Source organism: Collimonas fungivorans, from assembly GCF_001584145.1.
GTDB classification, from domain to species: domain Bacteria; phylum Pseudomonadota; class Gammaproteobacteria; order Burkholderiales; family Burkholderiaceae_D; genus Collimonas; species Collimonas fungivorans.
The window spans coordinates 225,865-283,299 of record NZ_CP013232.1; the positions used below are offsets into that span (position 1 = coordinate 225,865).

The following is a 57,435-nucleotide window of genomic DNA, read 5'->3' on the forward strand; positions in this document are numbered from 1 at the left end:
GAAATATTGCGTAAAGTACTGGCTTGTCCGCAGCAAGCGACCGCCGCAGCCTTTCATCCATCGACCTAGGAGCCTTACCATGAGTCAAGCCAGCGAAGCCCGTCCGCCGTTTCCGCCCTTCACCCGCGAGACGGCGGCGCAGAAGGTGAGGATGGCGGAAGACGGCTGGAACAGCCGCGATCCGCAGCGTGTATCGCTGGCGTATACCGTCGACACCATCTGGCGCAACCGCCACGAATTCCCGCAAGGACGCGATCAGGTGGTGCAATTCCTGACCCGCAAATGGGAGCGCGAACTGGATTACCGCCTGATCAAGGAATTGTGGGCCTTCGACGGCAACCGCATCGCCGTGCGTTTTGCCTACGAGTCCCACGATGCCGCCGGCAACTGGTTCCGTTCCTATGGCAACGAGAACTGGGAGTTCGATGAACATGGCCTGATGCATCGCCGCTTCGCCAGCATCAACGACTTGCCGATCAAGGAGTCGGAGCGCAAATATCACTGGCCGCTGGGGCGTCGTCCTGACGATCATCCGGGGTTGAGCGACCTGGGTCTGTAAGCTTGGTAATCAGGGTTTAAATTAAGATATTGCTTGTACACACATGTATTTACATTGTATTTGATTTGGACTAGAGTGTAAGAATCATGTGTTCAGCAAGCGACGTTTACCATGCAAACCACTAAAGTTTTTAAAAACGGCAACTCTCAGGCGGTCCGTATTCCAGCTGACCTGGCGTATGAGCGCACGGATATAGAGTTGGAGATAGAGCGTGTCGGCGACGAATTGCGGATTCGTCCAGTTGGAAGAACCCTGGGCGGGGTTTTAAAGAAATTCGCGAAATTCGGACCGGATTTCATGAGTAAGGGCCGGGATGATCACGAGCAAGACGAACGCGAGGCTTTGTAATGCCACGTTATATGCTCGACACCAATATGTGCATCTACCTGATGAAAAATCAGCCGCAGCAAGTGGCGCAGCGATTCGCCGAATGTTTTGTCGGCGATGTCGTGATGTCGGCCATCACCTTTGCGGAGCTGGAGTATGGTGTCACGATATCCGCAAACCAAGCGCGGGAGCGACGTAACCTGCACGCCTTGATAGAGGATATTCCTGTGGCGGCGTTTGGTAGCGGCGCTGCAAGCGCCTACGGTCCGATTCGAGAGGCTACTCGGGAGCGCAAGAAAGATCATCTCGACAAATTGATTGCAGCGCATGCTGTATCGCTCGATATCATCCTCGTTACCAGCAATGAGCGGGATTTCGCAAGTTATCCCGGCGTCAGAATAGAGAACTGGATTACAGTCTAAATCGGGCTTGCAAAGGATCTGTTTAGTGCGATCGCCTGTATTCGTTATAAATCAGCGAGAGCACTACCGGCACCCGGTTGGCGTTGCCGAAATTGACCGGATCGTCGGTGCGCGGGTAGGCCACCGGATAGGCGCGCAGCATGTTGATTTGCGCCAGCTCGAAATCTTCCAATTGCGCCAGTGCTGCGATTGCTTCGTTTTCGATCTGATGCATCAATGACCAGGTCAGCAGCGCGTCGGCATTGCGATAGCGCGTCACGATGGCTGCGATGGTGGCTTTCAGTCTGGCAGTCATGGCGTCAAGCTCCGGTCTTCTGACAACAATCATCACATCTCTCCACGCAAATTATACTGTATATATGTACAGTATAATTCAAGCTGCGGAAATACCCAATCGATACCGCCCAGCTATTGCAGCGTTCCGTTGAGAATCCGCGCGGCGCTATACAATAGCGTTCTCTCCATTAGCCAGGATGTGAGTGTCCTAAGTTAGAAATTCGTCGAAGAAAAGCGATGAAATCGGCGCCATGCGTCGTTGCAAATACTCGCAAGGGTTACACCCTTGCTCCGTTTTGCGTCTAGCCTGGCACCGATTTCATCACTTTTCTTGTTCAACGAATTTCTAACTCAGGACACTGTTGCCATGACCGCCATCAATCCGCTGTTGCAAGACTGGAATACCCCTTACGGACTGCCGCCTTTCGATCTGGTCAAGGCTGAACATTTCGTCCCCGCGTTTGAAGTCGCGCTGCCGGCCCACCTGGCTGAGATCGATGCCATCGCCGCTCAATCGGCTGCGCCGAATTTCGCCAATACGCTGGCCGCTTTCGACGCTTCTGGCCGCCTGAACAGCCGTATCAGCCTGCTGTTCGAAAACCTGACCGCAAGCGAAACTTCGCCTGCCTTGCAGGCAGTGGAAGTCGAGCTGGCGCCACGCCTGGCTGCGCACAGGAATGCGATTTACCTGCATGCAGGTTTGTTCGCGCGCATCGCTGCGCTGTACGGACGCCGCGCCGAACTGGACCTGGATCCGGAACAGCTGCGTTTGCTGGAGCGCGTGCACCTGGATTTCGTGCGCGCCGGCGCCAACCTGCCGCCGCAATCGCGGGCCCGCTACAGCGCCTTGACCGAACGGCTGGCAGCCTTGAGCACAGCGTTCACGCAAAACGTGCTGGCCGACGAATCCGGTTTTTCCTTGCAGCTGGAAGACGAAGCGGCGCTGGCCGGCATGCCTGAATTCCTGCGCGCTTCGGCCGCGGCGGCGGCGCAGCAGCACGGCCTGCCGCCGGGCAGCCATGTGATCACGCTGTCGCCTTCGCTGGCCGAACCGTTCCTGACCTTCTCGGACCGGCGCGACCTGCGCGAAGCGGTCTGGCGCGGCCGGATCGCGCGCGGCGCCCATGCCGGCGCCCACGACAACCGTCCGGTCGCCGCTGAAATCATGGCCTTGCGCCAGGAACAGGCACAGCTGCACGGTTATCCGACATACGCCGACTACCAGCTGGTCGACCGCATGGCCGGCAAGCCGGAAGCGGTGTCTGCCTTGCTTGGCAAGGTATGGGAACCGGCCAAGAAGAAGGCCGAGGACGATCGCGCCGCGCTGACCGAGATGGCGCGCAGCCTGGGCCAGCCGACGCCGATCGCGGCCTGGGACTGGCGCTACCTGGCGGAGAAGGTCCGGCAGGCGCGCTACGACCTGGACGACGCCGAACTGAAGCCGTACTTTGCGCTGGAAAACATGATCACCGCCATGTTCGACTGCGCCCAGCGGCTGTTCGGCCTCAGTTTTGTCGAACAGCACGGCGTCGCCCTGCATCATGCCGACGCTCGACTGTGGGAAGTGCGCAACCGCGACAATGCGCTGATCGGCCTCTTCATCGGCGACAATTACGCACGCGCCAGCAAGCGCAGCGGCGCCTGGATGCATATCTTCCGCAGCCAGTCGGGTCACGGCGGCGGCACGCTGCCGGTGGTCATCAACAACAATAATTTCGCCAAGGCTGACGTGAGCCTGCTGAGTTTCGACGACGTGCGCACCTTGTTCCATGAGTTCGGCCACGGCTTGCACGGCTTGCTGTCGCAGGTGAAATACGAGCGCCTGGCCGGGACTCAGGTGCTGCAGGATTATGTCGAACTGCCGTCGCAGATTTTCGAGAACTGGGCCGAGGAAGAAATCGTATTGCAACGCCATGCCCGTCATTACCAGAGCGGTGAAGCAATGCCGCCGGCCTTGCTGGAAAAGCTGAAACGGGCGCGCCAGTTCGACCAGGCCTGGGCCACCATCATGTATGCCGGCCCGGCCCTGATCGACATGGCTTTGCACTCGCTGCCGAACGGCAGCAAGGTCGATATCGCCGCCTTCGAAGCGCAGCAGTGCGAACTGCTGGGCGTGCCGCAGGATATCGGCCAGCGCCATCACCTGTCGCACTTCCAGCATCTGTTCAGCGGTTCGGATTATGCGGCCGGTTATTACGTGTACATGTGGGCAGAGGTGCTGGATGCCGATGCCTACGACGCCTTCATCGAAGCCGGCGATCCGTTCGAGCAGAAAGTCGCCGAGCGCCTGCGGCGCTACATCTACAGCTCAGGCAACAAGGAGGATCCGGCGCTGGCGTTCCGCGCCTTCCGCGGCCGCGATCCAAAGGTGGAGCCGATGTTGGCGAAACGCGGCTTGATTGCGTAGGGTGGGCAAGTTTTTCTGCCCACGCGGTGCCGCGGACATTCGTGTTGCGATAAATCCGCGTGGGCACAGGTGCCCACCCTACTCGCCGGATGGCAACCAAGGTGCGTATTCATTCTTTTCCGGCAAACGGCGACGCCAGGACAGCGGAAGCCGAGGTTGCTGACGCGCTGCCGCCCAAGGCATCGTTGAGAACCTTGGCCAGACGCACGCCGGCCCGGCTCAACTGGGTGGCGACCACGCTGCCGGCGTTGCTGACGTAAGTCGCCGGCAGCTTGTATTTTCCGCTCGAGTCCGGCGTCGGCAGCTTGCCGTAGACATCGGTGCGGGCGATATCGAAGGCTTCCAGCGACCAGTCGCGCGGCGTCTGATTCTGCCATTGCTTGACCTGGGCGCTGCTGATCTTGGCGATCAATGCCGTCGCGACCTTGTTCTGGTCGGTCCCCAGTTTGTTGACGAAAGCGGTATCCCAGTACGCGTGCAGCTTGCCGGCTGCGATGCCGGTGGCCGATACAGTCTCGTCGTTGCCGCCGCGGTCGTGCGAATCGCTGGAATGCAGCGGCTGGTGCAGGTCGCCGACGAAGTGCAGCAGGAACTGCAGCGCCAGCAGGCGTTCCGCCGGCGTCGTGGCGGGATCGCGCAGTTCGACGCTGAACTGGTCGACCTTGTCGACCACGCAATCCTGCGCCACGCCGCCGGATGCAGGTGTATTGGCCGGCAAGCTCGGATGGCCGAAGCAGGCGGCGTCGATGTCGCCGTCGCTGATCTCGGTATCGACAAAATGCCAGGATGCGGTTTCCCGGTGCGAATTGCGGTATTTGTCGGCCCAGGTTGCTTCAGATGCAATGTCGGTGGCGGTCAGGCCGCTGCTGTCGGCCGCGAGTATGGTTTCGACTTGAGCACGGGCATTGGCTGTCAGGTAATGATCGGCGATCAGGCCGACCACCATGTGGCCCTCGTCGCCCCAGGCCAGGGCATCCGGTGTTGCCAGCAGCAAGGGGGCGGCGCAAGCCATACCGCTTATAAAGGCAATGCACAGTTGACGATGCAGTTTCATGGCGACCCCATTCAGGAAGGAAAAAGTTTCCGTTAGTGCAATTCATGCACCGTTTGCCGCCCGAATATATGCCGCATTTATGACCGCGGCATGTCAGAAGCACCTGTCAAGACGGACAGTTGGCAGCTGTATGAATTTCGCTCATGCAAACTTGAGAGTTTGTCGCTTGACTTGACATGCCCGAATCGAGACACTCGGTTATAAGCGGAGCCTTGCCTTTGGCAGCCGCATTTCCTGATGCCGACCATGACCCAACGCCAGAAACTCGTCCTGCCGGGCGGGCACAATAAACTGCTATTGCATTCCTGTTGCGCGCCCTGTTCGGGCGAGGTGATGGAAGCCCTGATCGTCAGCGAAATCGATTTTTCGATTTATTTCTACAATCCGAACATCCATCCGCAACGCGAATACGAGTTGCGCAAGAATGAAAACATCCGCTTCGCCGAACAGCACGGCATACCGTTCATCGATGCCGATTACGACCTGGACAACTGGTTTGAGCGCGCCCAGGGCATGGAACACGAGCCGGAACGCGGCAAGCGCTGCACCATGTGCTTCGACATGCGGTTTGAACGCAGCGCGCTGTATGCCCATGAACACGGATTCCCGGTGATCAGCAGTTCGCTCGGCATTTCACGCTGGAAGAACATGGATCAGATCAACGATTGCGGCGCGCGCGCGGCAGCGCATTATCCCGGCATCACCTACTGGGACCACAACTGGCGCAAGCAGGGCGGATCGGCGCGCATGATCGAAATCTCCAAGCGCGAGAATTTCTACCAGCAGGAATATTGCGGCTGCGTTTATTCGCTGCGCGACACTAACCGCTGGCGCAAGGAACAGGGACGCGAACGGATCAAGATCTGCGAGAAGTTTTACGGCCAGGCGGAAGAGCAATGAGCGCCGGCGCCAAGACGGCTGCCGAGCCATGGCTGGCGGGGACGGCGGATCCGCAAAACAAGCCAGCTTCCCTGACCGCGGCCGACCGGCTGGCCAGCATGGAAAAACTGCTGGCCGCATTCATGCAAACGCTGGATCGGGATGAAGAAGCCGGCACGCCGCACCTGATGGGCCAGCATCGCGGCTGCCCCTGCTGTACCGAACGGGGTGAATGAGCTGGCCCAAGCAGCTAGCTTAAGATCCGCTGAACCAGTTGTATCCCTGGTCTTCCCAATAACCGCCCGGGTTTTCATTGGTGACGAAGATGGCGGCGATGTGCTTGGGATTCTTGAATCCCAGCTTGGTCGGCACCCGCAGTTTCAGCGGATAGCCGTATTCGGTCGGCAGCGGCTCCTGGCCGAAGTCCAGCGCCAGTATGGTTTGCGGATGCAAGGCGGTGGCCATGTCGATGCTGGAGTAATAGCGGTCGGCACATTTGAAGCCGACATATTTTGCAGTCGTGTCCGCGCCGATATGGGCGAGGAAGGTGCGGAACGGCACGCCGCTCCACTGGCCGATGGCGCTCCAGCCTTCGATGCAGATATGGCGGGTGATCTGCGACGCCTGAGGCAAGGCGCGCAGCTGCGCCAGGTTCCAGCTGCGCTTGTCGCGCACCAGGCCCGAGACTTCCAGTTTGTAAGTGTCGCCGTCGATTTCCGGCGCCGAATCGGCGTCATAGAAAGCGTTGAACGGGAATGGCTTGGTGATCATGCTGGCCGGATAAGTCGGGGCCAGGTGGCTGGGGCGGAACAGCATGCTCTGCACGCGGTCGTTCCAGCGCGACATTGCCCACAATACCTTGTCGACCTGGTCGCCATCTTGCAGGTTGCAGCCCGACAGCAGCGATAACGCTCCCAGCGACAGCCCCGAACGCAGGAACAGGCGGCGCTGCAGCTGCACCAGTTCAGGCTGCAGCTCACTGTTTTTCGGAACATCCTTTTTCTTGTCGCTCATGCCTGCTGCTCCTGTTTCGAAGTCTTGCCATGGGCATGGCGCGGCGCCCTCCCGGTCAGCATCGGCAGCAGGGTGCTCGGCACGATCAATACCAGCGCCAGGTGCACCACCACAAATGCGACGATGCCGGCCATCGCGACAAAGTGCACGCGGCGCGCGGTATCGTAACCGCCGAACAGGTCAGCCAGGGCATCCAGCTGCACCGGTTTCCAGATCGACAGGCCGGACGCCACTACCAGTACCCCGAGCAGCAGCACGGCTATGTACATCAGGCGTTGCACGGCATTGTAGATGCCGGGCTGGTGCGCCAGCTTGAAAGTCAACGCATCCTTGGTGTCGCGCAGCAGGTTGCGCGGCCGCAGCGGCAGGAAATGGCGGCGGAAATGGCCGGCCAGGAAACCGTAGCCGATATAGATCAAGCCGTTCGCCACCAGCAGCCACATCGCCGCCAGGTGCCAGGCGATCGCGCCGCCGAGCCAGCCGCCGAGCGTGGCCCAGCGCGGGAAATCGAAGCCGAACAGCGGCGAGGCATTGTAGATCGCCCAGCCGCTCATTACCATGCAGACGATGGCGAAGGCATTGATCCAGTGGACTATGCGCACCAGCAGCGGATGGATGATGCGCGCACGGACGCGAGGTTGCTCAGCAGTGGCCATGAATGCACCTTGTCAAAAATCTTGTAGAAATCGCCGCGGACGGCCGGGCCGCCCGCAAACAGCATTACATCGGCGGGACTACGCCATTGATACCTACCGTGGCGCGGCCGACAACATCGCTGCCGTCGGCAGCCTTGCTGACGAAAAACACGCCATGCGCGCCAGCCACCAGCAGGCTGCGGTCACCCTTGTTGAGGCTGACGATAGGGACATCGGCCGGCACCACGATTTTCTTTTCGCCATCCGGATACTTGACCGTGATGGTGCGGCCGCTGGTCACCACCACGTCGCCCACGGTGCCGTTGGTCATGCTGCTCTTCTTGCCCAGGTCCCAGGCGTAATGGCCTTCGCCGGCCTTCATCCCGGCCGGGAACACGTGCACTTCCAGCGCCTTCAGGCTGCCGTCCGGCAAAGGCACGGCGGCGCTACCGATGAAGCTGTCGGACTTGATATCGGTAATCGCTGCGTGGCTGACCGAGAACAGCATCAGGTCGGGCGCCAGTTTCAGGGTCTGTTTCTTGCCCGCCTTGGTGCTGACTTCGAGGCTGTCGGGATTCACCTTGTCGATGGTGGCGCGCACCCGTACCACCGGCGCAGCGGTTTGGGCGGCGGCGATGCTGCCATAGGCCAGGAATGCGGATGCTGCCAATACAGGAACAAGCCGGCGCAGAAGTTGTGTGGTTTTCATGAAAACGGTCTCGGTGGTTGCTGGGAATCCCAGTCTAGGACCGGCGCAGTGTCTTATCGGTGACATATGAATGACAATATTGTCATTATTCGCGGCAGGCGAATTGATAGAATGGACCGTATTTCCATCACCGGTTCCAACCCAGGTCCAGCATGTCCATCCTCGTCATCGAAGACGATCCCAAGACCGGCGCCTACCTCAAGAAAGGTTTGCGCGAATCCGGCTATGCGGTCGACCTGGTCCGCAACGGTAGCGACGGCTTGCACATGGCGCTGGAAAACAGCTACGACCTGGTGGTGCTGGACGTCATGCTGCCCGGCACCGACGGCTGGAAAATCATGGGCGCGCTGCGCGCAAAACGCGACTTGCCGGTGATCTTCCTGACCGCGCGCGACCATGTCAACGACCGCATACGCGGCCTCGAACTGGGCGCCGACGATTACCTGGTCAAGCCGTTTTCGTTTACCGAACTTCTGTTGCGCATCCGCACCCTGTTGCGGCGCGGCGTGGTGCGCGAGTCGCACGAGCTGGATTTTTTCCAGGTGGCCGACCTTCAGCTCGACCTGCTGCGCCGCAAGGTCACGCGCCAGGGCATCGACATCGTGCTCACCAACAAGGAATTCCTGCTGCTGCACCTGCTGGTCAAGCGCAAGGGCGAGCCGCTGTCGCGCACCGTCATCGCTTCGGAAGTGTGGGACATGAATTTCGACAGCGACACCAATGTGGTCGATGTCGCCATCAAGCGCCTGCGCGCCAAGATCGACAATCCCTTCGAGCATAAACTGATACACACGGTACGCAGCATCGGCTACATGTTTGCGGAAGATCCATGAACATCTGGCGCAGCCAATCGCTGACGGCGCGCGTGACTTTCCTGTTCGCGTTGATCGCTTGCGCGATCGTCACCACCCTCGGCATGTACCTGTATTCGTCGACCCGGCAGGCGCTGGAAACCCGCGCCGACTATTCCCTGATCGGCAAGGTAGAGCATTTTCGCCATCTGCTGCATGACCTGTACAACGTCAAGCAGATGGAAGACCGGCCGACCTTGTTTGAAACCATGCTGGGCAGCGAGCAGGATGTGCTGATGTTCGCTTACCCCGGCCAGGCGCCATTCGTGCGCGTCAATCCCGACAACATGATACCGCCGCAAATGACGCCGCAGAGCCTGGACCAGCCGCTGACGCTGGCGCAGCTGCACGCGGGCGAACGCGCCGACGGCGTGCGGGTGCGCTGGGTATCGGCAGTGGCCGATGTCGGCGGCGACGGCACCAGGGTAGTGATTACCGGCGCCCACGTGATGACCCAGGAGTCGCATATCCTGGCGCGTTATTACTGGCAGGTGATCGCGGCGGCGGCGGTAGCGGTGCTGCTGGCGGCGCTGCTGGGCTTCCTCGTGCTCAAGCGCGGTTTCCTGCCGCTGACGGCGATGGCCGGCCGCGCCGCCGAAGTCAGCCCGACCAATATCGCGATACGCTTGCGGGAAGAAGACGCGCCGCAGGAACTGCGGCGGCTGGCGGCGTCATTCAATGCGATGCTGGACCGGCTGGCCGACGGCTACGAGCATTTGTCGCAGTTTTCCGCCGACCTGGCGCACGAGATACGTACCCCGATCGGGGCGTTGATGGGGCAGACCCAGGTCACCCTCGGCCAGGTGCGCAGCGCCGCCGAATACCAGCAGGTGCTGGAATCGAACCTGGAAGAGCTGCAGCGCCTGAGCCGGATCGTCGAAAATATCCTGTTCCTGGCGCATGCCGACCATGCCGGGCTGGCAGTGGAAAAAACGCCGCTGGTGCTGGCCGACGAGCTGCACAAGATCGCCGATTATTTTGAAGGCGTGGCCGAAGAGCGCGGCATCCGGCTGGAAGTCGACGCCAGCGGCAAGGTGCAAGCCAGCCCGGTGATGTGGCGGCGCGCGGTCAGCAACCTGGTGGTGAATGCGGTGCGTTATGCCGCGCCTGGCAGCACGGTGCGGCTCAGCGGCCGGCCGCAGGAGAAAGGGATAGATGTCGCGGTGGAGAACCAGGGCGATCCGATTCCCGCGGAGCAGCTGGAACGCCTGTTCGACCGCTTTTACCGCGGCGACCAGTCGCGCAGCGAGTATACCGAATCGAATGGCCTGGGGCTGGCCATCGTGCGTGCCATCATGCTGGTGCATGGCGGCAGCGCCGAGGTTGCCTGTTCGCGCGAAGGGCTGATCCGCTTCAGCTTGTATTTCCCGGAGCCCGGGTAGGGTGGGCAGGTTTTTTTGCCCACGCGGTATCGTAATGCATCCGCGTGGGCACGGGTGCCCACCTTACATTCTCGGATCAATTACCGGATGCGCGCCATTTCCAGCGCCATGCTCAGCTTGCCGAAGCGCGCCGTAATTTCTTCAAAAGCTTTTTGTTTTTGCGCCGTGCTCAGTTTGCTGTCGTACATGTTGTTGCGCAGCAGGCCGAACATGGTGAGGTCGGCGATCGGTTTCAGCTGGGCGTCGGTGGAGTGCTGGAAACCGGACAGGTCGAGGATCTTTTGCAGCACGTCGGGCTGGCTGGCAGGATTTTTCGGCTTGCCGTAGGTGACGAAGAAGTCCTCGATCCTGGCTTTGGAAGCGGCCGGCAGGTCCTTGCGGTACAGCAGCGGATCATTCGGGATCAAGGGCGACGACCAGACCACCCGCAATTTGCTGAACTGCTCGGGCGATTCTTTTTTCAGGCGGTCCAGCTCTTCGGTATTGTTGGTCGCGACGTCGACCTGGCCGGCGATCACCGCCTGCAGGTTCTTCTTGTGGTTGCCTACCGTAATATTCCGGAACAGCCGCTCCGGCTCCACCTTGTTCTTGGCGAAGGCATAGTAGGCCGGCACCAGGTAACCCGAAGTCGAACTCTTGTCGCCGTCGTAGAAACTGTAGACGCCCTTGTTGGCCAGGATGTCCTCGAACGATTTGATCGGGCTCTTGGCCGGCGTGATCAGTACCGAGTTGTAGCCGTGCGAACCGTCTTTCTTCACCATCTGCGCAAAGATGGTCGACTGGTTGTCTTCCACCGCTTCCAGCGCGATCTTGCTGCTCAGCCAGGCGACCTGGATGGTGTTCGATTTCAAACCGGCCAGGATGTCGCTGTAGTTGGTGGAAACTACCGTGCGCACTTCCATTTTCGTATATTTGGCAAAATCGTCGATCACCGGCTGCCAGCGCTTCTGGGTATCTTCCGCGGTGGTGGTGGCGATCAGGCCGATGGTGATTTTGCGGGGAGCGTCGTCATCCTTGGCAAAAGCGCAGGACGCGAGCATGGAACACAATACAAGTGCGGTTTTCAGTAATCTCTTCATAAATGCCTATCTGCTTAGTGCGGGTGGTGATGGAAAACGGCTGCATCGGCTGCGCCAAGGCGGTGGCCGAGTGATTCGATATGGGGAGTGAGGGCAGGAGCCGGCTGCCTGCTTGCTGGCAGCCGGCGTGCAACGGATTTAACCGAGCAGCGTTTCGCCGGTCTTGCCGTACTTGATGCTGGCTTCCGACGGCATCCAGTTGCCGGTCAGCTCATTGCGGCCTTGCAGCAGGAAGCGCGGCGATTTGGCGGGGATCTGGTCGGCGGCCAGTTTGGAGAGGTCGCCGATCTTGCCCTTCTTCATGCGGTTGACGATCATGCCCAGCTGGGTATCGGCAAAATCGCGCAGCATGTCATAGTCGCCGTCGCTGTCGCCGGCGACAAACACCGGACCGTAGCCCTTGGCCGCGACCAGTTCTTTCTTGATGACTTCGGTTTTCCCCGGACCCCAGTTGAGCGGCCAGCCGGTTTTGTAGCGGTTGACGAATACGCCGTTGGCGGTTTCCAGGCGCAGCCCGAGCACGTGTTCGCGCTTGACGTTGTAGCCGTATTTTGGCGTCGTCGCAAACACTGCCACCACGTCTTCCAGCGAGGCGGAGCTGACATAGACGTCGATCCCGCTTTGCTCGAACGCATTCATCAAGGTTGCAATCTCGGTGCACAGGCGGATGCCGTGGAAGTGCGTCACGCTGACGACGCCAGCCTGGCCCGGCTGCGCTGCCGGGCTGGTGTACTTGGTCTTGACCAGCCCCAGGCCGAGGTTGTGGTCGTTGGAGGCTTCGGCCAGTTGCTGCACTTCGGCTACCGACATATTGGTGAAGAAATAAATCACCCAGGGGTAACCGACATTCACGCCATAAGTCTCGTTGACGGCTTCGTACAGGTAATACAGCTTGGCGCGGAAATCCTGGAACTGGGCGGTCTCGCGGATTTCTTCCAGCTTCCTGCTGCCCTTCAGTTTTTCATAGTTGTCATACAGGTACTGGTAATCGTCATCGATATCGCTGCAGATGGCTTCCAGTTCGACCGCCTTGCCGGCGGCGTTCTTGAAGTCGGCGGCGAACGGTCCGGCCGGCACGTTCTGGCGGATGATGGCGCCCATTTCCTGCGGGCTCAGCTTGAACGACAGGGTGTTGATCTGGTACATGAGCAATGCCTCTTCGGTATCGTTCATGATGCTGGTGTTGTCCCAGTCGAATACCGCGTAAGGCCGGCGCTTGGGATTGTAGCCGGCGCTGCTGTTGCCGTTGCGCGCCAGCAGGGCTTGCAGCTGCTGATGGTTGCGCGTGCCCCATTTGGCGCGGTCCAGGGCCAGGCCTGCGGCCTTGCTGTCCTTGGCCAGCAGTTCCGACGGCAGCGCCGTCGCCGCCAGCCCCGCCACCAGGCCGCCGGTCAGCAGCGCGCGGCGTTTTTGCAGCATGGTGTTGTCTTCTGTTTTTTTAACGCTTTTCATGGATACTCCCTGTACCGGTTGAAATATTGTCCCTGTTCCATACGTTTTTTTATCTGCCGCTTGAGCAGCCGAATACACTAGCATGTTTCTAATCGGAAACGTATATAAAAGATAAAAGAAAAGCTCTATCCGCCGCTCGCAAGAGGCATGCCTGCATTCACCGGGATTGCCGTTTTCAGCTATGCTGGCGATTCCGCCGGACAGGAGGAATTGCCATGGCCGGTCGTCGATCCAGACACGAGGCGCTGCTGATGAAATCGTCAAGAAGTCGAGCTGTAAGTCGAACTGCGAATCGGGCCGCAAATCATTGCCCCGGATTTGTCGGACCGGATGGCCTGGGGCGGCGCTGCCATGTCTTTTGACGACACCGTGGCCGACGTGCTGGTGGTCGGCGCCGGGCCGGCTGGTTCGCATCTGGCTTACCTGCTGGCGGAGCAGGGTTTGCAGGTGACCATTATCGACAAGCAGGCTTTTCCGCGCGCCAAAGTATGCGGCGGCGGCCTGTCGCGCAAAGCGATGGACTTGCTTGGCTTCGACCTGGGGCCTGCGATGCACCGGGCGATAGGCGGCGCCATCCTCAATTACCGCAACCGCGACGCCATCGTCAAGGAAGTGGAACCGATGGCGGCTTGCACCGTGGTGCGCAGCGAATTCGATCAAATGCTGCTGGACCGCGCCTGCGCCAAAGGCGTGCGCTTTCTGGCTGAAACTGCGTTTGTCGATGCCTCCGAGGGGGCCGACGCAGTCAGCGTGAGCACCAGCCGCGGCATATTGCGCTGCCGCTTGCTGCTGGCCGCCGACGGCGCCGCCAGCGCGGTGCGAAACAAGCTGTTCGGCAAGGACCTGGTGGCTTACGTGCCGGCCATGGAAGCCATGGTGTGGCCGGCGGCAGGAACGCTGGAGCGATTCGGCGACCGCGCCCTGTTCGATTTCGACGGCATGCCGCGCGGCTACGGCTGGATTTTCCCCAAGCGCGATCATTTTAATGTGGGTGTGTACTCACCGTTCGGCGGTACGGCGTTGCGCCAGCACCTGGACCGTTTCATCGCGGCATATGCCAGCTTGCAGCAGCCATTGCGGGTCGAATACCAGGGTTATGTCATCCCGCTGCAAAATCGCCGCCAGCTGTACCAGCGCGGCCGGGTCTGGCTGCTGGGAGATGCGGCCGGCCTGGCCGAAGCCTTGTTTGGCGAAGGCATTTATTTTGCACTGAAGAGCGCGACCATCGCCGCCAAGGCGATTGCCGCCGATGGGCTGCGCGCCGAATCGGCGCTATACAGCCGCCTGCTGCGCCGCGAGTTGCTGCCCGAACTGCGCGCCGCTGCGTGGATGGCACGCCTGATCTACCGTTTCCCGAAGCTTGCCTTTTCGCACCTGGTGCTCAACCAGCAGATCAATCACGATTTTTCCGGCCTGATCAGCGGCCAGATGGGCTACCGCCATTGCCTGCTGAAAACCGCGCTCGGCTTGCCGCGCTGGCTGCTGCCGAGCAAGGCGCCCGGCAGCGCCGCCGACCATTCCCGTTGAATCAATTGAACAGGCCGGTGCCGGTCGATATCAAGGCGCCGATCCGTTTGACAAGCCGCATTAGATTTTAAAAGCCAGGCAGGCGCAGGCTTTCCGGATCGCCGGCTTCGGCGCGTTCATGGCCTAGCAGCCAGGCCTTGCGTTCCAGGCCGCCGGCAAAACCGGTCAGCTTGCCGTCGGCGCCCACCACCCGGTGGCAGGGCACGATGATGGCGATCGGGTTGGTGGCGTTGGCGCTGCCCACCGCGCGGGCGGCGCCGTTGTGCTCGCCCAGCTGCAAGGCGAGCTTGCCGTAAGTGGTCATCCGGGCCGGCGGGATCTGGCGCAATGCGGCCCATACGCGGTGCTGGAAATCGGTGCCGTTGGTGGCTACCTCGATATCTTTCAACGCGTCCAGCTCGCCGCCGAAATACCGCTGCAACGCCGGTTCCGCGCTGGACGGCGCGGTGGCGGCTTGCAAGTCGTAATGGCCGTAGTGGGTAGCCAGCAAGCTGCGCATGCGCGGCTCATAGTCTTCGAAATCCAGCGCGCGTACGCGGTCCTGGCTATCGGTGACCAGCAGGATGACGCCGATGGGCGATGCGATCCGGTGCAGGAATAAGTTCATGGTGATAATCTCGTCAGATGGTATGGCATAGTTTAGCCGTAGCTGCGGGTCTGCGCACCCCGCTGCTTGCTTTCAAATTCGGTAGATATCAGTGTAACGGCGAAGTGGCTTTATTTTTCATATTTCGCTGTTTATAGTAGTGAAGCAGCTTAGTGAAGTAGCTTAGTGAAACAACTGCATGGCTGCATGACACACGCAATCCCGCCCCAACCCTTTTGGAGAAATCGCAATGATGAGTCTTCAGGTGAACGGCCTTACCGTGGAAGTCGACGTCGCCGCGGATACCCCCTTGCTGTGGGTGCTGCGTGAAAATCTCAAGCTGACCGGCAGCAAATTCGGCTGCGGCATCGCTGCCTGCGGCGCTTGCACCGTGCATGTCGGCGGCAATGCGGTGCGCTCCTGCTCCTATCCTGTCTCCGCGGTCGGCCAGCAGGCGGTGACGACCATAGAAGCAGTCGCCGCCGATCCGGTCGGCAAGGCAGTGCAAGTGGCCTGGATCAAGCATGACGTGCCGCAATGCGGCTACTGCCAAAGCGGGCAGGTGATGACTGCGGTCGATTTCCTCAAGAAGAAACGCCATCCGAGCGAGGCTGAAGTGGTCGCCGCCATGGGCGGCAACCTGTGCCGCTGCGGCGCCTACCAGCGCATCAAGGCGGCGGTGCTGGACGCTTCCAGATCTTTGGCATAAGGAGTCCACCATGACCGCAGAATCTCTCGTAGCGAATCCGCTGCCGCTGAAGCACTCGCGCCGCAAATTCCTCAAAGCATCCGCCGCCGGCGGCGCCGGCCTGGTGCTCGGGTTTTTTATCCCGGGCCTGGGCCGCATCGCCGAGGCCCAGGCTGTCGCTCCCAAGATTTACCAGCCTAACGCCTTCCTGCGGGTCGGCGCCGACAATAGCGTGGTGGTGCAGGTTTCCAAGGCCGATATCGGCCAGGGCACCCTGACCGCGCTGCCGATGCTGCTGGCAGAAGAGCTCGATTGCGACTGGAGCAATGTGCGGGCCGAACTGGCCAAGGGTGAAGATGTTTTCCGCGATCCGGCATTCGGTATCCAGATGGTGGGAGGCTCTACCAGCGTCGCCCACAGTTTCCAGCAATACCGCGAGGTTGGCGCCCGCGCGCGCAGCATGCTGGTGGCAGCCGCCGCCAGCGAATGGAAGGTCGATCCGGCCAGCTGCAAGACGGCGAAAGGCGTGATCACCGGCCCGCGTGGCCAGCGCGCGAGCTACGGTTCGGTGGCCAATGCGGCGATGCTGTTGCCGGTGCCGGACAAGGTGCAGCTGAAAGATCCAAAGCAATTCACCATCATCGGCAAGGCGACGCCGCGGCTGGATACGGCCGCCAAATCCAGCGGCCAGCAGAAATTCGGCATCGATCTCGACCTGCCGGGCATGAAAGTGGCGATGCTGGCGCGGGCCGTGCCGTGGGGCGCCAAGATTGGCAAGCTCGATGACAGCGCGGCCAAGGCGATCCCCGGAGTGCGCAAGATCTTCACGATTCCTGGCATCCGCGGCGGCCAGAGCGTGGTGGTGGTGGCCGACGGCTACTGGATCGCCAAGAAAGCGCGCGATGCGCTGAACATCGAATGGGATGCGAGCGGCGTCGAGCAGCCCAGTTCGGAACAATTGTTCGCCAGCTACCGGGAAGCGGTGATGAAACCCGGCACGCCGGCAAATAAGGTCAATCAGGCCGATGTGTCGGCGCTGGCCGCTGCGCCCAAGGTCATCGACGCCATCTTCGAGTTTCCCTATCTGGCGCATACGCCGATGGAGCCGCTCAACATGACGCTGCATTTCACCGGCGACGCCTGCACGGTATGGGCCGGTTCGCAGTTCCAGTCGATGGACCGGCAGGCGATCGCCAAGGTGCTGGGCCTGGCGCTGACGAAGGTTGAGTTCAACACCATGATGTCGGGCGGCGCGTTTGGCCGGCGCGCCTTGCCGGAATCGGAGAATGCAGTGGAGGCTGCGTATGTGGCCAAGGTCATGCGCGGCACGCCGGTCAAGATCATGTATTCGCGCGAAGACGACATCAAGAGCGGTTATTACCGGCCGATGCATGTGCACCGGGTCCGCATCGGTTACGACGCACGTGGCAAGATCGCCGCCTGGGAGCACGTGATCGCCGGCCAGTCGATCCTGGCCGGCAGTCCGTTTGAATCGTCCATGGTCAAGGATGGCGTCGACGGCACCATGACCGAAGGCGTGCTGGAATCGCACTATGCGATCCCGAACCTGGCGCTGTCTGTGCACAACATGAAGGCCAATGTGCCGGTGCTGTGGTACCGCTCGGTGGGCCATAGCCACAACGCGTTTGTGATGGAAACCCTGGTCGACGAAATCGCCAGGTCAGTCGGCCGCGATCCGGTCGAATACCGGGCCAGCCTGTTCGACAAGTCGGCCAAGCGCAGCAAGCAGGCGCTGGAACTGGCGGTGGCCCGCTCCGGCTACGGCAAGCGCAAGCTGCCGGCCGGCCAGGCCTGGGGAGTCGCCGTCCATCACGGCTTCAATACCTCGATTGCCTACGTGGTGGAAGTGTCGCTGAAAGACGGCAAGCCGCAAGTGCATCGGGTGACCGCCGGCGTCCATTGCAACATGGCGATCAATCCGCGCACCATCGAAGCGCAGATCCAGGGCGGCGTGGTGTTCGGCATCTCTACTACCTTGCCCGGCAATGAAATCACCTTGAAAAACGGCGTGGTGCAGCAATCCAATTTTTCCGATTACACGCCGGCCTACATGGCCAGCTGTCCGCAGGTCGACGTCCATGTGGTGCCCAGCGCCGATGCACCGACCGGGGTCGGCGAGCCGCCGGTGCCGCCGATCGCGCCGGCCATCGCCAATGCCATCGCCGCCTTGACCGGCAAGCGTTTGCGCAAGCTGCCGTTCGCTGCCATCACGGCCTGACTGGAATGTAAAAATGGCGCCGGAGGGCGCCATGATGGAACAGGTGGGCAGGTACGCTGTGCCTGCCCTGCATTTCAGAATTGCCTCTTAATGCTTGAAATGCGGCTTGAAACGTGCCTCTGCCAGCTTATCTGCCACCACGCTGGTAGGCAGGCCTTCGGCATCGGCGCGTTTGAAGATTTCAGACAATGTCACGCCGATTTCACGCACGTGCGCTTCGACGTCGGCTTCCGGTTTGTCGTAATACTCGTAGCAGACCTTGATGATGCCGCCGGCGTTGATCACGAAATCCGGCACATACAGCACTTCCTTGCGGCGCAGCAGTTCGCCGACTTCGGCCGTGGCCAGCTGGTTGTTGGCGGCGCCGGCGACAATCTTGGCTTTCAGGCGCGACAGGGTCGCGGGGTTGAGTGTGGCGCCCAGCGCGCACGGCGCGTAGATGTCGGCTTGCACGTCATAGATGGCGTCGGTTTCGACGATTTCGGCGCCGAATTCAGCGTGCGCGCGTTCCAGCGCAGCCTGGTCGATATCGGTGACGATCAGCTTGGCGCCGGCGGCATGCAGGCGGCGTGCGTAGTCGTAGCCGACATTGCCCAGTCCTTGCACGGCGACCGTCAGGCCTTCCAGCGAATCGCGTCCCAGGTAGTGCTTGACCGCGGCTTGCGCGCCGACAAAACAGCCGAGCGCGGTGAACGGCGACGGATCGCCGCTGGCGCCAAGGCCTGCGACATATTTTGTCCTGGCGGCGATATGCGCCATGTCGGCCGGACTGGTGCCGACGTCTTCCGCCGTGATGTAGCGGCCGCCCAGGCGTTCCAGGGCTTCGCCCATGGCTTCGAACAAGGCAGGGGTCTTGGCGCTCTTCGGATTGCCGATGATCACGCTCTTGCCGCCGCCGATAGGCAGGCCGGCAACTGCATTCTTGTAGGTCATGCCGCGCGACAGGCGCAGCACATCGTTGACGGCGACGGCTTCGCTGGCGTAGTCCCACATGCGGCAACCGCCCATGGCCGGGCCGAGGTTGGTGTTGTGGACAGCGATGATGCCTCTGAGGCCGGATTTTTCTTCTGCGACGAAGACCACTTGCTCGTGGTTGTCGAAATTCAGTTCGTTAAAAATGAAGGTGCTCATGCTTTTGGCTCCGTGCGGATAGCATTCACTCGTCCGGATAGGGCGGGTTATGGTTTTCCGGTGTTCTAGGGTTAAGGACAGTAATGCGCGTGTTTGCGGCGGGTTGGTGCCGGAAACGGGTATGGCCGTGATTGTGTCACGCAGGCGAGAGTGTAATTTATCGCTATGTGAAACTCAATTGGGTTCGCATTTCTATCTAAGATAAGATCTAAATAATTATTAAAAGAATAATTTATCTTGATCGTAATGGCAATATAGATGACAGGGAAATGCGGATTTTCGTGATCTGTAATAAACTAGGTCAATGAACTAGTTTGATGGAGAATTGCCATGTTCCAGGAAATCGGCGCTTTCGACGCCAAAGCCAAATTATCTGAACTGCTGCGTGGAGTGGGGCACGGACAGCGCTATACCATTACCGTCAGGGGGAAGCCCGTTGCTGATCTCGTCCCAAGCGAAACTTCTGCGCAGAATGACGCCATAGCCGCTGTTGCTTCCATGCAGGCATTCAAGAAAGTCCTGGGGCTTGGTGCCGAAGATATCAGCGAAATGATTTCTGAAGGCCGCCGATGATTCTGGTACTTGATGCTTCGACCGCGCTGGCATGGATATATGCGCGCGAAAAACCGGATGAGGCGGCATGTGCGGAACGGGTATTGCAAGCTACGGCAGAGATGGAGGTTGTGGTGCCGTCGCTTTGGCATACCGAAATTGCAAACGCGCTGCTGGTTGGCGAACGACGCAAGATCATTACGGAAGCTCAGGCGTTTGACTACCTGGCACGACTAGCCAGGTTGCCAATCGCAACCGACAATGTAATGCCCGCTGCTCGCCAGGATCAGGTAATGGCGATTGCGCGGGCATATAGCCTGAGCGCTTATGACGCTACTTACCTGGATCTGGCGCTGCGAATGGGAGCTGTCCTGGCAACGTTTGACGGAAAGCTCGCGGCAGCAATGCAAGGGGCTGGCGGCGTCTTGTTTAAATGACTGTTGTTCAGGAAATTGTCATCCATGGGCGAACGGTAGTCTTGCCTAATCGGTCTTGCCACGTGCCGCCGCCTCACGCAGCTTGTCCTTTTTGCTCTTGCGCTTGCCTTTGATGCCGCCATCGGCTGACGATTCCACGCTCGCCAATATAGCGCTGACGACAGGCTCGAAACCAGCAATCTGTTCGCGTTTGCATTTCAGCTGGTGACGTTTTTCAATCAGGTGGAAATGCGCCTCCGTCTCGGCGCTGACAAAACTGATGGCGATGCCGCTCTTGCCGGCGCGCCCTGTGCGGCCGATGCGGTGCGTATAGTCCACCGCGGAGCGCGGCAAATCGTAGTTCAGGACCACCGGCAGTTGCGCAATGTCGATCCCGCGCGCGGCGACATCGGTGGCGACCAGCACTTGCAGCTTGCTGGCCTTGAAATCCGCCAGCACTTCATCGCGCGCGCCCTGGCTGAATTCGCCGTGGAAGGCGGCTGCCTTGATTCCTGCGCGATGCAGCTTGTCCGCAATATGCTCCGCCGCGTATTTGGTGGCGACAAAAACCAGCACCCGGCCCCAGTTGTTCTCTTTCAGCAGGTGCCGCAGCAGTTGCGTGCGGCGGCCGGCGTCGACCATGATTGCGCGCTGCTCGATGTCCGGCTGGTTCTGCGCCAATGCCGGGACGGCGATACGGGCCGGCTCATGCAGCATCCTGGCGGCGAATGCGTGCACCGCGCTTGGAAACGTAGCCGAGAAAAACAGGTTCTGGCGTTGTTTGGGCAACAGCGCCAGGATGCGGCCGATTTCATCTGCAAATCCCATGTCGAGCAGGCGATCGGCTTCATCCAGCACCAGCGACGATACCGCCGCAATGCTGAGGGCGTTGTGCTCGATCAGGTCGAGCAGACGGCCAGGCGTCGCCACCACGATATCGGCGCCGCCGCGCAGGTCCATCATTTGCGGGTTGATCGAGACGCCGCCGAACAGGGCGGCGATCTTCAGCGATTGCGGAGCGGCTTGCGCCAGGAGGCGGATAGCTTCGGCAGTCTGCTGCGCCAGTTCGCGGGTAGGGACCAGCACCAGCACGCGCAGCCGGCGTGGTTTCTCGCCGGGGCTGTCTTGCATCAACTGCAGTAGCGGCAGCGCGAACGCCGCAGTCTTGCCGGAGCCGGTTTGCGCCGCCGCCAGTACATCGCCGCCGCGCAGGATTGCGGGAATCGCCGCCACCTGGACAGGAGTTGGCGTGACGTAGCCACGTTCGGCAACGGCTTGCAGGATGACGGGGGACAGGCCCAGGGAGGAAAATGACATGACAACGGGCCTTGACAGCTTGTAAGGCTGCCATCTTACCATTTGCGCCGGCCGGCAATCCCAGGCAGTTAATTAGGGTCAGAGTCGAATAAAAAAATATTCGACTCTGACCCTAATTAACTGCTCAGGCCAGCGGCGCCAGCAACAGCTGCAAATCTTCGCTGCTGAACTTGGTCGCTAATGCCGCATCGCTGCCGAGTACACCTTCAGCCAGCGCCGCCTTGCGCGCCTGTAGTTCGATGATGCGTTCTTCTATGCTGCCTTCAACCACTACTTTATAGACGAACACGGTCTGGTCCTGGCCGATGCGGTGGGCGCGCGCTGTGGCTTGTTCTTGTACTGCCGGGTTCCACCACGGATCGATGTGGATCACGGTGTCGGCGGCGGTCAGGTTGAGGCCGACGCCGCCGGCTTTGAGGCTGATCAGCAGCAAGGGCACTGTCTTGCTTTGGAACTCCGCCACCAGTGCGCCGCGTTTTGCCGGCGGCGTCTTGCCGGTCAGCGCAAGCCACGGCAGTTGCATGGTATCGAGTTCGACGGCGACCAGGTCCAGCATTTCAGTGAACTGGGAAAACACCAGGATGCGCCGGCCTTCCGCCACCAAAGCCGGCAGCATGTCGCGCAGCAGCTCCAGTTTGGCGCGTTCGATGGTGGCCGGATGCTCCATGCCTTTCAGCAGGAACGGATCGCAGCATACTTGCCTCAGCTTGAGCAAGGCATCGAGGATCGTGATCTGGCCGCCGCTGAAGCCTTTGCGCTTGAGGACGCGGCGCACCTGTTCATCGGCGGCCAGCCTGACGCTTTCGTATAGGTCGCGCTGCTGTCCTTGCAATTGCACCAGCTTGACGGTTTCGGTGCGCGGCGGCAGTTCGCTTGCCACTTCGTCCTTGCGCCGCCTCAGGATGAACGGCCTGACCCGCTGCGCCAGCAACTGCGCACGCAAGGTCTGGCCGCCGATTTCTATCGGCTTGCGCCACAAGCGCGTGAAACTGCGCATGTCGCCGAGGAAGCCGGGCATCAGGAAATCGAATTGCGTCCACAGTTCTCCCAGATGGTTTTCCAGCGGCGTGCCGGTGATGCACAGCCGGTGCCGAGCGCGCAGGCGCCGCACGGCCCCTGCGCTGCGGGCGGTAGCGTTTTTCACGGTCTGCGCTTCATCCAGGATCAGCATATGGAAGGGCTGGGCTTCCAGCGCTGCGCGGTCGCGCCACAGCAGCGGATAGGTGGTGAGGATCAGGTCGTATTCTGCCATGCGCGGGAAATCCCGATGGCGTTCCGGCCCCTGCAAGGCAAGCACGCGCAAGCCGGGCGCCATGCGCCTGGCCTCGGCCTGCCAGTTGAATATCAGCGAAGTCGGCAGTACGGCCAGCGCCGGCAGGTCGAGGCGGCCTGCCTGTTTTTCTATCAGCAGGTGGGCCAGCGCCTGCGCGGTTTTTCCCAGGCCCATGTCATCCGCCAGGATGCCGGCCAGGTGATGCTCGCGCAGGTATTGCAGCCAGGCGACGCCATGCAATTGATAGGGGCGCAGGGTAACGCCGAGGCCGGCCGGCGGACTCACGGTTTGCGGTGTGCCGGCGCCTTGCAGTCGTTGCGCCAGCGCGCGCAGGCCGACGTCGCCCTGCAACTGCCAGGCGCCGTGGGCGCCGGCGCGTTGGCGCTGTGTGTCGAGCAAGCTCAGGCGCATCGTTTCAAGGCGATAGGCATCCCATGAGGAAAGCAGCAGCGGGCCTTCCTTGCGCAAGGGATCGGTCAGCAGTTCCAGCATGCTGCCGACGATTGCCTTGAGCGGCGCCGCCAAGGCTTCGATCCGCTTGCCGCCGGGGGCGCGCAGCATGATCAAGGCATGGTCGTCGATCAGGGCAATCTGCTTGGCGTCCAGCCAGCGGCCGTCGCGTTGCAGCAGGTGCGCCAGCAGCGGCACCAGGTCCACCAGCTCGCCATCGATTTCGATGCCCAGGGTCAGCAGCCAGGAACCTTCGCCGGCTGGCAGTCCGAGGGCCGTCACGGCCTGTTCGCGGCCACGCATGCGAGCCGCGACTTCCTTGCCCAGCAGTTCGCCGGTTGCAGGATTGACGATCAGGCGCCAGGCATCCACCGGCACGCTCTCGTGCGCAAAACCGGGACGCACCACGATCGCCCAGCCTTTGGCCTGCAGGCCGGGCAACTGCTCGGCCCAGAAATCGCCGAAGAAATCTTCCTGCACCAGGGTCCAGAGCGAGTCCAGCGTTTGCGCCGCGTCCTGCGCGGCGCTGTCCGTGCGCCATTGCAAAGTGTCGGCCGGCAGCGGATACAGGCCCAGTTCCCACACCAGGTCGAGGGCATCGGCTTCGGCGCCCAGGTCGCGCAGCAACAGGCGCCGGCCTTTATCGTCTTCCACCGTTTGCGACGATGCCGGGCGGCGGTTCAGCAAGGCAGTAGGGGCGGCGGTTTCCCATTGCAAGCCGTCATCGGTGACATAAGTCCAGCTGATCTGGACCACCGTCACATTCGGCCCGCGCGGCCCGAACGGACCGGAAGGCCGCATGCCCAGCAGGCCGTCGCCGCGGCCCAGGGTTTTTAATGTCAGGCGCGGCCGGAAACGGCCGACGGCGCTTGCGGCAGAATTCATCTCGGGACGAAGCGGACGCTCAGCTGGCCCAGGTCGCCATATCGGATGGCGATTTCCTGCGCCGCCGGCCAGCCGAAGCTGCCGGCATAAGATCCGGTGATGATGGCTTGGCCGGCTTGCAAGCCCTGTCCCGCGGCACGCAGGAATTCAGCCAGCCAATATAGCGGAGCGCGCGGATTGATGGCGGGATGGCGGCCGTGCAGCTGCTTGGTTTTTCCGTTGCCACTGTCGATCTCTATCGCCAGTTCGACGGCATTGCGCGCGCGTTCTGCATCTACCTGCGGCCCCAGGTACAGCCCCTGGTTGAGCAGTCCGTCTGCCAGGTTTTCAAGAAAATCCGCGTCATCCGGAGTGCTGTAACGGCTGTCTATCAGTTCAAGTGCAAGGTGGGTGCGGGCGATGGCGGCGTCGACCTCTGCCTCGGAATAGGGTAAAGGGCGCGGCGGCAAATCATGGCCGAGAATGAAAGCCAGCTCCGGCTCGATCCTTACCTGGCTGTCGCGCACCCATGCCGTGCATGCGCCGCCGCTGAAGACCGTAGCGCCATAGATGGGCGCCGCCACCGGCTGGCCAGCGGCGGGCATGCCGCACTTCCAGGCAGCTATCGCGTCGCCGATCTGGGCACTGACAAGCGCCTGTATCGCCAACGCCGTCGTGGCATCCGGCGGCCGCAAGCTCAGTGGCAGGCGTGCTCCCTGGACGCCGGTTTTGCGGCGTGTCGCCAGGATGGTTGCGGCGTCGGACAAGGCTTGCTGGGTTTGCGGCATGGCGGCTTTCGGATTGGAGGATGCAGCTGGCCGTGGCGGGCGCAACCGTCTGCCCGATATTTTAGCCGCGAATTAAGCTGCGAACCGCAATCGCCGAGAGCCGGCATATTGTGTTTCCGCCGAATTACGGGTAACTTAGCGGATTGCAACAGAGTTGCATATCAAGGATTGCCCTTACCTGGGCATATCCAGGCGCATTGTCTATCCATACAAGGGATCTGTACTATATGTCTTTTCTTCAGCAACGCACCCATACCCTGGGCGCATTATTCCTGGCTCTGATGACCTCCACTTCCACTCTCGCCGCATCACCCCGACACCGCCGATAGCCGCCAAGCAGGCTTGGCAGGAAATCCGCCACGGAGAAACCGTCACCGACGACTACCACTGGCTGCGCGAAAAGACCAATCCCAAGGTGATCGCCTACCTTAAGGCGGAGAACAGCTACACCCAGGCCATGACCAAGGACCTGGCGCCGCTGTCGAAAAAGCTGTACGGCGAAATGAAGGGCCGCATGAAGGAAACCGACTTGTCGGTGCCGACCCGGCGCGGCAATTATTACTATTACAGCCGCACTGAAGCAGGCCAGCAGTATCCGATTATCTGCCGCCGCCTGGCCAAGGCCGACGCTGGTTTTGCCTATGACGCCAGCGCCAGCGAAGAAATCCTGCTCGATGAAAACCGGCTCGCCAAGGGCAAGGAATTTTTCCACGTCGAGAGTTTTTCTGTCAGTCCCGACGACCGTTACCTGGCGTATTCCACCGACACCACCGGCTACCGCCAGTACCAGTTGCACGTCAAGGATTTGAGCACAGGCAAGCTGCTGGCCGATACCGTGGAACGCGTCACCACCCTGGCCTGGGCCGCGGATAGCCAGACCCTGTTCCTGGTGCAGGAAGACGCCACCACCAAACGTTCCGACCTGCTGCTGCGCCTCAAGTTGGGCAGCAAGCCAGTCGAGGTGTACCGTGAGGCGGTCGAACAGTTCAACCTCGGCGTCGGCAACAGCGGCGACCGCAAATTCATCGAACTCGAAGCGCAAAGCACAGACACCACCGAAGTCAGCCTGCTGCCGGCAGACCAGCCGCAAGGCAGTTTCCGCTCAGTGCTGGGACGTGAAACCGGACACCGCTACCATGTCGATCACCGCGACGGCGAGCTGTTCATCATGACCAACAAGGACGCCAAGAATTTTCGCCTGGTGACGGCGCCGCTGGCGACGCCCGGGCCGGAACACTGGAAAGAACTGATAGCGCACGATCCCAGGGTCTTGCTGGAATCGTTCGAGCTGTTCCGCGATTTTCTGGTGGTCAGCGAAAAGGCGGATGCGCAAGAGCGTTCCCGCATCTACAATTTTGCCGACCATAGCTGGAAGACCCTGCAGTTCGACGAAGCGGTATATACCTCGCACGCCGGCGGCACGCCGGAATTCACTTCTGGCCAATATCGCCTGATGTATGAGTCGCCGGTGACGCCGCCGACCGTATTCGACGTCGACATGGCCAGCGGCGAGCGCAAGCTGCTGAAACAGCAGGAAGTGCCCGGCTACGATCCGGCCCTGTATGAAACCAGGCGCTTGTGGGCCACCGCGCGCGACGGCGTCAAGGTGCCGCTCTGGACTGTAGCCAAGAAAGGCATCAAGCTCGACGGCTCGGCGCCGCTGCTGCTGTACGCCTACGGTTCCTACGGCATCCCGGCCGAAGCGACGTTCTCCAACAGCCGCGTCAGCCTGCTGGATCGCGGCGTGGTGTTTGCCGAAGCGCATATCCGCGGCGGCAACGACATGGGCGAGCATTGGCACGACGACGGCATGCTGATGCACAAGAAGAACACCTTCTACGATTTCATCGACAGCGCCGAATACCTGGTCAAGCAAGGCTGGACCAGCCCGCAGCACCTGATCATCGAAGGCGGCAGCGCCGGCGGCCTGCTGATGGGCGCGGTCACCAACATGCGGCCCGACCTGTTCCATGCGGTGCATGCAGCGGTGCCGTTCGTCGACGTGATGAACACCATGATGGACGCCAGCCTGCCGCTCACCACCGGCGAATACCTGGAGTGGGGCAATCCCAACGAAAAACCTGCCTACGACTATATGCGCAGTTATTCGCCCTACGACAATATCGAACGCAAGGCGTATCCGTCGATGCTGGTCACTACCGGCCTCAACGACAGCCAGGTGATGTACTGGGAGCCGGCGAAATATGTCGCCAGGCTGCGCGCCATGAAAACCGACCCCAATCCCCTGCTGCTCAAGGTGAACATGGGAGCCGGCCACGGCGGCGCTTCCGGCCGCTATGACGCGATCAAGGAACGCTCGTTTGAAATGGCGTGGATGCTGTCGCAGTGGGGTTTGCTGCCATCCGGAAAACGCTAGTCAATCGATCAATACATTCAACTTACCTAGGATTGCCATGCAATTTTTGAACACACCATCGCGACTGTTTGCAGTCACGGCAGTTGCCGCAGTTACTACCTTTATCGCAGCCTTGCCTGCGCAGGCAGTCAGCCTCGCCCCGGTGCAAGACGTCAGCGACGTCCTGCACGGCGTCACGGTGAAAGACCCGTACCGCTATTTCGAAAATGTGAAAGATCCCAAGGTGCAGTCCTGGCTCAAGGAGCAGGGCGAGTCGGCGCGCAAGGAACTGGACCGGATAGAACTGCGCGGCCAGCTGGAACAGCGTATCGCCGAGATTTCCGCCGCCACCGGCGACGATATCCGCGATGTGACGCGAATCCCTGGCAACCAGGTGTATTACCTCAAGCGCGCCCGCGGCGAGAAGCAGTTCAAGCTGGTGGTGCGCGACAGCCTGCAGGGTCCTGAACGAGTGCTGGTCGATCCGGAGCTGGACGCCAAGCGCACCGGCGTACCGCACGCCATCAACTATTTCGTGCCGGCCTGGGATGGCAAGCATGTAGCCTACGGTGTTTCCGCCGGCGGTTCGGAAGATGCCTCGCTTTATATCCTCGATACGGCAAGCGGGAAAAATGTCGGCGAGCCGATTCCGCGTGTGCACGAAGCCCTGCTCGGCTGGCTGCCGGACAGCAAGTCACTCACTTACAACCAGCTGAAAGCGCTCAAGCCGGGCGATCCGGATTCCGAGACCTATCTCGACAGCAAGGTGATGTGGATCAAGGTCGGCGCTGCGGCTGCGGAGGCCAAGGCGGTGTTCGGCCCGACCGTCACCACCGACCTGGGCTTGGCCCGGCTCGATGTCGGCACCATCATCTTCAATCCGGGCAGCCGCTGGATGATTGCCCGCACCACCGACACCACCTTGCCGGAAGGTTTCCTGTTCGTGGCTAACGTCGCCGACCTGGACAAGCCAGCCGTGGCCTGGAAGAAAATATCCAGCTTCGACGACAAGATCACCGATGCAGAATTGAAGGGCAACGACCTGTACCTGCTGACGCACGACCATGCGCCGCGCAACCGTGTGTTGAAACTTGATTTGCGCCATCCTGACCTGAAACTGGCGCGCGAAGTGGCTGCCGCGCCGAAAGACGCAGTGCTGGAGAAATTCTCGCTGACCTCCGATGCACTGATCGGCGAAGTACGCGAGGGTACTTTGATCGTGCTGCGGCGCTACGCTGCCGGCGACGTTAAAGGCCAGAACATCCCGCTGCCGTTCAAGGGCGCCGCCACCGTCCATAACGATCCGGCCCATGCCTACAGCGATGTGCTGTACACATTGAACGGCTGGACCGAGCTGCCGCGCACTTTACTGCTCAAGGGCAAGGTATCGGGCGATCCCGGCCTGCGCGTGAACCCGCCCATGCCTAGCCTGCCCGAAGTGGAAGTAGTCGACGTCAAGGTGCCGAGCTACGACGGCGCGCTGGTGCCGATGACCCTGCTGTACAAGAAAGGCTTGAAACGTGACGGCAGCAATCCGACCTTGCTTGACGGTTATGCTGCTTACGGCTTTTCCCAGACCGCCGGTTTCTCGCCTGCGCGGATGGCCTGGCTCGAGCGCGGCGGCGTGCTGGCCTATGCCAACGTGCGCGGCAGCGGCGTCTACGGCGACGACTGGTACCGGGCCGGCTTCAAAGCCACCAAGTCGAATACGTGGAAGGATGGCGTGGCTTGCGCCAAGTACCTGATCGCCGAAGGTTACGCCACCCCCAAGACGCTGGGTGTGATGGGCACCAGCGCCGGCGGCATCTTTGTCGGCCGCACCGTGACTACCGCGCCTGAACTGTTTGCGGCCGCCATTTTTAATGTCGGCATCATGGACGCCGTGCGCGCCGAAGACAGCGCCAACGGCATTACCAACATCTCCGAATTCGGCAGTGCCAAGAATCCGCAGGAGTTTCCGGCCTTGCTGGAGATGAGCACCTACCATAACATCAAGGACAACACCGCCTATCCTGCCGTCATGCTGGTGCACGGCATGAACGATCCGCGCGTCGACGTCTGGCACAGCGCCAAGACTGCGGCCCGCCTGCAGGCAGCCACCAGCAGCGGCAAGCCGATCCTGCTGCGGCTCGACATGCAGGCCGGCCACGGCGTAGGCAGCACGGCGACCCAGCGTTATGCGCTGTCAGCCGATATCTACAGTTTCCTGCTGTGGCAGATGGGGAAAATAAAGCAAGCGGACAAGGGCTAACTAAGTTTTATCTTAAAAACAGGTATTGCCAACATTCTTTCGGCAATCGAGACAGGCAAGCAAGGAATAATAGGGTCCGACCTTGTTTCGCCTGATCTTGAGCGCCATGAAAAAATCCCTGCTTTCTTTTCTGTCCGGCACGCTATTGCTGCTTGCCGTTTTTTCCAGCCAGGCGCAGGCAGCAATCGTGCTGGAGAACCCGCTCTGGCACATCGTGCTGGATCCGGGCACGCTGGCGATCCGCGTAACGCCTGCCGGCGCCACCGCGATCCAGGTTTCCGACGGCGTCGGCAGCCATCGGGTCGCGGCCCTGCAAAGCACAGCCGGCCAGGCCGGCTGGCAATGGGACGACGGCGCCTACCGCATCGAGGCAAAACTCAGCGAGCGCGACCTGATGCTGACCGTGCACGCCAAGGCGGCGGGCGCACTGACTCTCGTCAGGCAGCCGGGAAGCGCGATAGGACGTGGCTTGATCCTGCCGCTGGCGGAGGGCCACTATGTGGCGCGCGACAACAAGGTGTGGAATGACTTCATCCTGCAAAAGATGGAGCGCCTGAATACCACGCAAGATCTCAGCCTGCCCTTGTGGGGCATGGATCACGGCAAGTTTTCCCTGCATTGGCTGCTGACCAATCCATACAACAACCAGCTTGATTTCAGCGCCGACGGCGCCGGGCTGGCGCTACAGGCCAGCCACACTTTCACGCAACTGGCGCCCGCTACGCCGATGACGCTTACCTTGCACCTGGGCGACGGCGACCTGCTCGCCGGCGCCAAGCGCTATCGCGCCTGGCTGCTCGCCGAAGGCCGCTTCGAATTCCTGGCGGACAAGATAGCGAAAAGCCCGGGCGCCGCCAAGCTGATCGGCGCATCGCATGCCTATCTGTGGGGCAGCGGACTGATCGCCGCCAGGGATGTCAGGAGCTGGCCGGCTTTCCTGAGGATTTTGCGCAGCAAGAATCCGCTGGCAATCGACCTGCGCCGGCATTTCGGGCCGGAAAGCAGGAAAGCATTGGTGGAAGCCGGGACCAACCCTGCCAGGTATCAGGAAAAAATACTCATCGGCGCCTTCAACGCCGGTCTCAACAGCTTGGCTCGCGAAGCCTGGCAGACCGACGCCCCCGACGTCAATCGGCTGGCCAGCCGCTATGGAGAACTGAGATCGGAGGTGGCGCAGACATTTGGCGCGGCCCTGAATGCCGATGCCAAGGATTGGGGCGGTGGCGTTTCCGGCGCTACCATGGAGCAGCTGCGCAAAGCGGGATTGCCGCGCCTTTGGCTGGGCCTGGGCGAAGGCTGGGAAGGCGGCTTGTGGCATCCTGAGGCAATTGCCGCCGGCGTCAAGGCAGGTTATCTGCTGGCTCCCTACGATTCCTACGAAACGGCGCTGCCGCGCGGCCACAATCCGGATTGGGCCACCGCGCACTTCGGCGAAAAGACCTATCGCGATTGCGCCATCGTGCTCGATGACGGCCGGTTCAAGACCGGCTTTAACGGCTTCGGCCACTATACTAATCCGTTTTGCATGCGGCCATTGATGGAAGCGAGGGTGAGGGCCGTCCAAGAAAAAACCGGATTCAATAGCTGGTTTCTGGACGTTACCGCGGCCGGAATGCTGTTCGATGACTATCGCCGGGGAGCCACCATGACCATGGCGCAAAATGCCTACGCCAATGCGGCCAGCACGCGCTGGATTTCCGAAGACAGGCAACTTCCGGCCGGTTCGGAAGACGGCAATGCCGTGACGGCGCAAGGCATATTCTTTGCCCACGGCATGCAGACGCCGGTGATCGGCTGGGGCGATAAAGAGATGCAGAAGGACAAGAAATCTCTCTACTACCTCGGCAATTACTATCCGCCGGAAGAACCCAGCAACATGTTCAAGGCAGTGCCGCTGAAGGCCTTGTATCGCAGCATCCATTTCGATCCGGCCGCGCGCTTGCCCCTGTACCAGGCGGTGTTTCACGATTCCGTCATCACTACTCATCATTGGCTATTCGATAATCTGAAGTTGACTAATGTGCGCAGGGAAAACGAATTGGCGCAGCTGCTCTATAGCGTGCCGCCGCTGTTCCACTTGAGTGAAGGCACCTTGGCGTCGCGCCTGCCGCTGATGCAGCGCCAGGACGCGTTCTTTCGTCCTCTGCATGAAAAGCTGGCAAACCAGGCGCTGACCGGATTCCGCTGGCTTTCAGCCGATCGCCTGTTGCAGCAAACCGGTTTCGCCGACGGCACTACGCAGGTAGCGAATTTTTCTGCCGAGGAACGCAGTTTCAATGGGCGGCGTTTTCCTCCGTATAGCGTGACGGCGTTAACCGCCGACGGCCAAACCACGGTGTTTGTCAGCGAGGACGGGCGATAGCCAAACGCGTGAAAGAAAATGCTATTTTGTCATGTTTACGTCACGCGCGAGTCATGCCGATGAAATATTCAGCCGCAATAATGTAGGCTTTTTAACAATATTAATGCATTGATAATTCCAGTGCATTTCCATATTGGGGGAAATATGCTTACAGTAAATGGTCGAGGAAAACGCCTGGCCGTGGCGACGCTGACCACGGTATTTTTGAACGGTTGCGGCGGCGGCGAGGAAATCAATGTCGATCCGCCACCGCCGGTTGTCGATTACAGCAAGCACAAGGCACTGGTGATCGGCGTCGACGGCATGCAGTACGAAAAACTGCAGGAAGCGATTGCGGCCGGGCAGGCGCCGAATCTGGCCAGGTTCCATCTCGCCAAGACCTATGGCGGCGGCATCGTAGGCAGCGTCACGGAACAAGTCACCTCCAGCGGCGCAAGCTGGACCACCATCCTGACCGGGGTGTGGGCGAACCGGCACAAGGTCACGTCCAACGACGACAAGTTCCGCAACCAGGCCGATAGCGTATTCAAGCTGATCAAGGATGCCGATGCGCGACGCCGCACAGCCAGCATAGTCAGCTGGAACACCATCAACAATAATTTTGCCCGCGATATTGACCTGAAGTACATCAGCCACGCCGAGAAATGCAGTGAAGACGATCAATGTGTGGCTGACAAGGTTAGCGGCCTGCTGCGTTTCGGCGATTTCGATTTTGTGTTTGCGCACTTCGACGACGTCGACAATATCGGCCACTCTGTCGGTTTTGTACCGGCCTACCAGGCGGCGATCCAGAGCACCGATGCCAGGATCGGGCAAATGCTGGCGGCTCTGCAACGGCGTCAGCAAGAGCATCCGGATGAAGACTGGCTCATCATGGTGACGCCGGACCATGGCCGCAGCGTGCCAGGCGGCTTCGGGCACGGCAGCCAGACCCTGAGTGAAAAGACTACCTTCATCGCCATCAATAAAGAAGCTAATGCGCAGTTCAGCTCACCGTTCAAGGATCCGGTGGACACGGGGTTCAATGGCTTGTACGGCAATGCCACGCAGGCCGATATCGTGCCAACCGTACTGACCCATCTTGGCGTCAAGCCGGATGCCGCCGGCTACCGCATCGACGGCGTCCCGCTGCTGGGCCAGCCGAGCGTGCGGCAACTGACAGCCAAGGCCGACGGCGAGGCGCGCAGCGTCACTCTGCAATGGCGCAATTCAGGTCAGCCATCCGGCAAGCTGTTGACGATTTATCGCGATGGCAAGCAGATCGCACAGCTGGACGACGCTGCAACTATCTATGTCGACCAGGGTCTGGAGATCCAGGACGGTATCTCCGAGTTCAACTACAGCGTGGTGCTTGACCAAGTGCCGGCGGCCTACCTGGCGCGCATCAATGTTGATAAACCGGCGCCGGTTAATCCGTAAAGCGAATCCGTAAAGCGGTTCAGTGCGCGGCCAACCAGGCCAGCAAAGCTTTATGGAACTCGGCCGGTTGTTCCATCTGCGGTGCATGGCCGAGGCCGGAAAACTCTATCAGCGTAGCTTGCGGGATCTGCTTGGCTGCCTGTTTGCCCAGCACGTTGTAACGGCCGATTTTTGCCTTTACCGCCGCCGGCGCCGCATCGCTGCCGATGGCGGTGGTGTCGGCGTCGCCGATCAACAGCAGGGTGGGCACGCTGAGATCCTTGAACTCGTAGACCACCGGCTGGGTAAAGATCATGTCGTAGATCAGCGCAGAGTTCCACGCCACCAGCTCGTGGCCCGGACCTTGGTTAAGCCCGGCCAGCATGGTCACCCAGCGTTCGTATTCCGGTTTCCAGCGGCCGACATAGTAGGTGCTCTGTTCGTATTTGCGCAGGCCGTCGGCGTTCAGCTTCAGCTCGCGCTGGTACCACTGGTCGACCGTGCGGTAAGGCACGCCCAGCGCTTTCCAGTCTTCCAGGCCGATAGGGTTGACCATCACCAGCTGCGCCGTCTGCTCCGGGTATAGCAGGGCATAGCGGGTAGCCAGCATGCCGCCGGTAGAGTGGCCGACGATGGTGGCTTTTTGAATGCCTAGCTGTTCCAGCAGGCCGTGGGTATTGATGGCGAGCTGCTGGAACGAATACTGGTAATGCCCGGGTTTGCTCGAGGTGCAGAAACCGACCTGGTCAGGCGCCACCACCCGGTAGCCGGCCGTACTCAAGGCCTTGATGGTCTGCTCCCAGGTCGCGCCGCAGAAATTCTTGCCATGCATGAGAACCACGGTGCGGCCATTGGCGGCGCCGGCCGCTGCGACATCCATGTAACCCATCTGCAGCTGCTTGCCTTGCGATTCGAAGGCGTAATGCTTCAATTCATAAGGGTAGTCGAAACCTTGCAGTTCAGGACCGTAGACGGGGGCGGCAGGAAGCGTTTGTACGGCGGCGGCAGACAGCGTGGCGCTCAGCAGCAAACTGCCAAGCAGGGACGGCAATGGATTCGGCATGCGCTAATTCTCCGGAAACGAAGCGGCCATGTTACTCCCGGATTTCGATCGGCGCTCGCCGGTCCGGCGTTTGCACGCGGGGCGAAAATTACTTACATCTTGCGGCGTGACTGGTCACTGGAAATTCGGGGAGTTGTGGCTGCTGCGGTAATTGCCTGGGGTTTCACCGGTCCATGCCTTGAAGGCGCGGCGGAAACTGCGGACGTCGGTGAAGCCGAGCTGGGCCGCGATCTCGCTCTGCGTCAGCTGGCGGGTTTCCAGCAGGTTCCTGGCGCGGCGCTCCTGCATCTGGGCCCGTATCTGCTGGAACGACATGCCGCACTGGTCGAGATGGCGGCGCAGCGTCCGTTCCGTGAGGTTGAGGCTGCCGGCGATTTCAGCCATGTTCGGCGGCGACTCCCAGTTGCGGCGCAATACGCTTTCGATCGATTCAATCAGGTCCGGGGTGTCGGGATTGCGCATCGCCATGCGTTGCAGATGTTCCAGCGCCTGGCGCTGCGCCAGCGGGTTGTGGGTGTCGAGCGGCATCGCGAACAAGGAGGCGTCGGCCACGATGCAATTGCGTTGCGCCGAAAATTGCAGGGGGCAGTTGAACAGCTGCCGGTAATGCGCGGCATAGGCCGGCGCCGGATACTGCAGTTCCATGCGCAGCAGCAGGCCGCGGGTTCCCAGCAGGATTTGGCCCATGTTCATGAGATGAGCGGTGACTTCCTCGATCAGGAACGGAGTAATCGCGGCGTCGCCCGGGTTATGGAAGACCGCGATGCACTCGTGTTCGGTCGCCGTGAAATCGATGTCCACCATGGTGCCGCCTTCCTTGTGGTAGCGGCGGCAATGATCGATGGCCTCGCCGAAGGTGGCGGAAGTCATCATTGCAAAGCCGACCATGCCCAGCGAATTCAAGGTCTGCTTGCTGCCGACCAGCAGGCCGAGCGGCAATTCCGGCAACAGCTTGATGGCGTGCGCGATCATGCCGCTGGTCTGGCGGCGCGACAGCCTGAAGGAAGGATCTTCCAGGTCGGAGACGGTCAGACCGAAGCGCGCCAGCACCCGGGCCGGCGCAACGCCGTTTTCGGCAAGGACCTGGGTCAGGGCTAGGGCGATGTTTGGCGTAATGGACGCTTTGTCATCATTCGTCAAACTGTTGCCTTTGCTGTAACGCATACGCCGACTCCTAGTCTCGATTTGCCCCGAAATTCTGCGGATAAGGTTTTCGTACGGCCCATTTTGGCCGGATATGTTCCCTTATTTTCTGTCGCGGTCCTGTCGTCGCCGGGACCGAGTCCATATAATTATTTCGAATATGTTACATCAAAAAAAACCTCGCATGAGCCAAGCCGGGCCTGAATTTAGCGCTTGCCTGGCTAGTGTTTCGTGCGGTGCAGCGCAACTGCGGTATCTTGAGAGGAGTGCAGTTTGGATCAAGCAATTTTGGCGCCGCAAGAAGGCCAGGTTGGCTGGCGCAACTGGTCGGGGTCGGTACGGTTTTCACCGGCCCGCTATTCCTCTCCGGGGTCGATGGAGGAGCTGAGGGCGGTAGTCCGCAGCTCTGTGGCCGCCGGGCAATCGCTGCGGGTGGTGGGCAGCGGCCACTCGTTCGTGCCGCTGGTGGAGACCGGCGGGGCGCTGGTATCGCTGCGCAACATGAGCGGCGTCGCCTCGGTGGAGGCCGGCGTGGCCGATGTCTGGGCTGGCACCGACCTCAAGACGCTGGGTGAGCAGCTGGGCGCGAGCGGCCACGGCATGCTGAATCTGGGCGACATCAACAAGCAGTCCCTGGCCGGGGCGGTGGGTACCGGAACGCACGGTACCGGGATCGGACTGGGTTCGATCTCGACCCAGGTGCGGGGCATGACGCTGGTAATGCCGGACGGCGAGCCGGTGACCTGTTCGCCGACGCAGGAGCCGGACCTGTTCGCCGCGGCGCGGGTAGCCATGGGCAGCCTCGGCATCATGGCGAAGATCAAGATCGAGGTCGTCCCCGCTTACCGGCTCGAGCTGGTCAAGCAGGCCATGGACCTGGATGCCTGCCTGGACAACGCTCCCGTCCTGGCGCAGCAGAATCGCCATTTCGAGTTCTATTGGTTTCCTCATACCCGCAAGACCGTGGTCAAGCTGATGAACCAGACCGAGGCCCAGGTCTCAAACCAGGGACTGACCAGCGCGATCGAGCTGGCGCTGGAAAATGGCGTATTCGGAATGCTGTCGCGCCTGGTGCGCGCCAAGCCGGAGCGCGCGCCAGGTGTTGCGCGACTGATCGGCAAGCTGGTCGGCAACAAGGCGCCGGTAATGGTGGCTGACTGCCGCCGCGCCTTTGCCACCGAGCGCCTGGTGCGGTTCAATGAAATGGAGTACGAACTCCCCGCCGAACGCGGACCGGAGGCGCTGCGCGAACTGGCCGCCTATATCGAAAAGAACAAGGTGCTGGTACATTTCCCGGTCGAATACCGTTACGTCAAAGGCGACGACATCTGGCTGTCGCCGTTCTACGGCCGCGATTCCGCATCGATTTCGGTACACCAGTATGTGGGCATGGAGCACGAGCCGTATTTCCGCGCGGCCGAGGCGATTTTCCTCAACCATGGCGGCCGCCCGCACTGGGGCAAGATGCATAATCTCGGTGCCCGGCAACTGGCGGGCCTTTATCCGCGCTGGGATGATTTCATGGCGTTACGGGACCAGATCGATCCGGCCGGCGTCTTCGTCAACCCGTTGCTGAAACGATATTTTGGATGCTGAGGCAGACATGCATGGCGTGAAAACTTTACCGTTGCAGCGCTGGGGAATCCTGGCCATCTTCTGCGCCGCGCTGATCATGACGCAGGTGTTCTGGTACGACTTCGCGCCGATCCTGACCTATGTCTCCGGCCATTATGGCGTCAGCGAGTTGTCCGCCAGCCTGCTGATCCTGGTGTTCCCGGTGATGAGCATCCTGGTTTCGGCCTTGGCCGGCGGCTTCATCGACCACCGCGGCTACCGCCTGTCCCTGCTCATCGGCACCGGCTTGATGGCCGCTTGCAGCCTGTTGCGCGTGATCGACAATTTCTGGCTGCTGGTGCTGGCGCAAACCGGCATTGCGGTCGCCGTGCCGTTCGTGGTGACGCCGATCACGGTGCTGGTGTCGGACTGGTTCGATGCGCGCGACGAGGCCAAGGTAACCGGCATTTGCGCAATCGCCATCTTTGCCGGGCTGGCGCTTGCCATGATGGTGTCGCCGCTCTTGTTCACCAGCTTCCGGCTGGCCGGATCCATGGCGATACATGCAGCTGCGGCTTTCCTGTTGTTCCTGCTGACGTATCTATTTGTCCGGCAACGGCAGTACCAGGCGCCGGCGACCCAGGCCACGGCGCAAGCGCCGTTCAAAATCAAAGGCAATATCACGCTGCTGGTGATCCTGGTCGCCAGTTTCCTGATACAAGGCTGTTTCAACGCCGCCACTACCTGGCTGGAGGTGGTATGGAGCGCACGCGGTTTCGGCATCGACGATGCCGGCCTGGCGATGGCCGCCGTGGTGGCGGGAGGCATTATCGGCGCCATGATCATTCCGGCGCTGGCCACGCGCGCCGGCAACACGCTCGGCGTGATGATTATTTGCCTGATGCCATCGGCGCTGCTGTTATACCCCCTGTTCTCGGCCGGCAGCGCCGCCTGGGGCATCGCTTGCGGCGCATTGCTCGGCTTCTTCTGGCTGCCGCTGCTCCCGTTGTCGCTGACAGTGATCGATGAGGCGGTTCCCAAGGCGCACGCCGGCATGGCGGCCGGCCTGTTCTGGACGGTGGGAAACGCTGGAGTGCTGGCGATGACGGTGCTGTTTGAACGCATCAAGAACATATTGGGCTGGCAGCAGGCGGTGGTCATGCTGATCTTGTGCATGGCCGCCGTGCTTTGCGTGCTGCTGCGTTTTGCGCCTGCGATGCGGCGTCACCTGTTCATCCATTCAAGGGAGGCATGATGCCAGCAAGCTTATGGCCGAAAGACCGTGGCGCGCCCCATGATCCTTATTTTTCGGCGATCAACGCCGAACTGCGCCGGAACGGCCCGGCGCGCCCTTGCCTGGTGATCGACCTGGACCGCCTGGACCATAACATTGCGCTGGTGCGGCAAGTCATGGGACCCGGCAGGTCGTTGCGGGTCGTCGCCAAATCGCTGCCTTCGCTGGCCTTGCTCGATTATGTCTTGCAGGCATCCGGCAGCAGCCGTCTGATGGCCTTTCACCAGCCTTTCCTGAGCGACGAGGCAAGGCGTTTTCCGCAGCTTGATTTTTTGCTCGGAAAACCGATGCCGGTGCGCGCCGCGGCCGCATTCTACGACGAGTTGCAGGGTCCGTTCGATGCGGCCAGGCAGCTGCAATGGCTGCTCGATACGCCGCAGCGCCTGGCGCAATATCTGACGCTGGCCCAGCAGCGCGGATTAAGCATGCGGATCAATATCGAACTGGATGTCGGCTTGCACCGGGGCGGCGTGGCGGAAGAGAAAGTGCTTGCCAGCATGCTGGAGATGATAGAGCGCAATCCGGCGCACCTGACGTTCGGCGGTTTCATGGGATACGAGCCGCATGTCGCCAAGCTGCCGCGCGCCTTCGGCACGCAGGCGCAATTGCATGGCAAGGTGTTGCAGCGCTACCGGGCTTTCATGCAGGTGGTCAGCAGTTCCTATCCCAAGCTGCTGCATCCTGGCCTCACGCTGAATGCCGGCGGCAGCATGTCATACCGTCTCTACGGCGAGCAATCGCCGATCAATGACATATCGGTGGGGTCCGCTTTCCTCAAACCCGCGGATTTCGACCTTGGCTTGCTGGCTGAACACCAGCCGGCCATGTTCATCGCCGCGCCGGTGCTCAAGGTGCTGGACGGCACCAGGATTCCGGGAGCGGACTGGATCGGAAAAGCCGCGGCATGGTGGAACCCGAACCGCCGTCTTACCTATTTTCTCTACGGCGGACATTGGCTGGCGCGCTACGAATCGCCGCGCGGCCTGCTGGAACACCCGATGATGGGCTACAGCACCAACCAGCAGTTCGTCAACGGCTCGGCGGCGACCGCGCTGGCGCCGGACGATTATGTATTCCTGTGGCCGACCCAGAGTGAAGCCGTGATGCTGCAGTTCGGCGCCATGGTCATCCTGCGCCAGGGAAAAATCATCGATTACTGGCCGGTGCTCGGGTCCTCCGATCCGGGGCCATCCCATGAACCCGCTTCCCAAGTGCAGATTACAGATCGCGAGATTGCCAGCCATGTTTGAAACCCGTTCGATTTTTGATGCGATGCATGCGGCCAGCCGCCAAACGCCAACACCGGACTGGGCGACGCGCGCCGACCGGCTGCGGCGCCTGCGGGCGCTGGTGATGGAGAACCGCGCCGCCATCGCTGCAGCGATTTCAGCCGACTTCAGCAATAGGGCACAACAGGAAACCGAGCTGGCGGAAGTGTTTCCCTCGGTCGCAGGCATCGCCCATGCGCTGCGCCACGGCAAGCGCTGGATGCGGGTGCGCAGGCGCGCCACCGGCCTCTGGTTCAAGCCGGCGGCATCGAAGCTGATGCCGCAGCCGCTGGGTGTGGTGGGCATTGTGGCGCCGTGGAATTACCCTCTGCTGCTGGCGATAGGTCCGATGACGGCGGCGCTGGCAGCGGGCAACCGCGTCATGCTCAAGCAGTCGGAGTACACGCCGCGGTTTGCCGCTCTGTTCGCGCAGCTGGTCAGCACCAGTTTCGCGGCCGATGAGATCGCCGTCGTCAACGGCGATGCCGAAGTAGCGCGCGAATTTTCCCGCATGCCGTTCGACCATTTGCTGTTCACCGGCTCCACCGCGGTCGGACGCCATGTGATGCGCGCCGCCAGCGAACACCTGACCCCGGTCACGCTGGAACTTGGCGGAAAATCGCCGGCCATCATCGGACCAGGCGCCGACTTCGACAAGGCGGTCGAACGCATCCTGGTCGGCAAGCTGCTGAATGCGGGACAGACCTGTATCGCTCCGGACTATGTGCTGCTGCCGGCAGACCAGGTGCAGCGTTTCATCGACACCGCCAAGCGCGTGTTCGGCAAGCTGTATCCGGATCTCGCCGGCAATCCCGATTACACCAGCATCGTCAGTCCGCAGCATTTCGCGCGGCTGCAGTCGCTGGTAGATGAAGCCAGCCAGCTCGGCGCGTTGCCGGTGCCGCTGTCGGACGCGGTATCGGATGCCATGTCGCGCCGCATGTCGCCGCTGCTCCTGAGCGGCGTGAATGACGGCATGCGCGTCATGCAGGAAGAAATTTTCGGCCCGCTCTTGCCGCTGCTGCCGTATGGCTCGCTGGAGCAGGCGATCACCTACGTCAATGCACATCCGCGTCCGCTGGCGCTGTATCTGTTTGAAAAGAACCGGGCAAACATCGACCAGGTGATGCGCAATACCGTGGCCGGCGGCGTCTCCATCAACGACACCTTGCTGCATATCGCGCAGGACGACCTGCCGTTCGGCGGCGTCGGCGCCAGCGGCATGGGCGCCTATCACGGCGAGTACGGTTTCCAGACCTTGTCGAAGATGAAGCCGATTTTCCACCAGTCGGCCATCAACGGGCTGTCGCTGTTCAAGCCGCCTTATGGAAAGACTTTCCAGATGATGATGAAACTGCTGGTGCGCTGACGGCCGATGCCGCCGTTTATCGAAAGTTTATCGAAATTCAGTTGTGATTTGACCTGCGAGGAGACGTGAAATGCACCCGATCAAACCGAAAGCATCCGTACTGCTGTTGTCTGCCGCCTGGGCCTGTTGCCTGCTGACCGCGCCGCTGTGGGCGCAGCAGGCAGCCAAGCTGGGCGCGGAACTGACGCCGGTCGGCGCCGAAAAGGCGGGTAACAAGGACGGCACGATCCCGGCCTGGAGCGGCGGCGACGTCACTGCGCCGGGCGGCTACAAGGCTGGCCAGCCGCGCCCGAATCCCTACGCGGCCGACAAGCCGGTGGCCTCGATCAGCGCCGCCAATCTCGATAAATATGCCGCCAAGCTGTCGCCCGGCCAGGTGCAGCTGATCAAGAGCATCAAGGGTTACCGCATGGATGTCTATCCGACCCACCGTTCCTGCGGTTATCCGGACGTGGTGTACCAGCGCAGCAAGGAAAATGTCGGTTTCGCCAAGATCGGGCAAAACGGCTACGAACTGGTGGAAGCCAAGACCGCCGGCTACCCGTTTCCGATGCCGGCCAACGGCGTCGAGGCGATGTGGAATTTCAAGATGCGCTACCAGGGCGAAGGCCTGACCTGGGCCTACGCCACTGCGATTCCGCCGAAAGGCGGCAGCGGCATCGGCGAGCCGCTGATCCAGGAAGACTACATCATGTTTCCACTGTCGAACCCGAAGAACAACACGATCGCCGGCGCCAAGGGCATCGAGTCGCTTTACCTGAGCCCCTACATCGCGCCGGCCCAGTTCGCCGGCGACGTCACCTTGTCGCACGCTTACATCGGCAAGACCAACGATATCTGGCTGTATTTCGCCAGCCAGCGCCGGGTGCGCCGCGCGCCGACCTATTCCTACGACGCCCCTATCCTGAACGATGAAAACCTTGAAACCATCGACCAGTACACCATGTACAACGGCCCGCTGGACCGCTACGACTACAAGCTGGTCGGCAAGAAGGAAATGATCGTTCCCTACAACTGGAACAAGGTCAACGCGGTGGAAAACAAGATCGGCGACGTGGTGCAGCCGACTTTCCTCAACCGCGACCTGACCCGTTACGAAACCCATCGCGTGTGGGAAATAGAAGCGACGGTCAAGCAGGGCGCGCGCCATACCTTTCCGAAACGGACCTTTTACCTGGACGAGGATTCCTGGCAGATCCTGGTGCAAGACCTGTACGACGGCCAGGGCAAGGTGCAGCGCGTGATGGAAAGCGGGGTAGTGATGGCGACCGAACTGCCGGCTTGCGTGCAAGAGGGTTACGCCAGTTACGACCTGTCGCTGGGACGCTACATCGCCGAACGCATCCCGGCCGGGCAGAAGCAATCCGACTGGCTGGCCGGCCGCGAAGGCCGGGTCAAGGAATCGATGTTCGAACCTGACGGCTTGCGCCGCTTTGCCACCCGCTGACAGGCGTCCGCAAAAATGCGTCCGCAAAAAATCGCGCAGTTTATTCGTATCCCGGGGAGAGAAGAATGAAGAAGATGGCGAGAAAGATGGCGAAGGGCAGGCGTTCCGGTTTCAAGCCGAGCATGGTGGTGGCCCTGGTATGGGGCAGTTCGACGGTGTTCAGCCAGACGGCCAGGGCGGAACAGTTCGACCTCGGCAACGGCCTCAGGGGCAGCTTCGACTCCTCGATTTCCTTCGGCATGGCGGTGCGCACCTCCAGCCCGAACTGCGCCTTCATAGGCCAGGACAACGGCGGCTGCGCCAGCAGCGACCAGATCGGCATCGCACGGCGCGATCCGGTCAATTTCAACCAGTCGTACGATTTGACCAGGCTGAACCAGGACAACGGCAACCTCAACTATAAAAGCGGACAGGTGTTCTCGGCTACCTTGCGCGGCGTGCACGATCTGTTCCTGAAAGCGCCGGACGGCTGGAGCGGCCTGATGCGCGCTGCATGGTCCTACGATTTCGCCGCCGACCGCACCCGTTATGCCGATCTTGAACCCGATGCACGCAGCCATGCGGTGCACGACATCCGCCTGCTGGACGCCTACGTCAACAAGGAATTCGAGATCGATGAGCATCCGGTGCGGGCGCGGGTCGGCAACCAGGTGATCAGCTGGGGCGAGGACATTTTCATTCCCGGCGGGATCAATTCGATCAACGCCATCGATGTGCGGCGCGCGCACAGCCCTGGCGTGCAGCTGAAGGAGATCTTCCGCCCGGCGCCTATCCTGTCGCTGAATGCAGAGGTGGCCAAGGGCCTGAGCGTCGAGGGTTATTACCAGACGCGCTGGAACGGTTACGAGTTCGATCCGGTCGGCACCTTCTTTTCCACCAGCGACATCGTCGGCCGCGGCTCCACCGGGGCCTTCCTGCCGACCTCGCTGGTCAATTCCGTCACCGGCCAGTTCGGCCTGCCGCCGGCGCCGCCCGGCACCGTGGGCGATACCGGCACCCGCATCATCGGCGTCAATCCCAGCACCGGGCTGCCGTTCAACCGCCAGCTATCGGCCAGCGAGCTGGGCGATCCCAACCTGAATCCCTTGTACGGCCCGCTGATCCATAGCGGCAGCGTGATCCCGCGCGGCATCGACCACAACCCCAGGAACAGCGGCCAGTTCGGCCTGTCGACCCGTTATACCTTCCCTGAGAGCGGCGACGAACTGGGCCTGTACTACATCCGTTATCACGACAAGATCCCGTTCGCCAGCATCCGCGTCAACCAGGGCACTACCGCCAACCCGTTCGGCTGGCAGGAAATTTACCTGGATTACGCCGAGGACCGCAACCTGTTCGGCGTCTCCTACAACACCCGCGCCGGCGACTGGGCCTTCGGCACCGAGCTGTCGTTCCGGCCGAAGGAAAGCACCCCTATCGATCCGACCATCGTCAGCAACCCGAACAATCCGTATTACTGCAACGCCGACCTGAATCCGGCCAACTACCGCCCCACCGGCTACGTCTGCCGCGGCGCCGTCGACCAGAAGAAATACCAGTTCCACCTGACCGCGCTCAACATCTTCACTCCGGGCGGCAGTTTCGGCGGCCTGCTGCGCGCGCTGGGCGCCACCGAGGGTACGTTTACCTCGGAGCTGGCGGCGGCCTACTATCCGGACCTCGATCTCAACCAGGGTATCCCCTATTCGGTGACTTCCGATTACCGGTCGCCGACCAAACTCTCCAGCGGCCTGGTGGCGCAGATCGGCGTCAACTATCCGGCTGCGTTCGGCGGCCAGGCTTCCTTCGCGCCGGACCTGTCGCTGTCGTACGGCATGTCCGGCGTGTCCGCCAGCGCCTTGCCGGGATTCATCCAGGGCGCGGGTGCGGTGGTGCTGGGGCTGACCGTGGATTTCAAGACCAAGCCGGCGACCAAGATGCGTGTCGACTACACCCACAATTACGGCGGCGGCTTGTCCAACCTGAGCCGCGACCGCGATTTCGCCACCTTCAGCTTTACGACATCGTTCTGATTAACCAGTGATTGGATGCAGGCATGAGCAGTAGTTCAACCCAGGGTCCCGCCAAGGATGGCCGGCTGCAGCGGCTGGTGGCGGGGCTCGAATCGGTTCTTTTCAGGCGCCGCCTTGCGGTGCTGCTGGCATTCGGCGTTTTTACGCTGTGCATGGCGGTGCTGGCGCTTGGTTTGCGCATGTCGGCCGGATTTGAAAAGACCCTGCCGCAGCAGCATGAATACATCAAGACCTTCAACCAGTACCGGGAAGCGCTGTTCGGCGCCAACCGCCTGATCGTGGTGGTGCACGCGCGCCACGGCACGATCTGGAATCCGCCGGTGCTGCGCCAGCTGCTGGGTGTGACCGAGGCGGTCAACTACCTGCAGGGAGTTGACCGCAGCAGCGTCATGTCGCTGTGGACGCCGAATGTGTTCTTTACCGAAATCACGGAAGAGGGTTTCAAGGCCCTGCCGATTACCGGCGGCGACATCATTCCCGAGAAGCTCAATCCGCAGGTGATCGCCGACATCCGTGGCCGCGTCGCCGCCGGCGGCTACCTCGGCAACCTGGTCTCGCGCGACCAGACCAGCGCCATGGTGCTGGCCGAACTGCAGGACAGCGACCCGCAGACCGGGCAGGCGCTCGATTACCGCGTCTTCAACCAGCTGCTGGAAGACAAGGTGCGCAAGCAGTTCGAAAACGCCGACGTCGAGATCCAGATCATCGGCTTCGCCAAGGCCATCGGCGATATCGGCGAAGAAGCCAGCCGCGTCATGGAATTCTTCGGCATTGCCTTGCTGCTGACCGCGCTCTCGGTTTACTGGTATTGCCGCTCGCTGCGTCTGACCATGCTGCCTTTGGTCTGCTCGCTCAGTTCGCTGGTGTGGCAGTTCGGCACCCTGCGGCTGCTCGGTTTCGGCCTTGATCCGCTGGCGATCCTGGTGCCGTTCCTGGTGTTCGCCATCGGCGTCTCGCACGGCGTACAGCAGATCAATTTCATTGTGCGCGAAATCGCCTCCGGCCGGAATACAGAACAGGCGGCGCGCCACAGTTTCACCGGCTTGCTGATACCCGGCACGCTGGCGCTGGTGACGGCTTTTATCAGCTTCATCACGCTGACCCTGATCCCGATCCCGATGATCCGGGAACTGGCGATCGCCGCCTCGATAGGCGTCGGCTACAAGATCGTCACCAACCTGGTGATGCTGCCGGTCGCCGCCTCGTATTTCAGCTTTTCGCAGGAATATGCGCAGCGCGCCATCGGCCGCCGCGAGCAGCACAGCCGCTGGCTCGGCGGCCTGGCGCTGGTGGCGCGGCCGCGCAATGCCTGGATAGTGGTGGCGCTGGGCGCCGCCTTGTTCGGCGTGGCGGTGTGGCAAAGCCAGGGGCGCCATGTCGGCAGCCTGCAGGCGGGCGCCGCCGAGCTGCGGCCGGAAGCGCGCTTCAACCGCGACGCTGCCGACATTACCGCACGCTTCGACGTCGGCCTGGACTGGCTGACGGTGGTGTTCGAGGTAGCGCCGGCGAAGCAGCTGGATGCCTGCGCGCGTCCCGACGCCCAGCTGTTCATGGACGATTTTGCGCAGCAGATGAGCGGCGTGCCGGGCGTGCTGTCGATCCGTTCGGTGGCCGATGTGCTCAAGGGCGTGAATGCCGGCCTCAATGAAGGCAACCCGAAGATGGCCACCATCACGCGCGATGCGCGCGGCCTGGGTTCGCAGTTCGGCAGCGCCAACAACCAGCTGCACGGCTTTTCCTCATCGGATTGCCGGGCCCAGGGCGTCAACCTGTACCTGAGCGACCACAAGGCGACCACCATCAAGGGCGTGGTCGCCGCGGTGGAACAGTTTCGCCGGACCAACCGGCTGGACGGAGTCAATATCCGCCTGGCCAGCGGCAACGCCGGCGTGCAGGCCGCCACCAACGAAGTGCTGGAACGCAGCGAACTGCCGATGATGCTGTACGTATACGCCGCCATCCTGCTGCTGGTGCTGATCGCCTACCGCGACTGGCGCGCCATGCTGGCCTGCTGCCTGCCGCTGACGGTAGCGACCTGGCTCGGCTACTGGTTCATGAAAGACCTGAACATCGGCCTCACCGTGGCTACATTGCCGGTGATGGTGCTGGCCACCGGCATCGGCGTCGACTACGCCTTCTACATCTATAACCGTTTGCAGCTGCACCTGGGAGCTGGCATTGCGATCAGCGACGCGGTCGAGCGCACCTTGCACGAAACCGGCGTGGCTACCGTGTTTACTGCGCTGACCTTGTCGATAGGCGTCGCCACCTGGTCGTTTTCGCCGCTGCAGTTCCAGGCCGACATGGGCAAGCTGCTGACCTTCATGTTCCTGGTCAACATGGTCATGGCGGTCACCCTGCTGCCGGCCTTCGCGGTAGTGCTGGAAACCATTTTTCCGCGCCGCGCCGGCATGCCGCGCATGACGTCGTCCGTTGCTCATTGAGGAAACCCATGCCATCGACATCCAAGAATATGCGTGTGATTCCTGCCGTGTTGTGTTTCTTGCTGGCGGTTGCCGGCGCCAACTCGTCTGCGGCCGAAGCGGCCAACTCTGGTTGGCCGACCAACCGTCCCGCGCAGTTGCGCCAGCAAGCCGCCGGCACCGCCATGCTGGCGGCGACCAGCACCACAGGCGGCAGGATCGTAGCCGTCGGCGACCATGGCGTGATCCTGCTGTCCGACGACGGCAAACAGTACCGCCAGGCGCGCAGCGTGCCGACCCGCACCATGCTGACCTCGGTCACCTTCATCGACCGCAACACCGGCTGGGCCGCGGGCCATGACGGCGTGGTGTTGAAAACCGCCGACGGCGGCGAACACTGGAACCTGCTGCGCCAGCAGTACGGCCAGGAGCAGCCGATATTGTCGATCTGGTTTGGCGATGCCGACAAGGGCTTGGCGGTCGGCCTGTTCGGGATGGCCTTGGGCACCAGCGACGGCGGCGCGACCTGGACTGAAATAAAACTGAGCAACGGCGACGCTGCCGACCGCCACCTGTACCGGATTGTCGCGACCGCCAGCGGCACGCTGCTGATCATGGCCGAAGCCGGCACGGTATTCCGTTCGGAAGACGGCGGCAAACACTGGGATGTAATCGACAGCGGTGAAAAGGGCTCGCTCTGGAGCGCCGCCGCCTTTTCTGAAAACGGCGCCAGCACCGTGGTCGCGGTCGGCATGCGCGGCCACATCATACGCAGCGCCGATGACGGCAAGAGCTGGCAGCCGGTCGCTTCCGGCACAACGCAATCGCTGACCGATATTGCACAACTGTCCGGACGCGAACTGGCGGCCGGCGGCATGGGCGGCACCGTGTTGCGCAGCACTGACGGCGGCCGCCGTTTCACGCTGGAGCATAGCGCCGGCGATGAACCGATCACGGCGCTGCTCAAGGCGCCGGGCGGGAAGGGCGCGCTGCTGTTTTCCCTGGCAGGCGTGGTGAGCGGCGCGGCGGCGAGATGAGATCCGCAGCGGCGAAGTCGTTCTGTAACGTATTTACCTGACATAAACGGAGGAACAATGAAATTACGACAGATAGCTGGCCGGATCGTCGCTGTGGCGTTGATCTGTACTGCGGCGCGATATGCCGTGGCCCACGATTACGTCGTGGGGCTTGGACGCGGCGATACCACCGCCGTGGCGATGGGGGAAACCAGCAACGCCTGGGCCGTTGCTCCCGGATTCAACGGCCTGCAGTCGCGGCTGACCGCCAGGGCTTTCCTGATCAAGGATGCCGAGGCGAAGCCGGCGGCCAGCGAGGTTCTGTTTGTCGTCGTCGAAGCTGGATTACCTGGCTCCACGGTGAAAGAGGTGGTGTTGCAAGAATTGGCTGGGATGCAGCAATTCAATTCCAGGTTTTCCGCCGAAAATCTCGTGATGGTGGTCACACATACCCACGGCGCACCGCCCAATGGCGACGCTGCGCGGCCAAAGCTGTTCAAGGCCCAGATCGACGGCATTGTCCAGGCAATCGTCAATGCCGACAATAATAAAGCGACCGCCGCCATCAAGGTCAGCCGAGGAAACCTGACGACGGTCAGCAGGAACCGTTCGATCGAAGCATTCAAGCTGGATAACGTCAACGACATCAAAGCTGTCGGCGAGGCCGGCATCGATCCGCTGATGACGCAGTTGACGTTCGTCCGCGGCGGAACCCCGGTAGGTGCGCTGACTTTCTTCGGTACTCACGCAACCAACATGGTCGATGACGGCTTTACCTATGTCACAGGGGACAGTTATGGTTACGCCGCCCGGCGCCTTGAAGACCGGATGAATCTTGGCAGGCAGAACGGCGGCCAGGGTTTCGTCGCGGCATTTGCGGAAACCAACCCAGGCGATGTGACCAGCAACAAGAATTTCGACATCTGCACAGACCGCCAGCGGCTGGATCATCATCAGACAGGCTGCAAGCGTGGCGTCAAGGACACGCCTTTCGACAGCATGAAAGAAATCGGCGAACGTCTCTACGACAGAGCCTATATGCTGCTGACGGCAACGGGATCCGTGGCGGACCCGGCCAATCCGTCATATCCAAAAGTCATTTCGGCGGCAGCGCCGGTGGATGACGGCCTTGCGCCGGCCCGGCAAGGATTGAATTATCGTTATCAGAGCGTCGCCCTGCATAATATCCTGGTCGATGGAAAATATACCCGCGGCATGGGGCCGAACGGCAGCGACCCTGGAGCGCAGCGGACCTGTGCTCCAGCCTGGGGCGCCGTTTTTGCTGCCGGCAGCACGGAAGATCTGGGCACGCCGCTAGCGGCTGAGGGTGCTGACAACAGCCTTTCGCTGGCTGCGCTGGTCGGTTATGGCCTGCAGGTGCCGATCTTGTCCGATATCCTGAAATTCCTGGCAAGCGCGGCGCTGCATCTGGACGCGCAAGTAGCGACACTGACGCCGGAACTGCGCGCCTGCCAAGGGCCCAAAGACGTGATTGCCGCTTTGCCGGCGACGCTGACGGAAATGCATGTGCTGAAGCTGGGATCCTTGTATTTCGCGGCCGCACCGTTTGAACTGCCGGTCATGACCGGGTACCGGATCCGCAAGGCGCTGGCGACGACGCTTGGCGTCGACGACATGAAGAACGTCTTGGCGCTGGGTTACCTGTATGGCCAGAGCCCCAGCCTGGAAGCCGGCGGTTTCGCCGGTTACCTGGTGACGCCGGAAGAATACGAGAGCAAGCAGTACGAATCCGGCTACACCGATTGGGGAAAATGGAGCCAGCCAGCTGTTACACAGGCGCTCGACATGCTGGCGTCCGACCTGAAAGACAATAGCGCGCCGCCGGCCAGGGCGCCGGTCGCAGCGCCGGCGGCGGACGATCCGCTCGCGGCGCTGGTGACTGCCGCCAATACGCCGGAAGAAAACATGCCGGCGCCGGTGGCGTGGGACGGCATTCCCTTGTTCAGGACGATCGGGAGCGTGCTTACTGCGCCCGCCATGCAATATGAGGCGCCCTTCAACAGCGGACAGGGAAAACGGCTGCTGGTCAGCGCGGAATTCGTGAGCGGCCATCCCATGAATCGCCTGCGCCGCAACGATACATTTCTTGTGATCGAAAAACAGACAGCGGACGGGCGCTGGGAGGAATATCGGCGCGATGACAAATGGGGCGCCAAGATCCAGTGGAACCCGACCGGATTCCTGTGCATCAACTGCAAGAGCGCCACGGTCACATGGGAAGTGGAGCAAGGCAATCCGGGCGGGACCTACCGGATTGTGCACAAGGGTAATTACAAGCCGTTCTGGGCGCTGCCGGATGTGGTCGAGTTCCGTAGCGAGACCGCACCGTTTGTGGTGGCTCCGCAACCTGGCAACGCTACCGGCTGACCATGCCGGCATTCTCGCAGTTTGCCGCGGATTGGATGAACCGCTTCTGCGGCAAGCAATCTTGCGCCACATTTTTTGATCGATGATGCTGTGGATAAAAGAAACGTTCTCAAGGGTGTTGCAGTCGCCGCCGCCGCTTGTATCGGCATTGGATGCGGGTTGCTGTTTATCGATGGCAGTCCGCTTGCGCTGCCCGGGCATGGGCGGGAGATGCCTTCGGCGGCGGCGCCGCATCCGGCTGTGAAATCGCCTGCAGCTTACGGCCAAAGTGCCGCCGCCTCCCTTCCTGCTTCGCCGTTTTCCGCGGCGACGGCGGTTTCTCCTGTCCAGGAGAAGCAGGCCGGACCCGCCGAACAGATGCTGGATCTCCCGACCCTCGAGCAGCGCTGGGCCAACGATCCGCATCGCGATGAAAAAATCAGGGATGTGATCGCGGTGACGCAAATGCAAGACCGCATTGCCGGCCTGGGCGAGACGCTTCCCAAGCTGGCGCCGGATCAGCAGCACAAGGCAGTCATGGCGCTGATTGGCGAAATGCAGGCGTTTGCCGCCAGGGGTGTTCTGCCAAAGAGCCAGGTGGACGGGGTGGCGAGCCAGCTGATGGCCGCCATCGATCCGAAAAACAAACAGCGAACCGCGGGGCAGCCGCAGTAGTTCGCCAAAGAGTATCGCGGCCAGGTTGCCATTGCCCTTTCATCGATCTGATTACCTGGGAGGTAATCGACCGTGCCCGGTGGTGCGCGGAGAATGCAGTTGTCGATCACGACAAAACCAATCTTCCCGACACTTACCTATCAAGGAGCACGACCATGAGCAGCACCAGCACCCATACCGATATCGCCAGCCAAGCCGCATCGATCGCCAGCCGCTATGTTGCGGCCTGGGGCGAGCAGGATGCAGTACGCCGCCGCGCGCTGATAGCAGCGCTGTTCACCCCTGAAGCGACCTATGTCGATCCGATGATGCGCAACGCCGGCCATGACGGCCTGGACGCCATGATAGGCGCGGTGCAGCAGCAGTTTGCCGGCCTGCGCTTCAAGCTGCACGGCAAGCAGGACGGCCACAACGACGTCGTGCGCTTCTCCTGGACCCTGGCTGCCGACGGCGCCGAGCCGGTCGCCATCGGCACCGACATCGTGGCGCTGGCGGCGGACGGCCGCATCCGCAGCGTCACCGGTTTCCTGGATGCGATGAATCTGCCGGTTTGAAATCCCTGGTTACCGGGCTACACTGCCCGGTAAATCTTTGGAGACAATTCATGGGCGTATCGCAAGCCGCAGAAAAAACAGGCATGGAGCAGGCCGCGCACAATCGCTATTTCAATGACTTCGCCGCGGCCTTGCGTTACTGGCGCGACAAGCGCGGCTATAGCCAGCTGCGCCTGTCGGCCGAAAGCCATATCTCGCAGCGCCACATCAGCTTCCTGGAAAGCGGCCGCTCGCAGCCGAGCCGGGAACTGATCCTGAAGCTGGGCACGGCGCTCGACATCCCGCTGCGCCAGCGCAATGTGATGCTGCTGGCGGCGGGTTTCGCGCCGGCCTACCAGGAGCGCAAATTGTCCGATCCCGAACTGGCCGCGGTCAAGCAGGCGCTGGATTTCATGCTGGCCCAGCAGGCGCCCTATCCGGCGCTGGTGGTGGACCGTCTGTGGAACCTGGTGATGAGCAACGGCCCGGCTGCGATGATGATCCGCTGGCTGCTGGACATGCCGGACAGCCAGCCCATCCCGCGCGAAGGTGTCAACATCTTGCAGCTGATGCTGGACCCGCAGGCGATCAGGAAATACCTGGTCAACTGGCAGGATGTCAGCGCCGACCTGCTGCACTGGATACAGCGCGAAGCCATGAGCGACGGCCCCGGCAGCGAAGCCACCAGGCTGCTGGAACAATTGCTGGCGCTGCCCGGCATCAAGGTAGCCAGCCAGACGCCGAACCTGGATACGCGCGTCTTGCCGTTCCTGGCGATGACCATCAGGAAGGACGATGTCGAGCTCAACTTGTTCACTTCTATCGCCACCATGGGTACGCCGCACGACGTCACCGTGCATGAATTGAGGATAGAGTCCTTTTTCCCAGCCGACGCCGCCACCGCAACCTGGTTCAAAAGCAGAGGCTAGCCGGGCGCTTTACAATAGGCGCGCTGGAAACAGGCAGATCCTATCGATGCACACAATGGAGAAAGCAAAATGACAAGAAAGATGCTAGGCACGGCAGCAGCGGCCTGGACCGCGCTGCTGCTGGCAGGCTGCGCCAGTTCACCGGTCACGACGACGATCGTGGTGCCTGACAGCCTGAAGGTGGCAGACACGCAGACCTTGTCGCTTGAGGTAAAGGCGACCGGCGTGCAAATTTACCAATGCGCCGTTGCCAAAGCGGATGTCACGCAATTCGAGTGGCGCTTCGTGGCGCCGGAAGCTGACCTGTTCGACAACGACGGCGAGAAGGTTGGCAAGCACTACGCCGGCCCGACCTGGGAATCGACCGACGGCAGCAAGGTCGTCGGGGCACTGCAGGCGCACAGCGATGCGCCCGAGGCCGGCGCTATCCCGTGGCTGCTGCTCAATGCCAAATCGACTGACGGCATCGGCGTGTTCGGCCTGACAAAAAGCATCCAGCGCCTGCAGACCTCCGGCGGCAATGCGCCGGCCGATGGCTGCGACCAGGCCCAGCTTGGGAAAGAAGCGCGCATGCCTTACAAGGCGATATACCGTTTTTATACGGCCAAACCGTAAGCTGCCGCCGGCGGCGTTTCCACTGCAGGCTGCAAGCGGAAACGCCGCGTCAGATTGACGCAATCAATTTGTAACACAGGCACCGCAAGCAGCAGAAGTACTGATATATTTGTCGCGGGGAAATCTGCTCCTTAATTTATTTTTCGGCAGCCTGATTTTTGTCGGGCCGCGACTCATTGGAGCTTACGTTATGCGTGGTGTCATCAAGCACGGCCTGACCCTGTTTTTCATCCTGGCGCCGCTCGCTGCAAGCGCAGGCGATACCCTCGGCAAGATCCGCGACAGCCAGACCATCACCTTCGCCTACCGCCAGACCGCACCGTTCTCCTATACCAATGACAACAAGCAGATCGTCGGTTATTCGATCGACCTTTGCCAGAAGATCGCCGACGCCGTCAAGCGTGAACTGAAGCTGCCGAACCTGAAAGTGCAGTACCTGCCGGTCGATTCCGCCACCCGTTTTTCCAGCATCATCGACGGCAAGGCCGACATCGAATGCGGTTCGACCACCAATAACGCCGAGCGTCGCACCCGCGTCGGCTTCACCGTGCCGCATTTCTTTTCCAGCGTGCGGATGGTGGTGAAAAACGGCAGCGGCATAAAAAACTGGTCGGACCTGCGCAACAAGACCATGGTGATCACCAAGAGCACCACCACCATCGACCTGGTGAACGACCGCAGCAATGTGCGTTCGCTCAACATCAAGGTGCTGGAAGCGCAGGACGATACCGAATCGTTTGCCTTCGTCGAGCAGGGCAAGGCCGATGCCTACGCGATGGACGACGTGCTGCTCTACAGCTTGCGCTCGACCGCAAAAAATCCTGCCGACTACACCATCCTCGGCGATCCGCTGTCAATCGAACCGTATTCGCTGATGTTCCGCAAGGACGATCCGGCCTTCAAAAAGGTAGTGGACCAGGAGATGGTGCGGCTGATCAATGAAGGCGAACTGAAAAAAATCTACAGCTACTGGTTCACCCAGCCGAATGGCCCGAAAGGCAGCAACCTGAACATGCCCATGGGTTACCTGTTGCGCGATTCCTTGCAATACCCGTCGGACAAGACCGCGCAGTGACCGCAGCGGCTATTGCAGCAAACCTCGCATGAACAGTTCCATGAACAATCGCTTGTCAAGCGCCAGGCAGACTTCGGCGTTTGGCGCGCCGGACTGCTCCCTGGTGTAGCCGTCCTGGTCCACCACGATGTGCAGCGGCGTGGTCGGGCATATGCTGCGGTCAGCCAGGTAGGCCACCGGCACCACATCGAACAGCGTCGGCGTCGTGCTGGACCAAGGCTGGTAGCTGTCGGTCCACTGGTGGTACAGCAGAGTCAACGCATCGGTCAGCGGCGAACCGTGGCCAAACAGAGCGCCGCGTTCCATTTCATCCAGCCTGACCTGGGTCGAGTCGAGCGGCATCATCACGATAGGCACGCCTGAAGTAAACAGTTTTTGCGCAGCCGGGATATCGGCCGCAATGTTGTATTCCTTGTCCGCCGGACGCGGCGCCGCATAATCCGATTTCCTGTAGCCGGCCCGCACCGATCCGCCCATCAACACCACCCGCTTGAGCTTGCCGAAAGTGGCGGGGTCGCGCGTTATCGCTGCGCCGATGTTGGTCAGGGGGCCGAGGGCGATCAAGGTGATCTGGCCGGGATGCTGGCGGATCTGCTGCAGCAGGAAATCGACAGCAGGCGGCGCCGATTCCGGCAGGCTGCCGCGCCGGGCCCAGCGCGCCTGGGTGAAAGGCGTCATGCTGGTGGTGGCGATACCGCGCGCAATCGGGATGCCGCCGTGACCGGTTTCGTGCAGCAGGCGTTGCAGCAGCTGCATGCGCAATCCGGTGTCGCCCCAGGCCGAGGTAAAACCCAGGATCTCGAAGCCGGGCTGTTCAACAGCAGCCCTAATGCAAATGCGTCGTCGATATCGTCGCCGATGTCGGTGTCGACGATCACCTGTTCGGTTTGCACTGCATGCACGGGCTGCGGCGCAGACAACGCGCATAACAAGGGCGCCAGTAATAAAGCCGGCAGCATGCTTTCCAGTTTTTTCCGGGCCCAGGCAAACATGGTCACGCTCCCGTTCTGCTACTTGGCCGCCGGCGGCGTCGGCAGGTTCATCAGCCTGATCATCAATTTTTCGAAAGCCGGCACGTTGACTTCGCGCACCACCGTGGTCGGGCTGGCGATCAGGCCCTGTGGCGCGTAAGCGGCAGGCCAGGACAGCGTGTTGCCATACCCGGCGCCGAAGTCGGTGTCGATGCTGACGAACAGCTGGTCGGACTTGCTGATCAGCGTCGGATCGAGCCAGACCGCCGTGGCCAGTTCATCCCACAGGGGAAAGCCGGTTTCGGTGACTTTCTTCACCATCTGCGCCAGCGGCGTGTTGGATTTGGTCATGTCGCTCAGCAGGCGGGCGCTGAGCTCGGTCGCGGTCGACGGATCGGCCGGCACCATGACGATCCGTTTCCACGGTGCGCGCAGGGCAATTTTCGCCGCTTCCGGGTCCCAGCGGAAATTGAATTCCAGGCGCGGCGTATTGATGTATTCGCGCGCAAACTGTTCCGCCGACTTGGACGGCAGCACCTGGTGCGGATTCAGGCTGCCGCCCATGTAGACGATTTCCTTGGCGGTCTCGGCAAAACTCGGATCGAGGCTGATCGCCAGCGCCACGTTGGTCATCGGGCCGGTGGCCAGGATGGTGACCTGGCCCGGGAACTCGTGCACTTTGCGGATCATGAAGTTGGCGGCGATTTCATTCGAGGCCTTGGTATGCGGCATGCCTTCCGCCAGCTGCGGCACTACGTCGTGGGTGTGGTAGTTGGGCTGGCTCTGGATGGTGCCGTCCGGCCATTTCTCATCCATCCAGGCGCCTTTGTAGACCAGCTTGCCGTACAGCGCTTCCCAGCGCCGCGTTGCTTCCTGCGTATTCAGCAAGGGAAAGGCCGAGCCAGGCACCACCGGAATGTCGCTGCGCCCTATCACTTCCAGCGTGCGCAGGGCATGCGCGACATTCTCGTCGCGCCAGGTCGAGCCGCTGACAATCGTGATGCCCAGCACTTCGACGTCGGGCGACTGGATCGCCATCAGCTGCGCCGCACGCGGGCCGCCGACATCGTCGTCGATGATGACCTTGCGCTTACCGGCTGCCTGCGCCTGCGCAGGCAGGTTGGCGGCGACCGCCAGTCCCAGCATGAATACCGTCGATAACAGCCGGCGACGCATTGAATTCGATTTCATCGATTAGCTACTTTCAAATGGAAAATATAAAACATGTCCGGCGCTGCCGCAGGTTATCGTAAAAAGGGCTGCAGCGCTGACAGGAAGGCATCCGGCGTTTCAATCATCGGCGCATGGCCGCTGCCGGGGATGATCTTCAGTTCGGCGCCGCCGATTTTCGAGGCGAAGTAGCGGCCGTCTTTCAACGGCAGCAAATTGTCGTGTTCGCCCCAGATCACCAGGGTCGGGATCTTGATCGCGCCTAGCTTGTTGTCCACGGTTTCGTCCAGCAGGGCCGGATTGCGCACCGCGCGGATGGCCCAGGTGTCGCCTTTTGCCAGGCTCCAGGCCAGGCCGTCGCGCAGTGCCTGGTCGGTCTGGTAGGAGGGTGAATGAAACACGCTGGCCAGCAGTTGTTTTTCGCCGGCCAGCGAGGCGCCGACGATGGCCGGTTTGCCGGGCGGGGGCGATGCAGACAAACGTTTCATCGTAGTGTGCAGGCCGGCAGAATCGGACAGCACCAGCCGTGCCGGTTTGGGCAAGCCCAGGCTGGGGCCGGCGGCGATGCCGCGCAGCGCTTGTATCGTATATTGGGCCGAGATCCATCCGCCCAGCGATTCGCCTATCAGCGTGAAATCGGATACCTGGCTCTGGCGCAGGAATTCGCCAAGGAAATCGACCCAGGTCTGGATGCCGTAATCGATCTGCGGCTTATCGGAATTGCCGAAACCCAGCTGGTCCAGCGCCAGCACCCTGTGGTTTTGCGCCAGCGCCAGCATGACCTGGCCCCAGTCGCCCTTGGCGCTGCTGCCCAGGCCGTGCACCAGCACTAGCACCGGGCCGCTGCCGATATCGTAATAGCGGATGTTGGCGCCGAACAGGACTGCGGTTTTCTGTTCCGGTAAATCGGCTTGTGGTGCGGCGCCGGCCGTGACCGGGGCCAGCAAGGCGATGCCGATTGCCAGCATCGAACATGCGGCCGCTAGCCGCCGCCAGGGTTTGCCAGAACCGTTCGCCTTGTGCATGTATCTCTCCCGATGGAATCTTCAGAATGCTTCCAGGGGCGGCAGCTGCGCTGCCCCTGGAATATCCGGTCCGGTTGAACTGCCCGGCGGCTTAGAAATTCGACCGGAACTGCACGCCGAACATGCGCGGATCGTTGATGAACGCGGTCCGGTTGTCGAAGTCGATGCCGCCTACCGCCACGATCTTGTTGGTGATGTTGCGGGCGAATGCAGCGACTTCATACTTGTCGCCGTCCCACTTG

The 57,435-nt window shown here is 61.4% G+C and carries 49 protein-coding genes (1 of these 49 only partly in view); 31 read left to right on the plus strand and 18 right to left on the minus strand.

What is annotated here, in order from left to right:
- The first annotated feature begins 79 nt into the window (after positions 1–79).
- The 3 genes from CFter6_RS00995 (at position 80) to CFter6_RS01005 (ending at position 1,308) form a co-directional block, all read left to right on the plus strand.
- Positions 80–559, plus strand: a complete 480-nt coding sequence (locus CFter6_RS00995; protein ID WP_061538364.1) for a nuclear transport factor 2 family protein — start codon at positions 80–82, stop codon at positions 557–559.
- A gap of 111 nt (positions 560–670) precedes the next feature.
- Positions 671–907, plus strand: a complete 237-nt coding sequence (gene vapB, locus CFter6_RS01000) for a type II toxin-antitoxin system VapB family antitoxin (RefSeq protein WP_061538365.1) — start codon at positions 671–673, stop codon at positions 905–907.
- Positions 907–1,308, plus strand: coding sequence for a type II toxin-antitoxin system VapC family toxin (locus CFter6_RS01005; protein WP_061538366.1), 402 nt, complete (start codon positions 907–909; stop codon positions 1,306–1,308). The genes vapB and CFter6_RS01005 overlap by 1 nt, the downstream gene beginning before the upstream one ends.
- Before the next feature lie 22 nt (positions 1,309–1,330).
- On the opposite strand, the gene CFter6_RS01010 is transcribed toward CFter6_RS01005, so the two are convergent.
- The gene (locus tag CFter6_RS01010) at positions 1,331–1,603 is read right to left on the minus strand and encodes a DUF2471 family protein (protein ID WP_061538367.1); all 273 of its coding nucleotides are present in this window, start codon (positions 1,601–1,603) and stop codon (positions 1,331–1,333) included.
- 348 nt (positions 1,604–1,951) lie between these two features.
- On the opposite strand from CFter6_RS01010, the gene CFter6_RS01015 reads away from it, so the two are divergent.
- Positions 1,952–3,991 carry a M3 family metallopeptidase gene (locus CFter6_RS01015; protein WP_061538368.1) on the plus strand — a complete coding sequence of 680 codons (2,040 nt, stop codon included), beginning with the start codon at positions 1,952–1,954 and terminating at the stop codon, positions 3,989–3,991.
- Positions 3,992–4,100: 109 nt separating this feature from the next.
- Here the strand turns inward: CFter6_RS01015 and CFter6_RS01020 are convergent, their stop codons facing one another.
- Positions 4,101–5,045 (minus strand): S1/P1 nuclease, encoded by a 945-nt coding sequence (locus tag CFter6_RS01020; protein WP_082814504.1) that lies wholly within the window; start codon positions 5,043–5,045, stop codon positions 4,101–4,103.
- Positions 5,046–5,282: 237 nt separating this feature from the next.
- On the opposite strand from CFter6_RS01020, the gene CFter6_RS01025 reads away from it, so the two are divergent.
- Positions 5,283–5,945, plus strand: a complete 663-nt coding sequence (locus CFter6_RS01025; protein ID WP_061538370.1) for an epoxyqueuosine reductase QueH — start codon at positions 5,283–5,285, stop codon at positions 5,943–5,945.
- The gene (locus CFter6_RS01030; protein ID WP_061538371.1) at positions 5,942–6,160 is read left to right on the plus strand and encodes a hypothetical protein; all 219 of its coding nucleotides are present in this window, start codon (positions 5,942–5,944) and stop codon (positions 6,158–6,160) included. Before CFter6_RS01025 ends, CFter6_RS01030 begins: the two co-directional genes overlap by 4 nt.
- A 19-nt stretch (positions 6,161–6,179) precedes the next feature.
- Here the strand turns inward: CFter6_RS01030 and CFter6_RS01035 are convergent, their stop codons facing one another.
- The 3 genes from CFter6_RS01035 to CFter6_RS01045 form a co-directional block, all read right to left on the minus strand.
- The gene (locus tag CFter6_RS01035) at positions 6,180–6,938 is read right to left on the minus strand and encodes a molybdopterin-dependent oxidoreductase (protein WP_061538372.1); all 759 of its coding nucleotides are present in this window, start codon (positions 6,936–6,938) and stop codon (positions 6,180–6,182) included.
- Entirely contained in the window at positions 6,935–7,594 is a 660-nt protein-coding gene (locus CFter6_RS01040) for a cytochrome b/b6 domain-containing protein (protein WP_061538373.1), read from the minus strand. The genes CFter6_RS01035 and CFter6_RS01040 overlap by 4 nt, the downstream gene beginning before the upstream one ends.
- Positions 7,595–7,658: 64 nt before the next feature.
- Positions 7,659–8,282, minus strand: a complete 624-nt coding sequence (locus CFter6_RS01045; protein WP_061538374.1) for a hypothetical protein — start codon at positions 8,280–8,282, stop codon at positions 7,659–7,661.
- A 152-nt stretch (positions 8,283–8,434) separates the two neighbouring features.
- Between CFter6_RS01045 and CFter6_RS01050 the strand changes: the two genes are divergently transcribed.
- Both CFter6_RS01050 and CFter6_RS01055 read left to right on the plus strand, forming a co-directional pair.
- A complete protein-coding gene (locus tag CFter6_RS01050) occupies positions 8,435–9,115 on the plus strand; it encodes a heavy metal response regulator transcription factor (protein ID WP_061538375.1) in 681 nt (226 codons plus the stop codon).
- The gene (locus CFter6_RS01055) at positions 9,112–10,515 is read left to right on the plus strand and encodes a heavy metal sensor histidine kinase (RefSeq protein ID WP_061538376.1); all 1,404 of its coding nucleotides are present in this window, start codon (positions 9,112–9,114) and stop codon (positions 10,513–10,515) included. Before CFter6_RS01050 ends, CFter6_RS01055 begins: the two co-directional genes overlap by 4 nt.
- A gap of 80 nt (positions 10,516–10,595) precedes the next feature.
- On the opposite strand, the gene phnD is transcribed toward CFter6_RS01055, so the two are convergent.
- Both phnD and CFter6_RS01065 read right to left on the minus strand, forming a co-directional pair.
- Complete coding sequence (gene phnD, locus CFter6_RS01060) at positions 10,596–11,594, minus strand: phosphate/phosphite/phosphonate ABC transporter substrate-binding protein (RefSeq protein ID WP_082814505.1); 999 nt, start codon at positions 11,592–11,594, stop codon at positions 10,596–10,598.
- Positions 11,595–11,732: 138 nt separating this feature from the next.
- A complete protein-coding gene (locus CFter6_RS01065; protein WP_061538378.1) occupies positions 11,733–13,046 on the minus strand; it encodes a haloacid dehalogenase-like hydrolase in 1,314 nt (437 codons plus the stop codon).
- A 351-nt stretch (positions 13,047–13,397) separates the two neighbouring features.
- On the opposite strand from CFter6_RS01065, the gene CFter6_RS01070 reads away from it, so the two are divergent.
- Positions 13,398–14,573 (plus strand): geranylgeranyl reductase family protein, encoded by a 1,176-nt coding sequence (locus CFter6_RS01070; RefSeq protein ID WP_167351331.1) that lies wholly within the window; start codon positions 13,398–13,400, stop codon positions 14,571–14,573.
- 67 nt (positions 14,574–14,640) lie between these two features.
- Here CFter6_RS01070 and CFter6_RS01075 read toward each other — a convergent pair whose 3' ends face one another.
- A complete protein-coding gene (locus tag CFter6_RS01075; protein WP_061538380.1) occupies positions 14,641–15,180 on the minus strand; it encodes a methylated-DNA--[protein]-cysteine S-methyltransferase in 540 nt (179 codons plus the stop codon).
- Positions 15,181–15,409: 229 nt separating this feature from the next.
- Here CFter6_RS01075 and CFter6_RS01080 point away from each other — a divergent pair, with 229 nt between their 5' ends.
- Positions 15,410–15,868 (plus strand): (2Fe-2S)-binding protein, encoded by a 459-nt coding sequence (locus CFter6_RS01080; RefSeq protein WP_061538381.1) that lies wholly within the window; start codon positions 15,410–15,412, stop codon positions 15,866–15,868.
- A 10-nt stretch (positions 15,869–15,878) separates the two neighbouring features.
- Positions 15,879–18,086 carry a xanthine dehydrogenase family protein molybdopterin-binding subunit gene (locus tag CFter6_RS01085; RefSeq protein WP_061538382.1) on the plus strand — a complete coding sequence of 736 codons (2,208 nt, stop codon included), beginning with the start codon at positions 15,879–15,881 and terminating at the stop codon, positions 18,084–18,086.
- A gap of 87 nt (positions 18,087–18,173) precedes the next feature.
- Here CFter6_RS01085 and CFter6_RS01090 read toward each other — a convergent pair whose 3' ends face one another.
- The gene (locus CFter6_RS01090; protein ID WP_061538383.1) at positions 18,174–19,217 is read right to left on the minus strand and encodes a Glu/Leu/Phe/Val family dehydrogenase; all 1,044 of its coding nucleotides are present in this window, start codon (positions 19,215–19,217) and stop codon (positions 18,174–18,176) included.
- A gap of 330 nt (positions 19,218–19,547) precedes the next feature.
- Here CFter6_RS01090 and CFter6_RS01095 point away from each other — a divergent pair, with 330 nt between their 5' ends.
- A complete protein-coding gene (locus tag CFter6_RS01095) occupies positions 19,548–19,790 on the plus strand; it encodes a type II toxin-antitoxin system Phd/YefM family antitoxin (RefSeq protein ID WP_061538384.1) in 243 nt (80 codons plus the stop codon).
- On the plus strand, positions 19,787–20,206 hold the full coding sequence (locus tag CFter6_RS01100) for a type II toxin-antitoxin system VapC family toxin (RefSeq protein WP_061538385.1): 420 nt from the start codon (positions 19,787–19,789) through the stop codon (positions 20,204–20,206). Before CFter6_RS01095 ends, CFter6_RS01100 begins: the two co-directional genes overlap by 4 nt.
- 45 nt (positions 20,207–20,251) lie before the next feature.
- On the opposite strand, the gene CFter6_RS01105 is transcribed toward CFter6_RS01100, so the two are convergent.
- From CFter6_RS01105 to CFter6_RS01115, 3 genes are all read right to left on the minus strand, one after another.
- Complete coding sequence (locus tag CFter6_RS01105; RefSeq protein ID WP_061538386.1) at positions 20,252–21,502, minus strand: DEAD/DEAH box helicase; 1,251 nt, start codon at positions 21,500–21,502, stop codon at positions 20,252–20,254.
- Positions 21,503–21,626: 124 nt separating this feature from the next.
- Positions 21,627–24,110, minus strand: coding sequence for a DEAD/DEAH box helicase (locus tag CFter6_RS01110; protein ID WP_061538387.1), 2,484 nt, complete (start codon positions 24,108–24,110; stop codon positions 21,627–21,629).
- The gene (locus tag CFter6_RS01115) at positions 24,107–24,877 is read right to left on the minus strand and encodes a fumarylacetoacetate hydrolase family protein (RefSeq protein ID WP_061538388.1); all 771 of its coding nucleotides are present in this window, start codon (positions 24,875–24,877) and stop codon (positions 24,107–24,109) included. The genes CFter6_RS01110 and CFter6_RS01115 overlap by 4 nt, the downstream gene beginning before the upstream one ends.
- A 154-nt stretch (positions 24,878–25,031) precedes the next feature.
- On the opposite strand from CFter6_RS01115, the gene CFter6_RS01120 reads away from it, so the two are divergent.
- The 4 genes from CFter6_RS01120 to CFter6_RS01135 all read left to right on the plus strand — a co-directional run bounded on the left by CFter6_RS01120 (position 25,032) and on the right by CFter6_RS01135 (position 33,265).
- Complete coding sequence (locus CFter6_RS01120; protein ID WP_236904481.1) at positions 25,032–27,254, plus strand: S9 family peptidase; 2,223 nt, start codon at positions 25,032–25,034, stop codon at positions 27,252–27,254.
- A 37-nt stretch (positions 27,255–27,291) separates the two neighbouring features.
- The gene (locus tag CFter6_RS01125) at positions 27,292–29,484 is read left to right on the plus strand and encodes a prolyl oligopeptidase family serine peptidase (RefSeq protein ID WP_061538389.1); all 2,193 of its coding nucleotides are present in this window, start codon (positions 27,292–27,294) and stop codon (positions 29,482–29,484) included.
- A gap of 106 nt (positions 29,485–29,590) precedes the next feature.
- Positions 29,591–31,846, plus strand: coding sequence for a glycoside hydrolase (locus CFter6_RS01130; RefSeq protein ID WP_061542145.1), 2,256 nt, complete (start codon positions 29,591–29,593; stop codon positions 31,844–31,846).
- 144 nt (positions 31,847–31,990) lie between these two features.
- Positions 31,991–33,265, plus strand: a complete 1,275-nt coding sequence (locus tag CFter6_RS01135) for an alkaline phosphatase family protein (RefSeq protein WP_236904482.1) — start codon at positions 31,991–31,993, stop codon at positions 33,263–33,265.
- A gap of 19 nt (positions 33,266–33,284) precedes the next feature.
- On the opposite strand, the gene CFter6_RS01140 is transcribed toward CFter6_RS01135, so the two are convergent.
- Positions 33,285–34,307 carry an alpha/beta fold hydrolase gene (locus CFter6_RS01140; RefSeq protein ID WP_061538391.1) on the minus strand — a complete coding sequence of 341 codons (1,023 nt, stop codon included), beginning with the start codon at positions 34,305–34,307 and terminating at the stop codon, positions 33,285–33,287.
- A gap of 114 nt (positions 34,308–34,421) precedes the next feature.
- Positions 34,422–35,471, minus strand: a complete 1,050-nt coding sequence (locus CFter6_RS01145; RefSeq protein WP_061538392.1) for an AraC family transcriptional regulator — start codon at positions 35,469–35,471, stop codon at positions 34,422–34,424.
- Between the two features lie 252 nt (positions 35,472–35,723).
- On the opposite strand from CFter6_RS01145, the gene CFter6_RS01150 reads away from it, so the two are divergent.
- The 14 genes from CFter6_RS01150 (at position 35,724) to CFter6_RS01215 (ending at position 54,027) form a co-directional block, all read left to right on the plus strand.
- Complete coding sequence (locus tag CFter6_RS01150) at positions 35,724–37,046, plus strand: D-arabinono-1,4-lactone oxidase (protein WP_082814507.1); 1,323 nt, start codon at positions 35,724–35,726, stop codon at positions 37,044–37,046.
- A 16-nt stretch (positions 37,047–37,062) separates the two neighbouring features.
- Positions 37,063–38,259 (plus strand): MFS transporter, encoded by a 1,197-nt coding sequence (locus CFter6_RS01155; RefSeq protein WP_167351332.1) that lies wholly within the window; start codon positions 37,063–37,065, stop codon positions 38,257–38,259.
- A complete protein-coding gene (locus CFter6_RS01160) occupies positions 38,256–39,548 on the plus strand; it encodes an alanine racemase (RefSeq protein WP_082814508.1) in 1,293 nt (430 codons plus the stop codon). The genes CFter6_RS01155 and CFter6_RS01160 overlap by 4 nt, the downstream gene beginning before the upstream one ends.
- Entirely contained in the window at positions 39,541–40,935 is a 1,395-nt protein-coding gene (locus tag CFter6_RS01165; RefSeq protein WP_061538394.1) for a coniferyl aldehyde dehydrogenase, read from the plus strand. The genes CFter6_RS01160 and CFter6_RS01165 overlap by 8 nt, the downstream gene beginning before the upstream one ends.
- 70 nt (positions 40,936–41,005) lie before the next feature.
- On the plus strand, positions 41,006–42,382 hold the full coding sequence (locus CFter6_RS01170) for a DUF1329 domain-containing protein (RefSeq protein ID WP_061538395.1): 1,377 nt from the start codon (positions 41,006–41,008) through the stop codon (positions 42,380–42,382).
- 65 nt (positions 42,383–42,447) lie between these two features.
- Positions 42,448–44,394 carry a DUF1302 domain-containing protein gene (locus CFter6_RS01175; protein ID WP_061538396.1) on the plus strand — a complete coding sequence of 649 codons (1,947 nt, stop codon included), beginning with the start codon at positions 42,448–42,450 and terminating at the stop codon, positions 44,392–44,394.
- A 23-nt stretch (positions 44,395–44,417) separates the two neighbouring features.
- Positions 44,418–46,838: an efflux RND transporter permease subunit gene (locus CFter6_RS01180; protein WP_061538397.1), complete on the plus strand. Its 2,421-nt coding sequence runs from the start codon at positions 44,418–44,420 to the stop codon at positions 46,836–46,838.
- An 8-nt stretch (positions 46,839–46,846) separates the two neighbouring features.
- Positions 46,847–47,854, plus strand: coding sequence for a WD40/YVTN/BNR-like repeat-containing protein (locus tag CFter6_RS01185; protein ID WP_150118572.1), 1,008 nt, complete (start codon positions 46,847–46,849; stop codon positions 47,852–47,854).
- Between the two features lie 57 nt (positions 47,855–47,911).
- Complete coding sequence (locus CFter6_RS01190) at positions 47,912–50,221, plus strand: neutral/alkaline non-lysosomal ceramidase N-terminal domain-containing protein (protein ID WP_061538398.1); 2,310 nt, start codon at positions 47,912–47,914, stop codon at positions 50,219–50,221.
- Between the two features lie 159 nt (positions 50,222–50,380).
- A complete protein-coding gene (locus CFter6_RS01195) occupies positions 50,381–50,875 on the plus strand; it encodes a hypothetical protein (protein ID WP_061538399.1) in 495 nt (164 codons plus the stop codon).
- 155 nt (positions 50,876–51,030) lie between these two features.
- On the plus strand, positions 51,031–51,429 hold the full coding sequence (locus tag CFter6_RS01200) for a nuclear transport factor 2 family protein (RefSeq protein ID WP_061538400.1): 399 nt from the start codon (positions 51,031–51,033) through the stop codon (positions 51,427–51,429).
- 50 nt (positions 51,430–51,479) lie between these two features.
- A complete protein-coding gene (locus CFter6_RS01205) occupies positions 51,480–52,337 on the plus strand; it encodes a helix-turn-helix domain-containing protein (protein WP_061538401.1) in 858 nt (285 codons plus the stop codon).
- A 69-nt stretch (positions 52,338–52,406) separates the two neighbouring features.
- Positions 52,407–52,952: a DUF3455 domain-containing protein gene (locus CFter6_RS01210; RefSeq protein WP_061538402.1), complete on the plus strand. Its 546-nt coding sequence runs from the start codon at positions 52,407–52,409 to the stop codon at positions 52,950–52,952.
- 190 nt (positions 52,953–53,142) lie between these two features.
- Positions 53,143–54,027, plus strand: coding sequence for an amino acid ABC transporter substrate-binding protein (locus CFter6_RS01215; protein ID WP_061538403.1), 885 nt, complete (start codon positions 53,143–53,145; stop codon positions 54,025–54,027).
- Between the two features lie 9 nt (positions 54,028–54,036).
- Here CFter6_RS01215 and CFter6_RS01220 read toward each other — a convergent pair whose 3' ends face one another.
- From CFter6_RS01220 to CFter6_RS01235, 4 genes are all read right to left on the minus strand, one after another.
- Positions 54,037–54,954, minus strand: coding sequence for a nucleoside hydrolase (locus tag CFter6_RS01220; protein ID WP_335340295.1), 918 nt, complete (start codon positions 54,952–54,954; stop codon positions 54,037–54,039).
- Positions 54,955–55,037: 83 nt separating this feature from the next.
- Positions 55,038–56,189 (minus strand): nucleoside hydrolase, encoded by a 1,152-nt coding sequence (locus tag CFter6_RS01225; protein ID WP_205631425.1) that lies wholly within the window; start codon positions 56,187–56,189, stop codon positions 55,038–55,040.
- Between the two features lie 53 nt (positions 56,190–56,242).
- Positions 56,243–57,193 (minus strand): alpha/beta fold hydrolase, encoded by a 951-nt coding sequence (locus CFter6_RS01230; protein WP_061538404.1) that lies wholly within the window; start codon positions 57,191–57,193, stop codon positions 56,243–56,245.
- Positions 57,194–57,284: 91 nt separating this feature from the next.
- Positions 57,285–57,435, minus strand: the 3' portion of a protein-coding gene (locus CFter6_RS01235) for a TonB-dependent receptor (protein ID WP_236904485.1). 2,102 nt of this gene lie beyond the right edge of the window; only the last 151 of its 2,253 coding nucleotides appear in the window; its start codon lies beyond the right edge, outside the window — the gene reads right to left on this strand; its stop codon occupies positions 57,285–57,287.

What these genes read in the sequence shown, in the direction of transcription:
- CFter6_RS01075 (WP_061538380.1), bottom strand. Translation starts at nt 15,180, where the DNA reads ATGAACTTATTCCTGCACCGGATCGCATCGCCCATCGGCGTCATCCTG.
- CFter6_RS01010 (WP_061538367.1), bottom strand. Translation starts at nt 1,603, where the DNA reads ATGACTGCCAGACTGAAAGCCACCATCGCAGCCATCGTGACGCGCTAT.
- CFter6_RS01070 (WP_167351331.1), top strand. Translation starts at nt 13,398, where the DNA reads ATGTCTTTTGACGACACCGTGGCCGACGTGCTGGTGGTCGGCGCCGGG.
- CFter6_RS01065 (WP_061538378.1), bottom strand. Translation starts at nt 13,046, where the DNA reads ATGAAAAGCGTTAAAAAAACAGAAGACAACACCATGCTGCAAAAACGC.
- CFter6_RS01030 (WP_061538371.1), top strand. Translation starts at nt 5,942, where the DNA reads ATGAGCGCCGGCGCCAAGACGGCTGCCGAGCCATGGCTGGCGGGGACG.
- CFter6_RS01135 (WP_236904482.1), top strand. Translation starts at nt 31,991, where the DNA reads ATGCTTACAGTAAATGGTCGAGGAAAACGCCTGGCCGTGGCGACGCTG.
- CFter6_RS01220 (WP_335340295.1), bottom strand. Translation starts at nt 54,954, where the DNA reads ATGCGCGTTGTCTGCGCCGCAGCCCGTGCATGCAGTGCAAACCGAACA.
- CFter6_RS01225 (WP_205631425.1), bottom strand. Translation starts at nt 56,189, where the DNA reads ATGAAATCGAATTCAATGCGTCGCCGGCTGTTATCGACGGTATTCATG.
- CFter6_RS01230 (WP_061538404.1), bottom strand. Translation starts at nt 57,193, where the DNA reads ATGCACAAGGCGAACGGTTCTGGCAAACCCTGGCGGCGGCTAGCGGCC.
- CFter6_RS01115 (WP_061538388.1), bottom strand. Translation starts at nt 24,877, where the DNA reads ATGCCGCAAACCCAGCAAGCCTTGTCCGACGCCGCAACCATCCTGGCG.
- CFter6_RS01175 (WP_061538396.1), top strand. Translation starts at nt 42,448, where the DNA reads ATGAAGAAGATGGCGAGAAAGATGGCGAAGGGCAGGCGTTCCGGTTTC.
- CFter6_RS01005 (WP_061538366.1), top strand. Translation starts at nt 907, where the DNA reads ATGCCACGTTATATGCTCGACACCAATATGTGCATCTACCTGATGAAA.
- CFter6_RS01050 (WP_061538375.1), top strand. Translation starts at nt 8,435, where the DNA reads ATGTCCATCCTCGTCATCGAAGACGATCCCAAGACCGGCGCCTACCTC.
- CFter6_RS01105 (WP_061538386.1), bottom strand. Translation starts at nt 21,502, where the DNA reads ATGTCATTTTCCTCCCTGGGCCTGTCCCCCGTCATCCTGCAAGCCGTT.
- phnD (WP_082814505.1), bottom strand. Translation starts at nt 11,594, where the DNA reads ATGAAGAGATTACTGAAAACCGCACTTGTATTGTGTTCCATGCTCGCG.
- CFter6_RS01055 (WP_061538376.1), top strand. Translation starts at nt 9,112, where the DNA reads ATGAACATCTGGCGCAGCCAATCGCTGACGGCGCGCGTGACTTTCCTG.
- CFter6_RS01025 (WP_061538370.1), top strand. Translation starts at nt 5,283, where the DNA reads ATGCCGACCATGACCCAACGCCAGAAACTCGTCCTGCCGGGCGGGCAC.
- CFter6_RS01210 (WP_061538402.1), top strand. Translation starts at nt 52,407, where the DNA reads ATGACAAGAAAGATGCTAGGCACGGCAGCAGCGGCCTGGACCGCGCTG.
- CFter6_RS01085 (WP_061538382.1), top strand. Translation starts at nt 15,879, where the DNA reads ATGACCGCAGAATCTCTCGTAGCGAATCCGCTGCCGCTGAAGCACTCG.
- CFter6_RS01170 (WP_061538395.1), top strand. Translation starts at nt 41,006, where the DNA reads ATGCACCCGATCAAACCGAAAGCATCCGTACTGCTGTTGTCTGCCGCC.
- CFter6_RS01035 (WP_061538372.1), bottom strand. Translation starts at nt 6,938, where the DNA reads ATGAGCGACAAGAAAAAGGATGTTCCGAAAAACAGTGAGCTGCAGCCT.
- CFter6_RS01145 (WP_061538392.1), bottom strand. Translation starts at nt 35,471, where the DNA reads ATGCGTTACAGCAAAGGCAACAGTTTGACGAATGATGACAAAGCGTCC.
- CFter6_RS01015 (WP_061538368.1), top strand. Translation starts at nt 1,952, where the DNA reads ATGACCGCCATCAATCCGCTGTTGCAAGACTGGAATACCCCTTACGGA.
- CFter6_RS01130 (WP_061542145.1), top strand. Translation starts at nt 29,591, where the DNA reads ATGAAAAAATCCCTGCTTTCTTTTCTGTCCGGCACGCTATTGCTGCTT.
- CFter6_RS01080 (WP_061538381.1), top strand. Translation starts at nt 15,410, where the DNA reads ATGATGAGTCTTCAGGTGAACGGCCTTACCGTGGAAGTCGACGTCGCC.
- CFter6_RS01100 (WP_061538385.1), top strand. Translation starts at nt 19,787, where the DNA reads ATGATTCTGGTACTTGATGCTTCGACCGCGCTGGCATGGATATATGCG.
- CFter6_RS01160 (WP_082814508.1), top strand. Translation starts at nt 38,256, where the DNA reads ATGATGCCAGCAAGCTTATGGCCGAAAGACCGTGGCGCGCCCCATGAT.
- CFter6_RS01165 (WP_061538394.1), top strand. Translation starts at nt 39,541, where the DNA reads ATGTTTGAAACCCGTTCGATTTTTGATGCGATGCATGCGGCCAGCCGC.
- CFter6_RS01020 (WP_082814504.1), bottom strand. Translation starts at nt 5,045, where the DNA reads ATGAAACTGCATCGTCAACTGTGCATTGCCTTTATAAGCGGTATGGCT.
- CFter6_RS01125 (WP_061538389.1), top strand. Translation starts at nt 27,292, where the DNA reads ATGCAATTTTTGAACACACCATCGCGACTGTTTGCAGTCACGGCAGTT.
- vapB (WP_061538365.1), top strand. Translation starts at nt 671, where the DNA reads ATGCAAACCACTAAAGTTTTTAAAAACGGCAACTCTCAGGCGGTCCGT.
- CFter6_RS01110 (WP_061538387.1), bottom strand. Translation starts at nt 24,110, where the DNA reads ATGAATTCTGCCGCAAGCGCCGTCGGCCGTTTCCGGCCGCGCCTGACA.
- CFter6_RS01045 (WP_061538374.1), bottom strand. Translation starts at nt 8,282, where the DNA reads ATGAAAACCACACAACTTCTGCGCCGGCTTGTTCCTGTATTGGCAGCA.
- CFter6_RS01185 (WP_150118572.1), top strand. Translation starts at nt 46,847, where the DNA reads ATGCCATCGACATCCAAGAATATGCGTGTGATTCCTGCCGTGTTGTGT.
- CFter6_RS00995 (WP_061538364.1), top strand. Translation starts at nt 80, where the DNA reads ATGAGTCAAGCCAGCGAAGCCCGTCCGCCGTTTCCGCCCTTCACCCGC.
- CFter6_RS01180 (WP_061538397.1), top strand. Translation starts at nt 44,418, where the DNA reads ATGAGCAGTAGTTCAACCCAGGGTCCCGCCAAGGATGGCCGGCTGCAG.
- CFter6_RS01090 (WP_061538383.1), bottom strand. Translation starts at nt 19,217, where the DNA reads ATGAGCACCTTCATTTTTAACGAACTGAATTTCGACAACCACGAGCAA.
- CFter6_RS01200 (WP_061538400.1), top strand. Translation starts at nt 51,031, where the DNA reads ATGAGCAGCACCAGCACCCATACCGATATCGCCAGCCAAGCCGCATCG.
- CFter6_RS01190 (WP_061538398.1), top strand. Translation starts at nt 47,912, where the DNA reads ATGAAATTACGACAGATAGCTGGCCGGATCGTCGCTGTGGCGTTGATC.
- CFter6_RS01215 (WP_061538403.1), top strand. Translation starts at nt 53,143, where the DNA reads ATGCGTGGTGTCATCAAGCACGGCCTGACCCTGTTTTTCATCCTGGCG.
- CFter6_RS01140 (WP_061538391.1), bottom strand. Translation starts at nt 34,307, where the DNA reads ATGCCGAATCCATTGCCGTCCCTGCTTGGCAGTTTGCTGCTGAGCGCC.
- CFter6_RS01095 (WP_061538384.1), top strand. Translation starts at nt 19,548, where the DNA reads ATGTTCCAGGAAATCGGCGCTTTCGACGCCAAAGCCAAATTATCTGAA.
- CFter6_RS01205 (WP_061538401.1), top strand. Translation starts at nt 51,480, where the DNA reads ATGGGCGTATCGCAAGCCGCAGAAAAAACAGGCATGGAGCAGGCCGCG.
- CFter6_RS01040 (WP_061538373.1), bottom strand. Translation starts at nt 7,594, where the DNA reads ATGGCCACTGCTGAGCAACCTCGCGTCCGTGCGCGCATCATCCATCCG.